Raw genomic sequence first — 54,458 nt, forward strand, 5'->3', positions numbered from 1 at the left:
GCCGGTGACCTCGTCGACCACACCTACCGTCAGGCCATCACCGCCGCCGGCACCGGTTGCGCGGCAGCGCTGGACGCCGAGCGCTTCATCGCATCGTTCTTGGATCTCGGATGACGCGCCGTCCGTTCACTCTCCATCGGGCGGTCCAGCCGACGGCTCGTGACCCGGTGTCAGCGTACGGGTTCTGATGCAGAGTCAGGTACGCCGAATGTGCAGAGGCCGGGGGGCGCTGGGGGACGTTGCGGCACCGGCCGCTCCGGCGACGCACGTCCACTTCTCACGAGCAGTAATCGGTGGACGTGGGCTGCCGCCCGGATCGCGGCCAGATGAAGACGTTGCTCCTGGATAAGGTCACCCGTTCATTTCGAAGCGAACGATCATAATCTCGTCACTCGCTTGCAGGGCCGGGTAGTAGTCACGCAAGCCTGGCAGGACGTCGGCGGCGCTGGTGAAGCCGTCTTCTCGAGCCTCGTCGTCGTTGATGCTGTCGACGCGTTTTGCCACGGTGGAGGTGATCCGCCCACGCAGGCACACCTCGTTGTCGGAGTCGAAGACCAGCAGGGCCGGTCCGACCTGTACGGGATCCCCGAATCGCATCGTCACCCGTTTGCTCCCGTCGCGGACGGCGGGAAGGTGCGTGGCGCGGAATCGGAGGCGCTGTACTTTCTGGTTCGCCCACTGGTAGGTGTGCGGCAGCAGGTCGGAGATCGGCACGACCTGGGTGCCCTCGCTGGTGGGGACGATGACATGGATGTCTGGGTAGTAGTCGGCCAGCACCTGCCGGTCGCGTCCGCACGGCGCCAGAATTCCTCGGCCGTCATCGCCGACAGCGACGATCAAGCGGGGCTCTCGGGCGCCGCCGGCGCGGGCCACCGCGAGAGCCACCAGCTCGGCGCAGGGTCCGCCCGTGAAGTGATACAGGTTCAAGCCGACGTGTATACGGCCGTTCTCGTCCAGGATGGCGGCCGCGACGGTGTGGATGTCACCGTCACCGCTGTCCCGCAAGGCAGAACGCGCGGCCTCCACCAGGGCGATCTCGGCGGCGGGGAGGTCGGATGACGGTGTGGTCACGAAGGGAGCCTACGGGCGAGCGCACCGAAGTGCCGCGCATCGGCAGATCGGGTCGCCACCGGATCGACCAACATGACTGAATGTAGTCAGAAGTTCCTGAGCAAGCTCGGCCGCGAGCCCGTGAATGCGCTCACGGATGTCGATGACTGCTGTGTACTCGGTGGCGTACGCGGCTCTGCACTTGAACCCGTACGCCGACACCCGGCACCGGCAGCAGCCCTCCTCGCCACCTCAGTGACCGCTACCGCGGACTGGCCCGTGCGCTCGCGGGACGTCCGTCCCTGAACGAGGTGCATCCGGCCCTGCCTGTGGACAGCGCATCAAGCCGACGGTTGACGCGTGAACAGTTCAATGCGCGTTGAAGCAAGCCCGGTTGAAGCGTGGGAACTGCTGGCGGCAGCAGCCGACCCGGTACGGTGGCGGCTGTTGGCAGCGCTGCGCGACGGCGGCACACGCTGCGTCTGCGACCTGCAACCCGTAGCGGGCGTCGCGTCGAACCTGCTGTCCTACCACTTGAAGGTCCTCCGCGAAGCCGGCCTCGTGCGCGCCAACCGGCGTGGCCGCTGGATCGACTACACCCTCGCCGACGGCGCCGCGCAGCGTCTGCGCCGAGCCTTGCCCGTCGCGATCACCGAGCCACCCACACCGGCTCGCCCCGTCGTCACCGCGGCCGGTGCCCGATGAGCACCCGCGGCGTCCCCGCCGCCACCCGGCCCGGCGGGGCCGCACGACGACTACCACTGACCCTGGCCGCGGCGGCCCTCGCCTGGCTCGTGATGTACCTCGGCAACGTACCGCTGTGGGATCTTGTGGTGTACCGGGTCGCGGGCCTCGAGCCTGATTCCCGGCTCGGCAGCGGTGTGCACTTCTTCCTCGCGGACACCGTCAAGATCACCCTGCTGCTGGTCGGGATCATCTTCGTGGCCACCATCGCCCGCTCTTTCCTGAGCCTGGAACGCACCCGGGCGCTGCTGGGTGGCCGCCGTGAAGGCGTGGCGAACGTGGCTGCCGCCGGGCTGGGCGTGGCGACCCCGTTCTGCTCCTGCTCGGCGGTGCCAGCGTTCATCGGCTTCGTCGCCGCCGGTGTACCACTCGGGGTGACCCTGTCGTTCCTGATTGCCAGCCCGCTGATCAACGAGGTCGCTGTCGTGCTGCTCTACGGCATGTTCGGCCTAAGGATCGCCACCCTCTACATCGGCTCCGGGCTGGTCATCGCCACCGTTGGCGGATACGTCCTGGGACGCGTCTGTCCGCAACGCTGGGTAGAACCGTTCGTCTACACCACCACCCTGCACGGCGCGCCGGTCGTCGCAGGTCAGCGGCTGTCCTGGCCGGACCGCGTCGCCCTGGGCCGCGAAGAGGCCGGCAAGATCCTGCGCAAGGTGTGGCCGTACTTGCTGGCCGGCATCGCCCTCGGTGCAGCCATCCACGGCTGGGCCCCTACCGACTTCTTCGCCCGTGCCGCCGGAGCGCACAACCCGTTCGCGCCGTTGATCGCCGTCCTGCTGGGCGTGCCGTTGTACTCCAACGCCGCCGGCATCCTGCCGCTCATCCAAGCCCTGCACGACAAAGGGATGGCGATGGGCACATTGCTGGCCTTCATGATGAGCGTCGTCGCGCTGAGCCTGCCCGAACTCATCCTGCTGCGTCGCGTCCTCAAACCCCAATTGCTTGCCGCGTTCGTCGGCGTTGTCGCCACCGCAATCCTGGCCACCGGCTACCTGTTCAACGCCATCCTGTGAAGGAACCGAGATGCAGATCAAAATCCTCGGCCCCGGCTGCGCCAACTGCCACGCCCTTGAAGCCCGTACCCGCGAAGCCCTCACCGATCTCGGCGTCACCGCCGAGGTCACCGCGGTCACCGACTACCCCTCCATCGTCGGCTACGGCGTCATGAGTACCCCAGCTCTCGTCGTTGACGAACATGTCGTCCTCGCCGGGCGGGTTCCCAGCAGGGGCCAGCTCCGCGGACTTCTTGCTCCACCAGCCGCCTGATCTCGTATCCGCGACTGCGGCGGCGGCACGAGGCCTACCCGGGCCGCCATCGTTCACGCTGGTCGACCGGAGGGTACGGTCTGCGGCCACGGGTGCTGTCGTGGTCGCCTTCATCGCCTTGGCCGCTCTGATTGTTGCCATCCTGGCTAACCGAAACGCCAGCCGGAGCGCTGACGCCTCCGAGGACAGCGCGCGTGAGGCGAAGCGGAGCGCGGACGCGGCTGAACGTCAGGCGGCCGCCGCCGAGGCCGCGTTGGCACCGCCGCCACCGGCCGTCGCTTGGAAGGCTGAACTGCGCAGCACCGCCCGCAGAGGGAAAGGCGCGACTTTCGTGCTGCGCAACGTCGGCACCAGCACGGCTGCCGGCGTTCGAGTAGTTGTGCCTCCCGCCTACGAAGCGCTCATACGGTCAGAGCTAGAAAGCGGCGAGGTGCCTGCCCACGGTTCGTTCCAGGTCGTCGTCATCGGCATCGACCAGCTTCCCGATCTGCACGAGCTGCTGGTTGCATGGGATGGGCGTGACGATCCCGTCCACGTGCCTCTGCCAGCGTGGTGAGATCGATCCGCCGCGACCGCAGGCCGCGGCGGATCAACACGACGGGGGAGGAGCCTGACCTCAAGCAGCGACCAGGTCGGTATCGTCCAGCTGGACCGACGGCTGCCGGGCGGCGAGACGCCGGAGCAGGTGGGGGAGCGGCTGGACCGGGTGCTCGCCCGGGCCCGCGACCTCCTGGCGGGCCGAGACGTCGCGCTGATCGCGAACGGGCACAGCCTGCGGGTCGCGGGTGCCCGATGGATCGGCTTGCCGCCCAGCGGTGACGGCCTGCTAGACCCGGACCGGACCGACCGGCGCGGCCCAGACCATCACCTGGGACCCGGAGGGCCGCCCGGTGACGGTGGTCGAGGGTGCCTCCCGGACGACGCAGCTCTTCGACGCCGACGGCACTCGCCTGCTGCGCCGTGACGCGGAAGGCACGATGCTGTTCCTGCCCGGTATGGAGCTGCGGCGGGAGAACACCGGCGCGGTGACCGCCACCCGCACGTACGCGTTCGCCGGGGCTACGGTCGCCTCCCGAGTTCCCGGCACGAACGGGCTCACCTGGATCTTCGGCGATCACCAGGGCACGGGGCAGGTGGCGGTCAACTCTGCCACCCAGAAGGTGACGATCCGGCGGCAGACCCCGTACGGTGAAACCCGAGGTTCGGCCGTCGCATGGCCTACCGCCAAGGGGTTCGTGGGCGGCGACCTCGACCCGTCGGGCCTCGTGCACATCGGTGCCCGGGAGTACGACCCGGCCATCGGGCGATTCCTCTGCGTCGACCCCGTGGTCGACTTCACGGACCCGCAGCAGATGAACGCCTACGCGGACGCGCAGAACACGCCCGTCACCATGATGGATCCCGACGGCCAGCGCCCGCTGATCGGCTCCAGCGCCCACGAGGATTCCTACATCATGGCGAGGGAGGGGATCACGATGAAGATGGACGGCAAGGGCCGGTGGCGGACGGCCCCGCGCTATCCGAGTCCCCGTAAGGACCGGCACTGGCCGACCGTGAAGACGACGGAGACCGGGCGCGACACCATTTGGAACCGCTATCTGTACTCGTCTCAGGCCCAGATCGACGCCCGGGCGCACGTGGCCAACAACTGGTCCATCGCCACGGCCCTCGGCGCGTACTACACGGGCGTCGGTCCAGCTGTGCAGAACTGGTACCAGGTCGATGAGCTCACCATGGGCGTGCGCGGCACCCACCACATGGACGAAGTGCGGCATTGATGAAGCTGATGCTCGCGCTGGGCGACTACCAAGCCGCAGACGAGGGGAATAGCCTGGCCTACGATCTGCCAAGCGGGAAGGAAGGCGCCATGCAAGCCGGCTTGGACATGGTCAACATGGCGAGGAGGGGACTGCAGGGGGATCCCGCAAAGCGGCAGAGTGCAGCCGCGTCGGCGATCGGATCCTACGATCTCGGGTATGCGGTCATGGCCGTCGACCCGGACAAGGGTCGTGCAGGGGTGGCCTTCCACGGGCAGAACACCTGGAACAAGAAGTCCGGCATGCGGCCACCGTGGATCGACAAGAAGAAATGGAATCCGGTCGAAGCGAAATCAGGTTCCCAACGGCCGGTGGAGCAACATTTCTACTGGGTGGAGATCATCGAGTTCGCTCCGGCGAGGCCGAATGATTAGCGCACGGCGGCGGGGTCGCGAGCAGGGGGGTCGGCTCCGCCTCCTGGCCGCCGTGACGGTCATGTCGGTGCTGGGTGGGTGTTCTCTGGAGAGTGAAGTTCCGCCGGGGCCGGTGACCGAAGCGGACGTGATCGGGCGGTGGTGTGGTCTGCCGGAGGAGGTGGTCGTGCTGAACGCGGATCACACGTTCGCGATCACGAATGCATCCGCCTCGTTCACGGGTCCACTTCTGGAAAAGGACGGGTACGTCGACGGGTACCGGGTGGAAACCGAGTTCGGTGGGGTGCGGCCGACCTCCCTGTCGGGGACGTGGACGCTGCGCGTGATGGAGACTGCGGACGGGGTTTCGCTGCGCGTGCGTCGAATCGCCGACCGTAAGGTGGACGAGGGGCACGGGCTCGGTCTCGAATACGACGACGGATGGCAGGTCACCTACTCGACGGATTCCGCCAGTCCCGAAGCTGAGCGGTACATGACCCGGTGTGCCGCGTCGGCCGGCCCGGTGGCCGGTTCTCGCTGACCATCGAGCCGCATCTGCCGAGGCGATCAACGAGCGCTACGTCGGTGACATCACCTACCTACCGGTCGGTGAACGCGGATTCCTTTACCGCGCCGTGTGCCTTTGTGCTGGCCGCACAGTCAGCTCGCACCAGAGGTTGTACATTCCGCCGCGCCGTTGACGTCCAAGTGCCACTCTGAGGGCATGGAGCAGATCCACAACGACTTCGCGGTAAGGGCGTTCCTTCTGGGGGCTCTGCGCCGGGAAGAGTCGCAGCTGCCAACGTACGGGGAGCTGGCCCGATACTTCGGGGGATCGAACCAAGGGCAGGAGGCGGTCCTCAACCGCCTCGCCAAGCAGTGCGAGCAGCGGGGGGAGCCGGACCTGACCGTCTTGGTGGTTAACGCCAAAGATCGTCGGCCGAGCAGGTTCGAAGGGCGCCCCTGGAGCGACGGCCAGTGGCCCACGTGGCGTCAAGAGCTGACGAACGTGCGGGCTCATCAGTGGTCGAACGAAGGCCTGTAGTGCCGCCGGGGCTGTCCACCAAGATGCCGCCGTACGGCACCACTTGTTCGTGATTGGTGACCGCATCCCTCGGGTCGGTGAAGCTGGTGTTCGGGATTTCGACACCACACCCGTCACCCAGACGTCATTGGTCTTTCGTAGTGGACTCCGGCGGCGGGCGTCGGACGGTGATCAGGTCGCTGGGTTGGCAGTCGAGCGCGTCGCAGAGTGCGGTCAGGGTGCTGAACCGGATGGCGCGGGCGCGCCCGTTCTTGAGGATGGACAGGTTGGCCAGGGTGAGGCCGACCTGCCCGGCGAGCTCGGTGAGGGTCATGCCGCGGGCTGCTAGCAGCCGGTCGATGTGGATGTCGACGCGGTGCTGCTCCTCGGGAGGCATCAGATGACCTCGTCGAGCTCGGCGCGTAGTGCGCAGTTGTGCCGCACTACAGCGGCGAACGCCAGAACGGCGAGGCCCAGCGGCAGCCACTCGTAGCTGAAACCGACCGTGTCGCCGACATAGGAGAAGGACGGGAACACGCTGCGGTACAGCGCATACGACGCCCCTGCGCGGATGAACTCCGCGAGGCCACCGCCGGTAAGGATGACGATGCCCAGCCGGCGGATCTGGTCGGCGGTGGAGACGGTGAACGGATCTGCGCGCAGGGCCGAGATGACGATCCGGCGGGCCAGGATGGCTATCAGGAGACTGCTGCCGGACCGGTCGGTCTACTCGACTTACGGCGGGTGGTACCAGAACCTCTTGGCCGCGCCGGATGGGGTGTGGCCGAACTGATCCATGCGGCTCTGGTCCCTCCGGACGCGAAGTTGACCGAAGCCGAGGGTTGGTCACGGAGCTCAGCAAGCACGCAATCCCTGTTCAGCGCGGATCACGACCGCGGCTCCATCTACGATCGGTGGCCATGCGCCTGCGTGCTTTCGTTGTGCTCGTCCTCGCGCCCGTCCTGCTGGTCGCGGCCGGGTTCGGTGTCTGGTACGTGGTGACGCAGAAGGAGGGACGCTACGACACGGTCCCACGTGCGTGCCCCAAGATTCGGCCGGTGGTCGACGAGCTGGGTGTGCCCTACGAGCTGCGGCCGGCCGGCAAGCTGGGGACCTGTGACCTCCGGCTGCCGGAAGACCACCCGCAGTACGCCGACGAGCCGAAGATCACCGTGAGTTTCCGAGAACCCGTACGCGACATCGCCGGTGCGAAGCAGTTGATGAGCGACATCGGTTCCCGGCCGGGTGTGACCCCGTTGGCTGGTGTCGGCGACGACGCATACGTCGAGGATCGTGATTTCCATGTGCGGGTCAGCAATCTGGTGGTCACCATCACGGTCCACCCCAACCAGGCCAGCTCCCCGGACCAGGTCAGAGCATTCATCGTCGCCTTGGCCGACCATCTCTAGCCAACTCGTGGCCCAGGTCCACTGGTGCGGTGCCGGCTCACCGGCAATGGTCCGAACAGGTTTGCAGCAGCACGCGGACCTCGACGGTGTTCCGCCCGCAGCGTTCGCGAGCGACCGGATACTGGACCCTCCGCCGCTGTGAAATCCTGCCGCGATGATGCGAGATCTCGAACCGCTCGTCGATCGGTTGCGGGAAGCGGCCGGCCGCGCGGCAGCCCGCTCGGCCGCTTACGACGTGGCCCGGCTCGCGGTCGACGATGCGGTCGCGGTCACGCCCGGTTCAGCGGACCGGGTGGTCGCCGCGGTGCGCCGGCTGATCGAGGACGGTACGCCCTGGCGTGCCGATGCCTTAGCCGTGCTGATCTACGTGCTGGACCACGCCCATGTGTATCGCAACCTGCGGGCGGAAGCCCGCACCTATCGCGGGGAGTGGGACTTCGGCATCGCCGCGGAGCAGGCCGTCGAGCACGCCCTCCACGGGTTCGACCGTGTGGTGCGGGACATGCTCGACGACCCGGATCCGGAGACGCGGTCGCTCGCGGCCCTGACGCTGGTCCGGATCTCCAGCGAGCCGGGCGCCGATCGGGGACTGCTGTGGATGCTGGCCGAGGGCGAGCCGGACGATCGTGCCCGAGCCTGCCTGGTCGAGGCGGTGCAGGGCGGTCCGCGGACGTGGCGCTGGCCGGCTGAGGAGATTTAGGTGTACTGACGGTCGTCGTCGTGGATGGGGGAGGCGACCTGCCGGGGGTGGGGCGTGCGACCCGGCAGCCACCAGGCGGCACGGCCGAGCAGGCCCAACGTCGCGGGAGCCAGCGCCAGCATGGCCACGATCACGTACGTGGCGATCGCGGTGGCCAGGCCGAAGCCGAAGAGGTTGACCACTCGCTGGTCGTTGAGGACGAAGCCGGCGAACACCACGACCATGACGGACGCGGCGGCGAGGATGACGCGGAATGTGGCTGCCGAACCGTTGATCACGGCTTGGCGCGCGTCGGCCGTCCGAAGGTGCTCCTCGCGTATCCGGCCGAAGAGGAAGACCGCGTAGTCGGTGGACAGTCCGAAGAGGACGGCGAACAGCATCACCGGTGCGAAGGATTCCACCGGTCCCGCTTGCGCGCCGAGGAGGGCGGCCGGCCACCAGCCCCACTGGAAGACGGCTACCACGGGACCGTAGGCGGCGCCGACGGCGAGCAGGTTCATCAGTACGGCGACGAGGGGCACCAGCAGGGACCGGAACTCGATCAGCAGGAGCCCGAAGGCCAGCGTGACGACGAGGAGCATGAACCACCACATCCGGGCGCCGAGCCGGTCGGCCAGGTCGATGCTCGTGGCGGTCGCCCCGCCGACGTGTACCCGGGCACCCGGCGCGGCGGCGGGCAACACTTCGGTCCGCAGCCGGTGTACCAGCCGCTCGGTCGAGGCGTCGTCCGGTGAGCCGGCCGGTACGACGGTGAGCAGAGCGGTGTCGCCCCGCGGGGCCATCTGCGGCGGTGCCACCTGTTGTACGCCGGCGGTGGCGGCGACAGCCGTGCGCACTCCGGCGGCCGAGCCCGTCACCTGACCGGCCGGTGTGCCGTCCGGGTACTGGATGGTCACCAGGAGCGGCCCGGCCCAGCCGGGGCCGAACTCGCCGGCGATCAGGTCGTACGCCCGCCGCTGGGTCGTCTCCGGCGACTGCGAGCCGCCGTCGGCGGTGCCCAGTCGCAACCCGGTCAGCGGCGCGGCGAGCACGACCAGCACGACGGTGGCCGTCACGACGACGGCCCGCCGCCGGCGCAGCACGAACCTGGACCAGCGTCCCGCCGCGCCGTGCGGGCCGCTCGCGCCGGCCGGCAGGCGCCGGACCCGCCACCGGTCCAGCCCGCGGCCGAAGATCGCGAGCAGCGCCGGAAGCAGCGTCAGCGCCGCCGCGAGCGTGGCCGTGATGGTGACCGCGCTGGCCAGCGCGAGCGCCGAGACGAACGGGATGCCGATCAGAGCGAGGCTGAGAATCGCGAGGATCACCGTGGTGCCCGCGACCAGCACCGACCGGCCCGCGGTGGCCATCGCCCGGTGGATCGAGGCGGCCGGGTCCTGACCCGCGGCCAAGCCCTCGCGTTGCCGGGTGACGACGAGCAGCGCGTAGTCGATGCCCACCCCGAGGCCGAGCATGGCGGCCACGACCGGACCGGAGGTGCCGATCGTCACCCAGTGGGTCAGCAACTCGATCACGGAGAGGCCGAGCCCGAGGGCGACCAGCGCGGTGACGATGGGTACCACCATCGCGAGCAGCGATCCGAACGCGACCAGGAGCACCAGCACGGCCGCGGCCAGGCCGACGATCTCACTGCCCGACGGCCCGGATTCCGTCTGCACAGCGGGCCCGCCGAACTCCACCTGTACGCCGCGGTCGCGAACCGGCGCGAACGCCGCCTCGGACCGCTCGACGGCCTCGGGCGGTATGTCCTTGGCCCGGGCGGCGAACTGCACGGTGGCGATCGCGGTCGTCCCATCGCTGGACACCAGCGGCTGCTGCGGCCCGTACGGCGAGCGGACAGCCGCCACGGCCGGATCCGTGCGTACGGCGTCCAGCGCGGATTCGACAGCCTGCCGGACGTCCGCCGCCTGCACTCCGGCGTCGCGGTGCAGCACGATCTGCATGCCGTCGCCCGACATCGCCGGGAAGTCCCGGCGGAGCGTGTCGTAGGCGGCCTGTGAGTCCGTACCGGACAGGGTCAGGTCGTTGCTGAACGTGCCACCGGTGACCCGGCTGGCCGTCGCGGCGGCGACCAGTGTCACCAGCCATCCGATGACGACGAGCCAGCGATGACGTACGGAGAACCGAGCCGTGGCGCTGAGCACTGCGAACCTCCTGCGAGACATGCGTGTAGACACGTGTCTACACGCATGTCGAGGCTGTCCGCAAGAGCGGTAGACTCCCGTCTGGGCAGATGTCGAGCACGTGTCGTCGAGGGGTGGGGCAGCGATGGCCGTACGGTCGCCGGGCTTCGGGTGGACCCATGCCGAGCAGCGCAACCGCGCCCGGGACCTGCTGCTCGACACGGCGCTGAGCCTGTTCGTCGAGAAGGGCTACATCGGCGTACGGGTCGGTGACATCGCCAAGGCGGCCGGCATCTCCCGCGCCACGTTCTACAAGCACTTCTCCGAACGCGAGGAGATCCTCGCGGAGTTGTTCGCCCGGCTGCTGGGCCGGGAACCGGTGCCGCCACCACCCGGCGCAGCGGCCGACACGGTCGCTCGCGTCCGGGAACTGCTGACCTCTGCCGCCGCCCGGATGCTGACCAACGAGCAGTTGGCCAGGTTCGTCTACACCCTGCCCATCCGCCACGCCTCGCTGATGGGCGCCGGTGCCCGCCCGGCCGTCCTGGACACGGTCGAGCGCCTGATCGAGGAGGGAGCCGCGGCCGGCGCGATACGCGATGACATCCCGGCCCCCTTCCTCACCGCCCACATCGCGCGCGCGTTCGAGGCGGCCATGCGCGACTGGGCCGAGAACCGCGTACCGGATGCCCTGGCGCACGTGGAAACCCTGCTGGACCTGGCGTTCGACGGTGCGATGAACCGGCCTGGCCTGGCTCGCGAGCACCGCGTGACCGGCGCCCCGCATGAGTCGCGCCGGTAGCCGGCCGGGCGATCCCGATACCCGGCGGGTGCTCCTGCCGATGTATGCCCGACCCCGGTGCCCACGGCCGGCCGCCGGACGGGTGAATCGACCCGCTTGCCTCGGCGGGTCGGGCCCAGCGCCTCTGGCCGCAGGCGCCGGCCGTCGCCACTCTGAAGACAGCGCCGGTCCCTCCGGCCGGTCATGATCGTCGCGCGGCCCGCACGCGCCCACCTGGCTGAGCGGGCCGCCGTCCCGAAGGCTGGTGATGTCGTGACGAGCCGTGTCGTCGTCGGATTCGACGGCTCCCCGGCCGCGATCGCGGCTCTGCGGTGGGCGGCGGCCGAAGCCCGGCTACGCCGGGCCGAGCTCCAGGCCTATGTGGTCACGAGGCACGACGAGTCGGACGGCGCAGATCTGCGGCTCCCGGACGGCTACCCGGTGCCGCTGCGGCATCGGATCGGCGACACCGCGGCCTGTCTGGGGGACGTCTGCGGGCCCGGCGACGTCCTCGTGGTCGGCACTCGGGCGCGGTCCACGCTGGGTGCGCTGATCCTGGGATCGGTCACCCGGGCCTGTCTCGCCCACTCGCCCTGCCCGGTCGTGACGGTCCGGGACCAGCTCCCGTACGCGACCAGGGGATGGGTTGTCGCCGGCGTCCGGGCGCCGGGAACGGCGCGGCACACGCTCACCGCTGCCGCTGAGGAGGCGCGCCTGCGAGCGAGTGGCCTGGTCGCGATGCACGTGCAGCCGCCGGCGAACGTGGGGGCGGACCTTTTCACGGCTGCCGAGAACCGGTTGGTCGAGCAGAGCCGCGCGTGGCTCATCCGCGAATCGGCCGGCACGGGCGTGCACGCGGTGCCCGAGGTCGTCGTCGGGTCGACGGCCGAGGCACTGATCCACAGGAGTTCGCACGCCTCGCTTCTGGTGCTCGGCGCCCACGATTCCGGAATCTCGCGGGGCGGCGCGCCCGGAGCCACCATCCTCCAGTGTGTCCGCCGCGCGTCCTGCCCGGTCATGGTGGTCCCGGCGCCGCCGAAGCCGGGGGAGCGCCGCCGGACACACGCTGGTCGCAGAACCGCTCCCGGCGATCAGGACTGAAGTGGCGCAGGGCCACCGGTGGCGGTGGTGCTGATGTGGGCCACGCAGAGGTCCGGTTCCACGAACGGCGTGAGGTCGGCCTCCAGGTGGCCGGCGCCGTGTTGATCGATGAGGCCGCGTAGCAGCCCCCGGTGCATCGTGCACACCACGTTCGGATGCCGCCGGGCGATGCCCCGGAACGGGCAGGCGTGCAGATCGACCCGGGCGCGGCGGTCGTCCACCGCGGCGCGGGGTTCGAAACCCATGGTGGTGAACGCCGTCACGACCTGCCCGGTTGCGGCGGCCGGCTCGGCGGCGGCGGCAGGCTGCTCCGGCGGAGCGAACCGCCGGGCCCAGGCCCGGCCGGCGTCCTCGGCCACCGCCGGGCCGGCCTGGTCCAGATGGCTGACGATCATCTCGGCCAGGAGCCGGTAACCGCCGCCGTCTTCGCCGGCTCCGGTCGCGGTGTACACCAGCCGGGGTCGTCCGCGGCCACGGCCGCGCTCGTTGTGTTGCTCGACCATGCCCGCGCGGACGAGGAGATCGAGGTGGAAGCGCACGGTGTTGGCGTGCAGGCCGGTGGCGGCTGCCAGGGCCGCGGCGTCGAGGCCGCCGTCGGCGGCCTTGAGCGTTGCCAGCAACTGGCGGCGACTGGGAACCGCAAGTGCGTCATAAGTCACGTCGTCGGACACCCGCCTATTATATACGATGGGCATAGTAAAAAATAAGGAACTGCCTTGGGGGTACCGATGCGCGTGACGGTCTACGGGGATGTCAACTGTCCTTTCTCCTACCTCGCGAGCCAGCGCGTCGACGCGCTGCTGCGCCAAGGGGCCGAGGTCGAGTGGCGAGCGGTCGAGCACGACCCCGCGCTGGCCATGACCGGCACCCCGTCCGACCGAGGGCCGAAGGCGTGCCGGCGGGCGCTGGCCGAGGTCCGGCTGCTCGCCACCGCCGGCGAGCGGGCGCCGGAGGCGCCGCCCACGCTGGTGAGCAACTCGTTCGCAGCCACCTCCGCGTACGCCGAAGCCGTGACGGACGGGCTGGAGCACGAGCTGCGGCGCGCCCTGTTCGAGGCGATCTGGCAACGCGGTCAGCACCTCAGCAGCGCCTACGACGTCCGGGACGTGGTCAGCGCCATCAGCTATCCGCCTCACCCGATCGAGTCGTATCGCTGCTCGCCCGATCGGGCGCTGCCCCGGTTCGGCGATCCCACCCCCTTGGGCATCACCCGTGCGCTGGGCGCCACCACGTCGTTCGCCGGTGCCCCGATCACCACGGCCGGGTGGTTACGCGCACGCCGCTGGCGTGAGGACTGGCTTGCCGTCGCCGCCGGCAACCGGTCGTCGCTGCCCGTCGTCGTGGACGAGCAGGGCGGCGTACGCAGCGGGACGCAGGCGCTGGCCTTCCTCGCAGAGCTGGGCTCCACCGCCGGGCTACCGCGAGCAGCGATTGCGGCGGACTCGGCGCTGGCCGCATAAGGGTTCGAACACTCCGCCGCACCCGGACTCACGTAGAGAGCAGCACATCCTTCAGCGGTCGCCGTGGCGTGCGACCGGCCGGGGTGCCGTACCCGATGCGCAGCACCATCTGCACCCACAGGGCCGCCTGCGGATCGATGAGCCGGCACCGGACGGCCGGCATCTCGACCGGCTGGCTGATCGGTGTGGTGGCCAAGCCCTTCCAGGTCGCGGTGAGCAGTACCCGCTGCAGCGCCTGCCCGGCGCGTACCCAGTCGCTGCGCTGGTCGCCCGCGGTGGCGAGCACGAGGATCGTCGGATGCGGCTCGAACTTCTCGCAGCGTCGCAAGCCGGGCCAGAGACCGGAGAAGTCGCGGGTCGGCAGTACCTCGAGCGCGTCCCACGGCCCGGCGGCCGACTGCGGAATCCCGTCCTGTCGCCGGACCCTGTCGCGCGTCCACCGAGCGAGCTCGTCGTGATAGCCCGGCCGGGACTGCAGCCAGCCGTCCGCGAAACGGCCCATGCGCAGGATCGCGTCCCGGCCGGTCGGAGCCGTCGCGGCCAGCACTGCACCCTCCTTGTACGCCGCCCCGCGCAGCTCCTCGACGACAGCGGCGGGAACGGCGGCCTGGGCGAACGGATGCCGGTTGGTGTGCCGGTGCGGAATGGCGGACGCGAGCGCCTCCACGGTGGACGTCGCCCGGGCCGGGGTCGTCGGCGTCACCCGGGCCACCAGATCGGGTTCGTCCGGCTCCGGGAACAGGGTCACGTCGGACCAGAAGCCGGCCTGCCGCAACGCCAGGCGCAGGGTGAACACGGCGGCGCCCACGCTGATCAGCTGCTCGCGGCCGGCCGGGTCCAGCACGTGCAAGCGACGCTGCGAATCGGCGTACACGTCCACCGCCGCCTCCCGGAACCGGAACCGCCAGGGCTGGCTGTTGTGCAGTGACGGCGCGGCCGTCGCCGAGCGCACGCACTCGGTCAGGACCTGGGACGTCGGCGGCGCGGACATGGTGATCACGATTCCTCCGAAGCGACGGCAGGGCAGCGGACGGGACGCCCGGCAGGACCGGAGGCCCGGGTTCGGCCGGTTCGCGGGCGGCCTCGGTTACCAGGGGCAGCGGTGTTCGGGGTGTCCATCGGGTCGCTCACCAGTGCGTCTCGGCGGGTCCACCGACCGGCACCTCGACGAGCGCCGGCCCGGAGCCGGCCAGCGCCTGCCGGAGCGCGGCGTCGAGCTCGCCGGCTCCTTCCGCGCGTACGGCCGGCACGCCGTAGCCGCCGGCCAGCGACACGGCGTCGATCCCGGGCACCTGCAAGCCCGGCACCCCGCTCAGTCCCAGGAAGTCGCAGTAGTCCTCGAGCACGGCGTAGCGGTCGTTGCGCAACACCACCACCGTCACCGGTACGCCGTGCCGGGCGGCGCTCCACAGCGCGGGAACCGCGTACTGGAACGCCCCGTCACCGACCACCGCCACGACGCGCCGGCCCGGATCGGCCAGCTGCACCCCGATCGCGGCGGGCACCCCGAATCCAAGACTCGCCCCGGCCGGACTGTAGTAGCCGCCCGCCCGGGAGAAGCGAATCTGATCCTGACAGTCGCGCATGTTCGACACCGATTCGCAGACCAGCGCCGCGTCCGGGGGCAGGGCTCGGGCGATCACCGCGTACGCGCCGGCCGCGGTCAGCGGACCGCCCGGCCGTACCGGTTCCGGTCCCGGACCGGGCGGCGGCGGACGGCGCCTCGCGGATGTCTCCCGGGCCAGCATGGCGAGCGCGGCCACCGGGTCGGTGAGGACGGCCTCGCCGTCGGTGGCGCGAGCGGCCTCGCCGGCGTCGTCGGTCAGCAGCACCAGTTCCGCGCCGGCGCCCAGCACCTGGCCCGGCACGTACGGATAGAACCGGAACGCCGTCGCCCCCGCCACCAGGATGAGGTCGTGCCCGCTCAGCGCCTTGCCGAGTCCGGCCTCCGTGGCGGGCAGCACGCCCTGGAACGCCGGATGTGTCGTGGGAAAACCGCAGCGTGGCTCGAGCGGCGCCCAGTACACCGGCAGCCCGCAGCGTTCAGCGAGTGCCACCCCGGCCGCCCAGCCCGCGGTGCTGTCCAGTCCCGCGCCCACGAGCAGCGCCGGCGAGCGGGCCGCGTCCAGGCGCGCGGCCAGCCGCCCGATGACGCCGGCATCGGGCGCCGCCGCCACCGTGACGCGCCGGGCGGTGAGCCTGCGCACCTGGTCTTCGGCGATCTGGGCTGACCAGTCGTCCATCGGCAGCGAGACGAGGACGGGTCCGCAGGGCGGCAGGGTCGCCAGGTGAATGGCCCTGGCGAGCGCGGCCGGTACGTCCTGCGGCCGGGACGGCTCGACGGCCCACTTCACCAAGGGGCGAGGCAGCAGCGTCGGCTCCGGGTTGGTCAGCAGCGCGGGCCCGGACAGCAGGGCGCGGACCTGCTGCCCGGCGGTCAGCACCAGGGGACTACCGGCCGCGGCGGCGTTCACCAGAGCGCCCATGGCGGTCGCCACGCCGGGAGCGCTGTGCAGATTGACCAGCACGGGGCGCCCGGTGGCCTGGGCGTACCCGTCCGCCATGCCGGTCACCACCCCCTCGTGCAAGCCGAGCACGTAGCGGAAGTCGTCCGGGAAGTCCGCCAGCATCGGCAGCTCCGTCGAGCCCGGATTGCCGAACACGGTGGTGAGGCCGTGGGCGCGGAAAACGTCGAATGCGGCCTGCCGTATCGAGATCATGGTCGAGCTTCTTCCGGCGGCTGCGGGCCGCGGCAGCGCCGGAGGTCCCGACCGCGGGGAGACCAATGGCCGTGGAGTGCAGGGGTTTCGACGGTATAGGGGCTCATCGCGCGGGGGACGGTGCCGGCGCGGTGAGCAGATATCGGATGACGTCGGCGGCGGTGTAGTCCGCGCTGTGCCGGGTCAGGTGGGGAAGGAACGTGAGGTCCTGCCCGAGGGTCACCAGGGGCGGTTCGAGGTAGCCGTCGGCACGGCGTTGACCGAGCCCGACGGTGGCGGTCAGGCCGTTGCACAGGCAGCGGCTGCCGACGGTGTCGCCGGCCTCTCCGCCCTTGCGGACGTACTCGTCGACCGGTTCCGCGGGGCAGCGGTAGCCGACCGTGCCGTTGGTGCGGCGGTAGGGGGTGCGCAGGTAGCCGAGGTCGCACAGCCGGGGACGGTCGGCGTAGACCCGGTCGTCGGCGGCGGTGCCGGTGAGGGCGGCGAGTTTGAAGGGAAACCCGGTCGGGGAGGCCCGGACGTCGTTGCGTACGGTCAGCGTTTCGCCGGCCGCCTCGCGCAGCAGCCGCTTCTTCAGACCGTCGTCGAGGCCGGACTCGCGGCACAGCGCGAACGCCGTGCCGACCTGGATGCCCGCCGCGCCGGCGGCTCGCGCCGCGGCCAGCCGTTCCGGGCTGCTCTGTGCGCCGGCCAGCCAGAACGGCAGTCCCAGGGCCGCCACCTTCGGCACGTCGATGTGGTCCTTCGGTCCGTACACCGGCTCGCCGTCGTCGTCGAGGGTGAGCCGTCCGCGCGGCCGCGCGCTGTGCCCACCGGCGACCGGCGTCTCGAGGACGAAGCCGTCCGGGCGCGTGGCCGCGTCGCGGGCGAGGTAGACGGCCAGGGTGGCGGAGGAGACGATGGCCAGCAGTCGCGGTCGGCGCAGCGGCTCGGGCGCCTCGCCCAGGACCGTACGCGGGTCGAAGGTGACGTGGTGGTCCTCGCCGGGCAGAGCGCCGTGCACGGTGACCGACAGCCGGGCCGGCCGGTGGCCGGCGAGCGTGTCCAGCAGGCCGGGGATCTCCGTCGGCAGGCCGGCGCCCATCAGCACGTAGTCGACGCCGGCGAGCATCGCCCCGTACAGCGCGGCCGGGGTCGCGGTCTGGATCTTCTCGAGGAGGTTCACCCCGACCGGACCGCCGTGGCCGTCCTTGGCCAGGAATACCTCGGCGAACGCGCCGACGACGGCCAGCTGCTGCGCCGGGAGCCGTTGCCGCAGGCCGAGTTTGGGCACCGGTCGCATCGGCCGGTCGTCGGCGAGCCCGCCGGGAACGAAGTACCGGTCCAGCACCGCCCGGGCCACTGCGGGTACCGGGAACCGGGCGAGGGCGCGCCGGACGTGCCCGCCGTCGTCGCCGGTCTGCAGCCGCCGGGCCAGCAGGGCGTCGAGGGCGACGCCGGAGACGACACCCAGCTGCCCGGAGCGTGCGACAGCCGACGCCAGCCGCCACCCGGAGACGCCGACGCCCATCCCGCCCTGGACGATCGCCGGCGGATGGATCGGGTACGCGCCTTCCGGTGCCGTGCTGCTTGTGGCGTCAGCCATCTTCTCGTCTCCTGTCGTCGCCCGATGTGCGCTGCATGGACCCGTCCGGTCGTCAGACTCCATGCAGGGCCAGAGCCAGGAACGCTGCGCCCATCGCGGTGAACACGGCACCGAGCGCGAGCACCAGCACGGTGATCTGCCAGGCCTGGTAGGCGCCGAGCAGCGCCCCGCGCAGGCTCTGGCCCATGAATGCGGTCTCGCGCAGCCGGGCCAGCTGGTCGTCGGTCCGGCCCCCGGCCATCCACTCGTCGGCGATCTCGGAGTACGTGCGACCGCCGGTCGCCTTCGCCACGTGGGCGCCGATGAGGTCCGCGAACGCTCTGGCCTGCGTACCGGTGTGCACCGGCGTTCCGGCGTAGCGGTGCAGGCCCGCGGGCAGGCCGTCGCCGGCGGGGAAGGTGATCCGCTGCTGCGCCAGTTCGCTGGTCACGCTTCTGCGGCCCACCAGGCCCTGCACGATCATGGTGGGGCCGGCGATGAGGAGAACCGCTGCGGTCAGGCCGAGAAGAATCGCGATCATGTCACCCAGCGTTGCGGACGCGAAGCCCGCGGGGCAGGGCACCAAGCCCCATGATCGGTACGGCCAGAGGTCCCGTCCGGGGCGGTTTCTGCTGGGGTGCTCAGACCAGCTGGACCGTGGTCAGGCAGGTCGGCGCGTCCGGTGCGGTGCTGAACGTGGACTCGGCGGTCTTGCCGCCGGAGGTCATCCGCAGGGTGCCGGTGATGTCGCGGGGCAGCCAGAACCCGATGAACCCGTTGGCGAACGTCGTACGGGTCTCGTCGACGAGCACCTTGCCGGCATCGTCCACGATCCGCACCTGCACCTGCGCATCGGCCAGTTCGCCCTTGCAGGTGGTCAGCGAGTGGTAGAAGCACTCGTGGGTGCCCTGCACGTACGGCGCCACCGACAGGTAGAACCGGTCGCCGGGGATGGGCAGGCTCTGCTCCTGCCCGCCGGCGGTGAGCAGCAGTTCGCTCGTCCGTACCGATGCTTTGAGGTCGGCCGGCCGCTGCTGCAGGCCGAGCCGGTCCAGCCGGTCGATGACCTCCACCGCGCTCTTGCCGGCCAGGCCGTAGCGCGCCAGCAGCGGCTGCTCCGCGGCGGCCGCCGGCGCGGGCGAGCCGGTCGCCGCCGATTCCGTCGGGGACGTGGTGCCGGTGCATCCGGCGACGGTCAGCATCAGCGCCGCGCTCGCCAGGACGAGTTTCTTCATGCTCATGACCCCTGTCATCGGTGATTCCGGCACGCTGTTGACCGTAGCGGCGCGGTTCGGGACCGGGACGGGCCGAAGTACCCGGCGTATCGGGTTTGTGGTCCTTCGGTGCCGCTCTCAAGCCCCGAGCCGAGGGCGTCCCTCCGCGTCGAGGTGGCCGAGGAGGAAAGGGCTCAAGAGCTCACGGACCCGGGCGTCGACGGAGGCCGTGTCCGCTCCGTCCTCGATCATGCGGCTGGCGGTGTAGACCACCGAGCTGATCAGGCGCGCGGTGGCGTCGGGGTCGGGCACGCCCAATCGGTCGAGGGCGGCGCGCAGCGGCCTGCTCATCTCCTCGTGCATGAGCTGGGTGCTGGCGTTGACCTGGTCGCCCGGTACGGACTGGATCAGCGCGGTGGCGAGGGCGTGTTCTCCCGCGGCGACCAGGCGCAGGTTCGCGGTGGCGTACGCGAGCACCTTCTCCGCCGGGGTGCCGGCCGTGTCCATCGCGTCGTTGACCTGGCGTGACCAGTTCGGCAGGACTTCGTGCACGAGTTCGAGCAGCATGTCTTCGCCGGACGAGAAGTACTCGTACACCGAGGAACGGGGCAGGCCCGCCCGGGCCGCGACTGCCGTGAGGCTCGGCGCCTCATGCGGGTGGTCCACCAGCAGTGCGCGGGCGGCGTCGAGGAGGGCCCGGCGGCGTTGGGCGCGGTGCTCGGCGATCGTGGGTGCGTCGATGCGCGGCACGGGCCCTCCTCTTCGCGAGTCGCTCAGCCGGCGGACAGCCGCCCGTCGATCATCTCCACCACCCGGTCGCAATGTTCCAGCACGTCGTGGTCGTGGGTCACCATAACCGTAGCGACGCCGCACTCCTTCGTCTCGCGGGCGAGCAGCTGCACCACGTCGTGGCTGCGGGCCCGGTCCAGGGCGGCGGTCGGTTCGTCGACCAGCAGCAACGACGGCCGGCCCATCAGCGCGCGGGCGATCCCGACGCGTTGACGTTCGCCGCCGGAGAGTTGGTGCGGCCGGCGGCCGGCTTTGTGCGTCATTCCCACGTCCGCGAGCAGTTCGGCGGGGTCGCGGCCGCCGGCCCGGCGAGGGCTGAGCTTGGTGACCAGCCGGAGCTGCTCCAGGGCGGTGAGGGCCGGTATCAGGTTGCCGCTCTGGAACACGAATCCGATGTGGTCACGCCGGTAGGCCGCCCGCTGCTTGACCGTCATGCCGACGAGGTCGTGGCCGTCGACGGTGACCGTTCCCCGCTCCGGAACGGTCAGCGCGCCGGCCACCGCGAGCAGACTCGACTTACCCGCGCCCGAGGGGCCGACCACGGCCACCAGTTCCCCCGGGGTGACCTCCAGGTGCACGTCGTCCAGGGCGGTGACCGTCGCGTCGCCGTCGCCGAGACGGACGGTCACGCCGGCCAGGGTGAGGCCGGTACGGCTGCCGGTGTTCATCGCTGGGCTCCCAGTGCGGTGAGGGGGTCGATGGCCGCGACGCGAACGATGGCGACGGCCGCCCCGATCACACCGAGGACAGCCAGCAGGAGGCCGGCGAGGATGACGGCGGGTGCTTCGATGGCGAACGGCACCGCGCTGCCACTGATCAGCCCGCCGAGCCCGACACCCAGGGCTACTCCCGCGCCGATCGAGCCGCCCAGCACGACCAGCGCCTGCGCCAGCCCGTCGAGCAGCAGGTACGACCGGGCGGCGCCGATCGCGCGCAGAACGGCGAGCTCGTGCCTGCGGTTGATGGTCCAGACGGTGAAGAAGGCGCCGACCACCAGCGCGGAGATGGCGTAGAGGAAGGCCTGGATGAGTTGCAGCGTCGAGGTCTCGGCGGTGTAGCCGGGGGAGGCGCCGTAGGCCTCGACCTTGTCGAAGCTCGTCGTGCGGGCCGCGGCGTCGCCGGCGGCGAGGTCGAGGCCCTCGTCCGCCCGGATGGCGACCGCCGTGGCCTCAGTGGCCGCCGAGGCGCGGAGCTTCTCGCCGGGACCGGCGCCTTGGTGCAGGCGCTGCCAGGCGTCCAGCGGCACGTACGCGACGTCGACGTGGCCGAAGGTGCGCTGGTCCGCGGTCGCGCCGACCACGGTGAACCGGGTGCCGATCCGGTCGATGACGACGGTGTCTCCGACTCGCAGACCGGCGTCGATCGCGGTCCGGGACACCACGATGCCGTCGGGGCTGCCCAGTCCGGCGCCCTGGGCGGCGACGGGCGACAGGAACGAGCCCGGCTCCACGCCGAACATGGCCAGATCGATGGGCAGGCCGCGGTCGCTGCGGGCGTTGACCAGCATGTTGCCGAACAGGGCCGCCTCACGCACCCCGGGCTGCCGGCGCCATTGATCGAGTTGCTCGCGGTCCACCACGCTGCGGGAGAACGCCGAGTCCAGCTTGGTGTCGTGGTCGAAAGCGAAGGCGGTCACCGGCAACCGTTGCAGCCCGGAGACACCGTCGTTCACCAGACCCGAGGAGAGCCCGGACAGTAACACCACAAGCACCGCGATCAGGGCGACGACGCTACCCATGAGCGTGAACCGCCAGCGCGCGAAGCGAAGCTCGCGCAAAGCCAGAAACATGCATCCTCCCGCCGGACGTTTTTCGACATCGCGTCGGCAACTATACCGACGCGGCGTCGGAAAACGTCGGCACCCGCCTGCAGTGGAGCTGATCGCGACGGGTTCGGCACGGGGCGCGAGGGCCGGCGCGGCTACCCTCTTGAAATGCCGGCCCGTACGGAGATCATCGGCGCGGGCCCGGCATCGCGAAGGGAACCTCGACATGCCCCGTGTGGTACCGGCGGTCAGCCGCGCGCTCGACATCCTCGAGCTTTTCCTGGACCGGCCGCAGCTGTCGGCTCGCGAGGTCATGGAGCGGCTCGATCTGCCCCGTACCACCGTGCACGAGCTGCTCGTCACGCTCGTGGAGCGCTCGTACCTGATCTCCGTGCCCGGCCAGCCCGTCCAGTACCGGCTCGGCATGCCGTTGTTCCAGCTCGGCGCCGCCTTCTCCGGGCGGCTTGACCTGGTCCGGGAGGCGCAGAGCGTCACGCGGGACGTGGCCGCGGTGTGCAACGAGGCCGTCCACGTCGCCGTGCTAAACGGAGCAGATGTCATCTACCTCGTCAAGGTCGACAGCACCCACCCCGTCCGCATGGTCTCCGCGGTCGGGCGGCGGCTGCCGGCGAACTGTACGGCGGTGGGCAAGGTGCTGCTGTCGGGTCTCGATCCGGCGGCGCTGGACGCCGTGCTCGCGAAGGGTGACCTGCCGGGGATGACGCCGGACAGCATCACCGACCCCGACCGCTTGCGGGCGCATCTCGAGGGCGTACGGGCCGAGGGCCTCGCGCTCGACGTCAGCGAGTCCGACAGTGCCATGCGGTGCGTCGCCGCGGCGGTGCGGGACCATTCCGGCTCGATCATCGCAGCCATGAGCATCTCGGCGCCGATCATCCGGTGGACGCCGCAGGCGCACGTGGAGTGGGCCGATCTGGTGCGCGAGGGTGCTGCCACGCTGTCCGCCCGCATGGGTTATCCGGGCCGCGTTCGCTAGGCGGCTTGCCGCTTCGGGCCAGAAACCGCGTCGAAACATTGACACCCCTGTGGGGGTCCTCTAGCGTCGCGTCCACTCCATACGATATCTCGAACCGCAGTTCGAAATCTCGAACAGCATCGGAGCGCCGATCCCTCCCGTCGTGACGGGCCCGTGGCCGCCGCCATCGAGAGCCGGCTGGAGCACGAGCAGTGCAGCGCTCAGGGGAGATGAGGGAGGCGAATGTCCATGCAGGACAGGCGGTTGTGGTCGCGGCGCAACGTTCTGGGGCTGGGTGCGGGAGTGCTCGGCGCAGCCGGCCTCGCCGCGTGCGGGGACGGCTCCGACTCGCCCGCCAGTGTGCAGGCGGAGGTTCCGAAGGAGCTGCTCGACGCCGCGGCGTCGCTGAAGGGCACCTCGATGGGGGTGCTGTCGCAGAAGCTCTATTCGACGGCCGCCAACGAAGCGCTCGACAGCTCGATCGCCAAGTTCGCCGGTTCCACCGGTACGAAGATCGAGAACAGCCTGGTCCAGGCCGACGCCGGTGACGTGGTGGCCAAGATCCACGCCGAGGTCAAGGGCGGGGTGGCGCGGGACCTCGCGTTCATGACCGACTCGCGGTTCATCGCCCAGTTCCATTCGCTGGGCGACCTGGAGGACGTGTCGGACGTCGTCGAGGCGCTGACCGCCAAGTACGGCGAACCGTGCGCGGAGGCCAAGAACTTCTGCGTCTTCGACGGCAAGTGGTACGCCATCCCGTACCACTTCATCGGTGTCGGGTCGTTCCTGCGCAAGGACTGGATGCAGGAGAAGGGCATCGCCCCCAAGGAGACGTACACCTGGGAGGAGATGCGGGACCTCTGCCTGGCGATCTCGGACCCGGGCAAGCGCCGGTTCGGCTGGGGCATGACGGTGAACCGGTCCGGCGACGGCAACGGCATGATCGAGGCGCTGATCAACTCGTACGGCGGATCGATCGCCTCCAACGACGGCCGGAAGGTCACGTTCGACTCGCCCGAGACGGTGCAGGCCGTGACGTTCCTGGGCGACATCTACACCAACCCCAAGTACAAGCCGATGCTGCCTCCCGGCGTGGCCAGCTGGACCGACACCAGCAACAACGAGAACTGGCTCGCCGGGATCCTCGGCTACACCCGCAACAGCTTCAGCGTGTACGCGGATTCCAAGACCAAGAAGAATCCCGTGTACGCCAACACGCACGTCTTCTCCGACTGCATCGGGCCCGCGACCGACAAGTCCCTGCTGATCGGCCAGTCCCAGGGGTTCGTCGTCTTCAAGGGCGCCAAGAACGCGGCGCTCGCCAAGCTGCTGGCGCAGTACCTGGTCAGCGGGCCCGCCCTGGTCGGGGTCGCGAAGGAGGCACCCGGCCTGGTGATGCCCGCCTGGGACAAGGTCTGGGACGCCGACCCGTACTTCACCGGCGGCGACCCGTCGTTCCCGCTGCTGCGCACGATGTCCCAGCAGCCGCTGCCACTGTCCACCGAGAACGGCCTCAAGTTCCCGCAGAAGGCCAGCGCCGGCCAGCAGGCCGTCGTCGCGGCGTACGTCCTGACCGACATGATGCAGCAGGTCGTTCAGGGAACCGCTCCCGCGCAGGCGGTGACCGCCGCACACGCGAAGATGGTGCAGATCTTCAACCAGCAGGGTCTGCCGCAGTGAGTACGGTTCGGCAGGCGCCGGCCCCGGCCAGGCGGGCACCCTCGCCGTCGGGGCCCGGCTCGCTCACCGCCACCCAGCGGTGGCTGGGCCGCGACTGGCGCCTGGCGGTGCTGTTCCTGGCGCCCACGGCCCTCCTGGTCGGCGCGCTCGTGCTCGTGCCGATCGCCCGGTCGATGATCACCAGCACCACCGAACGGCACGGGCAGGACACCGTGTTCGTCGGCCTGGACAACTACCTCGCCCTCGTCGGCGACGAGCAGTTCCGCACCGGCGTGGTGAACTCGTTCGTCTTCACCGCGTACGCCGAGATCTTCAAGGTTGTCCTGGGCCTGGCCGCGGCCCTGCTGCTGCATCATCGGCGCCGAGGCCGCGCCGTGCTCACCGGGCTTCTCCTGGTGCCGTGGGTGGTGCCGACGGTCGTGACGGCGTTCAGCTGGCGCGCGCTGCTCGACCCGATCTTCGGCAGCGTCAACACCCTGCTCACCAGCTCGGGGATCGGGCCGCTGCTGGCCGGCACGCATCTGGTCGACAGCTGGCCCGCGGGCTGGCTGTCCGACCCGTCGCTGGCGATGCCGTCCGTGATCCTCGTCAACGTGTGGAAGGGCGTGCCGTTCTTCACCGTCTGTTTCCTCGCGGGGCTCAAGGCCATCCCGGCGGACCAGTACGAGGCGGCGACCATCGACGGCGCCTCGGCGTGGCAGCGCTTCGCCCACGTGACGCTGCCCGGGCTGCGCCACGTGATCACCGTGACGGTGACCCTGTCGTCGATCTGGACGTTCAACAACTTCGACCTCATCTGGTTACTGACCCAGGGCGGCCCGGGCGACGTGACCGCGCCGTACGTGCTCGTCGCGTACTCGAAAGCGATCCTGCAGTTGCAGTACGGCGCGGGAGCGGCCGTCACGCTCGTCATGCTGCCGGTCGTCGGCGGCCTGGTGTTCTTCCTGGTCCGGCTGTTGCGCCAGGACTCCGGCGCCGGCCCGCTGCGCCGGCGGCGCCGGGCCGAAGGCCGCCCCGGGCCGATGCGCACGGCGCTGCCCTGGATCCTCACCGCGGCGTTCACCGGCCTGCTGGCCTGGGCTTCACCCCAGATCTTCTGGAAGGCCGCGGTGCTGCTCGGCGTCATCATGCTGATCGCGGCGGCGGTGGGCCGGGTGGTCTCGGCGCTCCAGGCGCGCGGTGGTCGCCGTGCGTCGACCCTGGTGTCGCGTACGGGATCCTGGGTGGCGATGGCGGGGCTGCTCTTCTTCGTGCTGGGTCCGCTGTACTGGATCTCCGTCACGGCCTTCAAGACCGAGGGCCAGGTCGTCACGCGGACGCACGACCTGTGGCCGACGCCGTGGACCACGGAGCAGTTCGGCGCCCTGTTCACCAACCAGCCGTTCGGCCGCTGGTACCTCAACACCCTCGTGGTGTCCGCCGCGTCGACCGTGGTGGCCCTGGTCTGCGCGGTCCTGGGCGGCTACGCGCTGGCCCGGCTGCGGTTCCGCGGGGCGCAGGGCTTCACCGTCACGGTGCTGCTGACGTACGTGATGCCGGGCGCGCTGCTGTTCATCCCGCTGTACCAGCTGCTCATCGGCGTACGGCTCACCGACTCGTTGTGGTCGCTCGTGCTCACGTACCCGACCTTCACGCTGCCGTTCGCGACCTGGCTGCTGGCGGGCTACTTCTCGTCGATCCCCGCCGAGCTGGAGGAGGCCGCGCTGGTCGACGGCTGCTCGCGCGTCCAGGCGTTCCGGCGCGTGGTGCTGCCCCTCGCCAAGCCGGGCGTGCTGGCGGTCGGCCTGTTCACGCTGACCAACGCCTGGAACGAATTCCTCTTCGCCTTCGTGTTCATCACCAAGGACGAGTACAAGACGCTCCCGGTAGGGATGCAGTCCATGATCGCGGGCGACGTCGTGCCCCAGGGGCAGCTCGCCGCGGCGTCGCTGCTCGTGAGCATTCCCGTGGTGGTGATGTACGCGTTCGGGCAGCGCTTCCTCACCGAAGGGCTCACTGCCGGGGCGGTGAAGGGCTGATCATGTGTTTTGCTGGTCGTGGCCGACCCGCCGGCGAGCACAGGAGACACGGATGGCCCGGTTCACCGTCACGCACCAGGTGGAAGCGCCCGCCACCGCGGTCTGGTCCGCCCTGGTGGACTGGCGCCGCCACGGCGACTGGGCGCCGCTGACCCGCGTACGCGTGACAACGCCCCGGCCCGACGGCGTGGGCGCGCAATTCGTCGCCCGGACCGGGATCGGACGGCTGGCGTTCGACGACCCGATGACGGTGGAGCTGTGGCAGCCGCCGGGCGGAGACGCCCCGGGCGACGCGCCGGGCCGGTGCGAGGTGGTCAAGAGCGGCAGGGTGGTGCTCGGCCGGGCGGGGTTCTCGGTGCTGCCGCTGGCGGGCGGCCGCTGCCGGGTCGACTGGGACGAGGACGTGACCGTGACGCCGCACCGCATCACGCGGTTCGCGGGTCCGGCGCTGTCGCTCACCGGCCGTCTCGGCTTCGGCGCGACCCTGCGGGCGATGGCCAAGGACGTGGAGCGGCAGGCCCGCTGACCCGCGGCAGCCCGCGGCGGGATTAGTCTCCGGTAAAAGTGCGGGCGAGGGGAAGCCGTGACTGCGCGACCACGAAGCCCCGGCGGTGGTGGCGACGGCCCCGAACCGCGTCGCCGCGGGGACGGCGACGGAATCCCGCCACGTTCCGGCCGCGGTCGCCGAGCTCATGGGTGACCGGATCTCCGGGCTGCCGGAGGCGGCCCACGCCGTTCTGGATCTTCTCACGGTGAGCCCGGGTGCGGTCCCGGCGACCACGTACGCGCTGTCGACCCGGCGGCCGCGGCCGCCACGATCGCGACCGTGCGCCAGCCGATAGTGGGCCACGGACCCAAGGATCTGGTGTCGGTCGGCCTGGACGCCGGCGACTGGCTCACCGCAACCACGAACCACCGCTGCTGGGTCGTCAACCGCGGCGGATGGATCGCGGCGGGCGATCTCACCGCAGGCGACGTGCTGCTCGATGAGGGCGGCCGGGCGGTGCCGGTCGAGGAGGTCGTGGCCGGGAACCAGCGGACGACTGTGTACAACCTCGACGTCGACGGCGCGGGAACGTTCGTGGTGGCGGCCGGAGACCACACCGTCGTCGTCCACGAGTAGAACACCCGGCAGGACGGTGCCGCCGTGCTCGTGTCACGGCGGCAACGGCCAGCCGCCGCCATCCGAGAGAGTGCTGTGGTCTTGTCTTGGCGCGATCACCCTTCCATCAGCGTCGTCAGGTTCTGCAGGCTGGTGATCAGCGCTCCGGTGTAGCCGAAGATTTTGGCGCACCACTTGGCGACCGCCGCGACGATCTGCGCGGTCACCACAGGGATGGTGACGATCGCCAGAGCCTCAGCAGCCCACACGATGACCCGCGCCACGAGGTCGCAGATCAGGTCCCGGACTATGTCCCGGGTGAACTGGACCAGGTTGCCTGCGGCTTGGGTGGCCGCCGACATGGTGTCGGCCAGCACCGCCAGGCCTCCGAACCCGTCCACGTTGTTGGTCATTATCGACCGGTACGCCTCAGAGGCGGTGCCGCCCCAGTCGGGTAGGTCCGCGGCGAGGTCGGACCTGAGGTCTTCGGCCATGGCCTGGAGCGCACCGGCCATATTCGCCCAGGTCTGCGCGTGCGCCGTGATTTTGTCGGGGATGCCGGTCAGCTTGTCGAGGATCTCGCGCAGCGGCTCGAAGTGCTCCATCACCCAGCCGAGTCCGTTGGCCAGCAGTGCGCTGAAGGGGTCGATGACGGTCGCGGCGGCATCGCCCACGAATGAGCCTCCGGCCAGGACGCCGTCAACCCAGCTGCCGCTCCGCACCGATTGGTTGAGGCCCTGGAAGCCGTCAGCGAGCGAGATGCCGGTGTACGCGGTCCGGCTCGTCGGTGTCGTGGCCACTAGGGATGCATTGGACACCATGGTCAGCCCAGCCCGCCGGCGGCGCGGATCGTGCGCTCCGCGTTGACGTCGGCGGCTTCGTAGTCGCGACCGGTAGCGTCGAGTGCGTCAGCCAGCAACTGCAGATTCTCCTCGGCGTATGAGTACAGCTCATCCTGACTGGTGTGCCGGCGCTCAAGGATCGCGGAGATCCATCCGCACAGCAGGCCGTATGCGCTGTCATCGTGCGCGATGGTGGCGCTTGCGGACTTGATTGCCGCGAGCTGGTCACGCGTTGCGCGGATGTTGGCCGCATGCCGAAACAGCTGTGACGAATCGACCTGGAAAGTGTCCGACATGTCGGTCAGAACTCCCGTTCGTGCGCTTGTTCTTGGCTGGCTTCTTGGCTCTCTTCCGGCCGATCCAGAGCACTGCGCATCCGATCGGCGGTGGTGTGAGCGGAGAGCGAGTCCGGACCCATGACCTCGACCGCTATGCCATGTGCCCGGCGTGCGGCTTGGGCCCGGGCTTCGCGTAACGCGCTCATGACCGCCCGCGCCACCACCGCCGGCTCCAAACGATGAATGCGGTCGGTGAGCTCCAGGCCGACCAGCACGCCGGCGGAGTCGATGGTGACCGCGGCAAGGCCGTTTCCGTCCCGCGCTGTGACCCGCAGCTGTTCCATTTGTTCCGTCATCGCGGCCGCCCGTGCCGCCATCCGATCGACGTTGTCCTTCCACGAGCGCAGGTATTGGCGAGACGCGTCCGGGTCGAGGAACGCCTGCATGTCGGAAGCCTCGGACATGCGCCGGAGTGTAACAACGACCAGCACAAATGGTTCACGCCGTGAGCACGACCACCCGGGCGTCGACATTGACGATGTGCCCGTCGCCGAGGGCCGCCACCGGCTCGTCCCAGTGCACGTGGCCGCAGAGCGTCAAGCCCGGCGCTCGTCGCTCCAGCGTGCTGCGCAGGACGGCCCGGCCGAGTTGCTCCGCTCGTTCCCCGGTCGGTCCTTCGTGCAGGAGCAGCACATCAACCGGGGGAGTGGTGAGCTTCTGGATCAGGGCGAGGAAGGCTTGCTCCGTACGTCGCAGGGCACGCCCGGGGTCGCCGATGATGCCGGAGATGCCCGCGACTGTGACGCCACCGAAGTCGCGCCGGTCACCGTCGAGCAGCGCGACGTGCGGGCCGAGTTCCGCTACCTGCGTGGCGGTCACCTCGTCGTGGTTGCCGGCCACGCCGTACACCATGGAGCACCCCGCGGCGGCGAAGGCGAGCCACACGTCGAGGACCGCCCCGGAGGCGCCGCGCCGGTCGGCGCCTGGGGCCGAGTACAGATCACCGGTGAGCAGCACGCCGATCCGGTCGGCTGGCGGCAGTAACCCGCTCTCCGCCCACACTCCCAGGTAGTCGGCGACCGCTATGCCGAGCAGCTCCGGATCTCCACCGAGCGGAGAGAACGCAACCCCTTGCAGGTCACCTGCGGCGACCAGCGCGTCGCAGCCGGCCGGGAGCTTGTCGACGACCAACTGTTCAACGCCGAGCTGAACGTTCTGGGGCATGCCACCGGGGCCGGCCGCCCGGTATGGAACCGTCGCCAGCCGATGCGTCCGTGTGCCGACAAGACGCATCAGCCGTCACTCCACGATCCTGCGGTCCAGAAACTCCCACTGTGGCAGTTGGGCCAGTCTGGCTCGTACTTCGTCCGGACGATCGAATTTGTTGACGAATAATAGGTACCGGTACTCCGGAAAGCCCGGCTCCTGGTGGTACTCGTTGTCGCCGTCGCGCAGGTCGTTCGATTGAAGCCGCAGCTTGCCGCTCCCGCTCCGGGCGCGCGCCGCGTAGTACATGCCGCGATAGTCGCTCTCGTGCAGGACCCATTCCACTCCGAGCGCCTCGGCGAGCTTGCTGGGCTGCTCGCCCAGGCTGGGCTCGCTGTATCCGTACACGTCGTAGATCACTGTCTGCTTCCCGTTCAGAACCAAACCTTGATGGTCGGTTTGCGGCCGGCGGCTTCCTCGATGGTACGGAAGATCATGACGTGGACCTCGCGGTCGGTCTCCGCCGATGCTTCGTCGATGATGTCGTCCAGACCGAGCCGCTGCTGATCGTGTTCACCCAAAGGCCCGGTCGACACACCGTCACCGCGAAACGGCACGCCGTTCTCCTGGGCCGCTCGGTTGACCGAATCACCGCTGATCGCGATGTCGTAGTCGCTCACCCGGCCTTCGTCGAACGGTGCCCCGGTCTCGGTGCTGCGCCCGGTGACCGAGCTGCCCTGAAACCCCATTTCGAGGTCGGGATAGAGCTCGCGCATGCGGTCCCGGAAACGGGTCGCGAATTCTTGGAACTGCCCGAAGTCACGGAAGCCGTACGGCACGCCCCGAGGCTGGCCGGACGAGGACGGGCGCTGGCCGGTGGAGTCAGACGATCCACCGCCCGCGCTCGTGGGACGGCCATGCTGGAAGGCCGCACGGGCGTGACCCTCGCCCTGAGCCACGTTGCCCGGCTGTCCGCCTCGGCTTCGGCGACCCCGGCCTCCGGGTGGAGGGTCGTCGCGGCCGCCGCTGCCATGCCTGCGGGATCTCGGAGCCAACGTCTACTCCCATCGATGTCGGCAACGACCCTACCGCCGCGGCGCTACCGTCTTCGGCCGACTTTGAGCTTGACTGCACCGGTGGGTCACATGACGTGTTGCTTTACGACAGGTGGTCACATGACGTGTTGCTTTACGACAGGTGGTGACGGGGCGGCGACTTGCTTTACGACAGGTGGTGACGGGGCGGCGACGGTTGCTGTCGCATGGGCAGGGCTTGGCGTGGCACATGGCAGCATCCGCCGAGAGGCGAGGCGATGAGCGTGGCAGTGCTGGAGCACCCCGAGCCGTGGAGCGAGGAGGAATACTTCGCGCTCGGCGAGACCGTAAACCGGATCGAGCTGATCGACGGAGAATTGTGGGCGAGCCCCGCGCCGAGCAAGCGCCACCAGCACATCGCGTTCTTGCTTGCCATGGGCCTCTACGCCGCGGCCGAGCGGGCCGGCTTGCTGGTTCTGCAAGACGTCAACCTTCGTCTGGCGGGAGGGCGCATCCTGCAGCCGGACCTGGTCGTGGCCGATACCGACGACGGTGGCACGACGGTCGAGGCGGCCGAGGCCAGGCTCGTCATCGAGGTCGTGTCGCCGAGCAATGCGGGCACGGACCGACTACTCAAGCCGCAGCTGTACGCAGCGGCCCGGATCGGGTGGTATCTGCGGGTCGAGCAGCCGCAGGATTCGGTGGAACTGCACCTCGAGCGGCTGAGCGGCGATCACTACGTTTCCGCCGTGGTCGCTCGTGCCGGGGAAGCGCTCGTTTCCGACGAGCCGTTTCCCTTCGAGCTCGAGATAGCGTCCCTGCTGCAGCGTCGCCGCCATTGACGCCTGCGCGGACCCACACCCCGGCCCTCTGATCAGATTTCCTTCAGCGCTCGAAGATGCGAGTCGGCAGTCCGTCGCGCGCTGCGGGCGTACGCTTCGGCGAGCTTGCGGTGGTCGCGGTCGTCGGTGCGGCGGGCGAGGGCGCGCAGGGAGGCCGCCGCCGTGTCCGGGTGTCGCCGGCACCAGCCGGTCAGCAGCTCGTCCCGCACCGCCGCGGGTGCGTCGGCAGCTGCGGCGACGACCACTTCGGCGGTCTCATCGAGCAGGTCCTGCATGGTGGGGACGTCGGCGCCCTGCCGGCGGAGGTGCTCGGCGACCAGCGTCGTGCCGAGCGGGGTCAGCTCGGCGTGTCCGTCGGTCAGGGTGATCGCGGCGAGCAGGGCGAGGTGGGTCAGCAGGCTGTGCACGTCGTGTTCGTACTGGTCCCGCCAGAGGTCGATGTGGGGCGATTCGAGGCTGTCTAAGGGCGCTCCCTCGGCGACTCGGACCGCTGTCTCCTCGAGTTCGGCCCGCTTCACCCGGTCCTGGGCGAGATACATGGCCATCAGCAGCGCGAACGTCACTTCGTCGAATCGCCAGCGGACCATGGTCTCGGAATAGCCCGACGCGCAGACGGCTTCGCCCAGCGCGAAGAACCCGTCGAACGCCCGGTGCGCCAACGAAAGGGGGTCGGCGACCGCCTTCTGGGCGCTTTTCACGGGCAACAGCCGGCCTTTGGCCACGCGGACGACTCGGGCGGCGCGTGCCCAGGCGAAGACCACGGACGTCTCGTACAGTTCCTCACTGCTCTTCGTCTTGAAGACCTTTTCGCCGATCTGCGGATCGACGACATCCGCGAGATCCAGCAGCGAGATCAGCTCGCGGGCGTCGGTGAGCCGCAGTCGGCCGGTGGCGGTCAGGGTGCGGCCGGATCCGGTCCATTCCACGAATCGCTGGATCCGGGCCAGTGCGATTGATCCGGCCGCGGATTTCGCCAGGATGCCCTCGTCGGGTACGGCCACGATGGGAAGCGGTGGAAGATGCGCGTCGCCGGAGGCGTTCAAGTGGTTCGCCACCGCTTGATCGAGCAGCTCCTGATCGATGGCGATCTTGCCTTCGCGGACGGCCGCGATGTAGCGCCCGGCTGCCTCGGAGTCGGTCGGGTCCACATCGGCGGCCAGCATGCGCATCGCCCAGAACTTCGCCAGGTCGTAGCGGGACTGGTCGCCCATCGCCGCGTCGAAATCGTCGACCAGCCCGTCCAGTACGGCATGGAGCTGCTCAGCCTCCGCGCACCGGGCATCGGCCAGGTCCTCGGCGAACAAGAAGTCGACGAACGCGTGGACGGTCGGCACGACTGTCCGCCACGAGCCCGGGGGCATCGACACCTTACGCGGAAACCAGTCAAGCAGCGCGTTGCGCAGTTCGTCCGGCCGCCATCGGCAGAGGATGCCGTCGCCGTCGTCCCAGCGGTGCTCGACCAGCGTCTCGACCACGAACGGATCCACTGTCCGGCGATGCTGTCGCGCCCATCTCTGGAAGGCAACGACCAGTCGATCCTGCGCCGGGTAGAAGGTCTCCTCCGGCGCAGCCGTGAACACCATACGCATGACGTTGTACCGTACGCGCCGGTCTGTGCTCGGCGCGACGAAGTACCGGGGAGACGTGGATGCGGAATGCATTACCGGTAACCAGCGACCAACAGCGAACACGCACTTACGCCCGGTCGACGCCGTGGCGTGCGGGCGGGCCACTCGTGTCTTTTTTCGGACAGATTCGTTGAAAGCTGAACCGTTTAAGGCTCACGCGAGTACATAATGCCGGATCCACGATGGTGAGTTCGTTCCCCGGCAAGCGAGGTCTCATGCGGAGCAACCCGCGGTCTATTCGCTCGAAGATCGTCCTGGTGCTGCTGGTGCCCGTGGCGGCGCTGATCGCGCTGTGGGCGCTGGACGTCAACGCCTCGTTCGCCGACGCGGCGGCGCTGCGGGACAGTTACAACACCCGCGACAACGTCAGTATCCCGTGCGACGTGATGGTTGCCGCCCTGCAGGCCGAGCGCAGCGGGTCTGTCGAGATGCTGGCCGCTGCCGGTGGGGCGGTCGCCGGGCTCGGCGCTCAGCGGGCGGTCACCGATGGTGCGGTCGCGCAGTTCCGTGAGCTTTCGCGGCGTTACCGGGGCAGTGGGATCTCCGCCGACATCACGCGGGCACGGATCGCCGACATGGGTGCGGCCTTCGACTCGCTGACGTTGCTGCGGGCGCAGGTCGATGCCCGCGGCGTCGATCCGGCCGCGGTGCTGAGCGGGTACAACAGCATCATCAGTTATGCCTTCAGCGTGTCCACGGCCGCGGCCGCGTCGAGTGATCCGCTCGTGGAGCGGGTCATGCGTACGTCCGTCGCGCTGCGCCGGGCCGGTGAGCTGCTGCATCAGGAGGATGCCCTGCTGACCGGGGTGACGACGGCCGGCCGGTTCGGTGCGGGGGAGTATCGGCAGCTGACCGAGATCGTCGGGGGTCTGCGGTTCCAGATTCCCACCGCCGGGTCGACCCTGCCGGCGCCCGATCAGGCCGCTTTCAAGAGCATGCTGAGCAGCCCGACCTTTGCGGCGCTGCGCAGCGCCGAGGATCAAATTCTCGGAACCGGGGGTACGGGCGAAGCGGTGCCCCTCACGCGCGACGTCTGGAAGGCCACGTTCACCCCGGCCGTACGGCAGTTCTACGCGTTCCTGGGCAACGGCTACGACAAGGCCGTCGGGTTCGCGAGCGCCGAACGCAACCGGATCCTGTGGCGGTTCGGGATCTCCGGCGGGCTCGGTCTGGTCGCCATTCTGACGTCGCTCTTCCTGTCGATCCGCATCGGCGGGTCCGTGGTACGGCGGCTGTCCGTGCTGCGTACGGCGGCGATCGACCTCGCGCACCGGCGGCTGCCGGAGATGGTGGCGCGGTTGCGGGCCGGGGAGCAGATCGACGTGGAGAGCAACACGTTGCGTCTCTCTCTGGGCAAGGACGAGATCGCCGACGTCGGGGCTGCCCTGAGCGAGGTGCAGCGAAGCGCGGTGGACTCCGCCGCCGGTGAGGCGGCCCTGCGGTACGACATGAACCGGGTGCTCGTGAACATCGCCCGCCGCAATCAGAGCCTGATCGATCGGCAGCTCGAAGCCCTGAGCGCCGGCGGGGACACCGGGCGGGTCGAACAGCTGGCCGTCCAGATGCGCCGGCAGGCGGAGCATCTCGTGATCCTCTCGGGCTCCGCGCGGAGCCGGCGCGGGCTCGGTCCGGAGTCGCTGGCCGCGATCGTGGCCCGGGCGGCGGGGCAGGTGGAGCACGCCGAGCGCGTCCAGGTCGGGGTGCTGCCGGATGCCGAGGTGCCCGAACCGGCCGTCGCCGATATCGGCCACCTGCTCGCCGAGTTGCTGGAGAACGCCACCACGTTCTCCCCGCCGGAAACCCCCGTGCGGGTCTCGGGCCACCGGGTCGCGGAGGGTGTCGTGGTCGAGATCGAGGACCAGGGCCTGGGGATGTCCGCGTCCGCCTTGGCGGACACCAACCGCCGGCTGGCCCAGCCGCAGGAGTTCGACCCCGCCACGAGCACGCGGCTGGGGCTGGTCGTGGTGGCGCGGCTCGCCGCCCAGCGGGGCATCCGGGTCGTCCTCACGCCGTCCGGTCAGCGGGGCATCACCGCGTCGGTGACGCTGCCGGCGGAGCTGGCGGTGCCCGTGACGCTCCCCGAGGCGCGGCCGATCGCCGGCACGCGGCGCTCCAATGCCGCCAAGCTGGTGGGCATGGCGGGGCCGCGGGGCCGGGTCGGTGCCGACCGTGGCGCCGGCCCTCGCCATGCCGCGGACGACTGAGGCGCGACTTTCAGGTCAGGGGCGGCGGCCGACGCCTCCGTACAGCCAGCGCGTCGGCTCGGGGGCCGGGTCGTTCGGGTCCGGCCGCCACTCGTCCACCGTGACCAGCCCCGGCTCCACCAGCTCGAAGCCGTCGAAGAAGCGCGAGATCTCGTCGTGCCGGCGGAAGTAGATCGGGGTCGGGGTCTTGCGGTACGCGGCCTCGACGCCCTCGACCGCGCCGGGGGAGTGCCCGTCCACGGTCACGTGGGTGGCGGCCAGGTAGCTTCCGGGCGCCAGGGACTCGCGGAGCGTACCCATGACCCAGTCCCGTTCGTCCTCGCGGAGGAAATGCGTCATCGCGATCAGGAGCACGCCGACCGGCCGGGTGAAGTCGATCAGTTCGCGGACCTCGTCGTGGCCGATGACCTCGTCCGGGTCGCGCAGGTCCGCGGTGACGACCGTGGTGTCGGCGTTCGTGGCCAGCAGCGCGCGCCCGTGGGCCAGCACGATCGGGTCGTTGTCGACGTACACGACGCGGGCGCCGGGTGCCGTCGCCTGCGCGACCTCGTGCGTGTTGCCCGCGGTGGGCAGGCCGGCGCCGATGTCGATGAACTGCCGGATCCCGGCGCGGGTCATGTACGTGACGGCCCGGCGCAGGAAGGCCCGGTTCTCGAGGGCGAGCTGCCGCACCTCGGGCATCGCCGCCTCGACCGCGGCGACCGCCTCCCGGTCGACCGCGAAGTTGTCCTTGCCGCCGAGGTAGTAGTCGTACATCCGCGCTACGTGCGGGCGTGTCGTGTCGATACCGATGTCGCTCATCGCGGTGACTACCACCCCTCGCCGTATGTCCACTGTGTCGTGAGTCTACGGATGCCTCGCCGTGATCCAGAGGCCGGCTTGCGAGGAGAATAATAAGCGCGCATACTAAACTCATGACGACGACAGAGGTGACGGCGTGAACCACTGGCTCGGAGTGGTGTGTCGCGATCACGTCCGGCGCGGCGTTGCGCAAGGCATCGCCCAGCTCGGGCACGGCAAGCGGACGGGGCTCGCGCGGCTCGCGGCCGGCGACTGGCTGATCTACTACTCGCCGCGGACCAGCCTGCGCGGCGGCGAACCGTTGCAGGCGTTCACGGCCCTCGGCGTGGTCGCCGACGACGAGATCTGGCAGGCCGACGAGGGCGACTTCCGTCCGTGGCGGCGCCGGGTCGGCTACCTCCCGGACGTGACCGAGACGCCGATCCGGACGCTGGAGCTGGAGCTCACCGCGCAGCCCGGCTGGGGCGTCCGGTTGCGTCGCGGCCTGCTACGGCTCAGCGAGGGTGACTTCGCCCGGATCCACGCGGCGATGCGGGCCGGACGGGTGCCGGCATGAGCCTGGCCACCCGGCACGACAGCGCCGACGACAGCCCGGGCCTGCTGTTGTGGCAGGTCACCAACCGATGGCAGGCCGCGCAGCGGGCGGCGCTGAAGCCGTACGACATCACGCATGTGCAGTTCGTGCTGCTGGCCACGCTCACCTACCTGCAAGCCTCCGGGGCGGTCACCCAGAAGGCTCTCGCCGACATGGCCGCCACCGACCCGATGATGACGTCGCAGGTTCTCCGTACGCTGGAAGGCCGCGGCCTGGTCCACCGCCCCCCGCACCCGACCGACCGGCGTGCCCGCGCCGTCGCCGTCACCGGGACCGGACGGGCGCTCGTCAACGAGGCCGTGGTCGCGGTCGAAGCGTGCGACGCCGCGTTCTTCGCCGGCCTGAGCGGTGACCTGCCCGCCTTCACTCGGGCGCTGCGCGTGCTGCGAGGGATCTGATCTCCGCGAGGGAGCGGCCGCCCAGGAAGCACCACAAAGCGATGACCGGGTCGCAGATCGCGCATCCGAACGACGAATCGTGCAACGAGGGGATCAGCGGGGCGCCGCGCCGATGGTGGAGCACGTCCCAGGCGGTGTGCAGCAGCCAGCCGATCCCGATGAACGTCCACGACCGCAGGCCGAGGTAGGCGATCACGGTCGTCAGCGTCGTGAAGGCGAGCTCGCCGAGACCGAAACCCCCGCCACTGATGTACGCGGCTCCCGCGCCCCCGACGACGACCGCGTTGACCTGCCGGCGGCGGGGCTCGGGGAGGAGCGAGCAGGCGGCGACCCAGACGAGCCCTATGACGACCGGGGCGAGGTAACGAAGCACAGCTCCCGAACCTAGGAGCGCGCAGCCGCCGCCGACACGGGAGCGGCTGCCACGTTTCCCCGGATTGTCGCCACCCGGCTGTTCTAGTTGACGCTTTATAAAGAAAGTGCTTGAGTAAGCGTCATGCCCCCCATCGTCGAAGACCAGCGGCTCGATGCTCTGTTCACGGCGCTCAGCGACCGGACCAGGCGGGACATCGTCGCCCGGCTCAGCACGGGCGAGGCGACCCTCACCGAGCTCGCGGACCGGTACGCGATGAGCCTGCAGGCGGTCTCGCAGCACATCCGCGTACTCGAGAAATCAGGTCTGGTCACGCGCGGCCGGCACCGGCAGACGCGGCCGTGCCGGCTCGAACCGGCGGCGCTGGAAGCGGCGGGCTCGTGGATCGAGCAGAGCCGGCGCACCTGGGCGGAGCGGATGGACCGGCTGGAGACGCGCCTGGCCCACCTCCAGGAGCGTGCCGACCGATGAGCAACGACGAACTCGTCTACCGGCGGGTCTTCCGCGCGCCACGCGAGCTGGTGTGGCGGTGCCTGACCGAGCCCGCCGAGCTGGCGCACTTCTGGGGTCCGCGCGGCATGCACACCCCGGTCGACGGCATCATCGTCGAGCTGCGCCCCGGCGGCCGCTTCGAGACCCTGATGGTCGGCGGGCGCGGCAGCCACCGGAGGGTCGCCACGTTCACCGAGGTCGTGGCGCCCGAACGGCTCGCCTGGGTCGAGCCGGCCAGCGGCATGCACACCACCAGCACGCTCGAGGACCTCGGCGACGGCAGCACCGCGGTCGTCATCCACCAGCGGCACGTGCCCGCGGCGATGCGTACGCCCGAGGCCCGCGCCGGATTCGTCACCTCCCTCGACAAGCTCGAGGAATATCTGGGAGAGATCTCGTGAGCGATCTGCAGTCCTGGGTCGGGCCGACCTACACGCGCCTCGCCGACCTGCTCGCCGGCGCGCCCGCCGAGACATGGGACGCCCCGTCCCTGTGCGACAAATGGGCCGTACGCCACGTGATCGCGCACGTGACGATGCCGGCGCGGCTGACACCGGAGCAGTTCGGCGCCGAGATGGCGGCGGCCCGCGGCGACTTCACCGTCCTGTCCGACACCGTGGCCGAACGCGACGCGTCGCTGCCGGTCGCCGACCTCCTCGGCCAGCTCCGATCCCCGGTCCTGCACGCCTGGCAGCCACCGGGCGGTGGCGCGGCCGGCGCCCTGAGCCACGCCGTGATCCACTCCCTGGACGTGACGGTCGCGCTCGACCAGCCGGCGGTCGCGCCCGGAGAGGCCGTGATCGCGATCCTCGACCGGATCGTGGCGGCCGGCGGCGGCTGGTTCGGCCTCGACCTGGCCGACGTCCGGCTCGAAGCCACCGACACCGCCTGGAGCTGGGGGAGCGGGACGCTTGTCCGCGCGGACAGCGGGTCGCTGGTGGCTCTGCTGAGCGGCCGTACGCTGCCCGACGGCCGGAGCCTGCCCCGCAGTTGACCGTGGCGCGTCGCGTCCGTCAGGCTCGGCGCCGCCACCCGTCGAGCACCCGATCGATGTCGTCCCGGATCTGCTGCCGGGCCTGATCCCGTGGCACGCCGGCCATGAGCAGATCGTCGTACGTGGTGTCCTCGTGCCGTACCGACGCGACGACCGCCCGCGTGACGGCGTCCGGGTCGAGCGCCCGGCCGGCGGCGCTGCGGCCCACGCGGCCGCTGCTGCGGGTCGCGGTGTGCCGGCTGATCGCCGCAGCCCGCTCCGGTGGGCAGCCCGGGAACAGCCGGCCGATCTGCTGGGCGAAATCCTGCTGCAGCCGCTCGTCCGCGTCCTCCCGCCGCTGCCGGTCCCGCTCGCGGCGGCGAGCTCGGGCGTCCTCATCGGACAGGCATTGCTGCTCGGCTTGCTCGACGGCGGCTTCCTCCACCAGCAACCCCTGCCGCTCGTAGCGCTTGCGGGAGCGGTTGAACCGGACGACGACCGCCGACAGCCGGCTCGCCTGCTTCGCCCGGCGGGTCAGCGCCGCATCGCCGGCCGGCAGGAACACCAGGTGATCGAGGTCCACGCAGGTGAGGCACGCCGGGCCGGCGTCCTCCATCATCAGCATGCCGGCATCCGTACGCCCACAGCCGGCGCAGGTGAAAGGCTTCGCGGGCAGCACCACCACGAGATCCGGCGCCTTGCTCTGCCGAGCGGTCAGCTGCTCCCGCCGCCGCTCGGACATGTCCGCCGGCGTCCAGTGCGTACGGAACGACAGCTCGAGCTCCGCGTCGCCGGCGGCGGTGAAACGCAACGGCCGCCGGTCCCGGGTGGCAGCCAGATAATCGACCGGACTCGGCTGCAGAGCCCGAGCCTCCACCCAGCGCTGAAACACCTCCAACGCGTCGGCAAGACGATCGGCCGACACCGCGGCGCAGCCTTCGAGGTGCGGCCGCCGGCCCTGCCGCCAGTCGGTCACGTGCCCGGGCGGCAGCCAGCCCATCCCGGCGAGCACGTCGAGCGGGCTCACGTAGCCCTGCCGGGTCAGCACCTGCTCGGCGGCGGTCACCACCCGTCGCTCCAGCTTCGAGACGGATTGCACGCCCGGCACGCTACCTCGGCGCCACCCCCGGCCGCACGGACCGTGGACGCCGGCTGTCGTCGCTCGGACGGCTTCGCCGGCGCCCGTCGGCCCGCTCGCGGGAACCGCGTCGACGAGCGGCACCGCTATGGCAAGGCCTCACCGCGGCCTCCTACCACGTCCATTTCTGCAGCGATGCTCCGTTGCACGTGGCGAGGAGGATCGCGGCTTTGCTGGCTGTCGTTGCCGCGGCCAGGCACATGGCGGTGTTTCCCGTCGGGCGGATCGTGGCGTCCGTGCCGAAGCGCCAGGTCTGGGCGACCGTGTTGTTGCAGGTGTACGTCCAGATTTTCTGGCCCGGCACGAAATGCCGGGACGGCACGTCGAGGCAGTTGCCCAGCACCCGCATGGAATTGTCGTCGGGCAGGCGGGTGAGTGCCTGCGCCTTGGTGTTGTTGCAGGTGTACGTCTGCAGATACGTGCGGATCGCCGTTGCGGACGAGGGCGTGTCGATGCACAGGCCGGTGTTGTTCTTGACCTGGCTCAGCACCGGGTTGGGGCCCTTGGCGAGCTGCACCATCTTGGCGACGGACGGTACGCCGCCGGCGTCGATGACGAACAGCATGTAGTAGCCGGGAGGTGCCACGCCGCCGTTCGGTGGGCCGGTGACCGTCAGCGTCGTACCCGAGGTCGTGAATTTCAGCGGGATGTAGCGCTGGCCCTGGTCGATGCTGTGGGTGACGTCGCCCAGGCCGACCATGGCGACCTTCTTGACGGACGCCGCCTGGGCGGACGTGATGGTGAAGGCGGTGTTGACGCTGACGCCGGCCGGTGCGGTGGAGATGACCGGCCGCGCGGCGAGGTCGCCGCTGCCGTCCTTCTTGTAGAGGTACGGCGGGGTGAAGTATTCGAGGTTCTTCTCGAGGTAGCCGACTCGCGTGCAGATGCCGCAGACTCCGCCTCCACCGGTCATGACGCGGCCGTCGGGCAGCAGGACAGCCGTCGAATGGTATTGCCGTACGCGGCTGGCGCCGGCCAGGACCGTCCAGCGGCCGGTCGCGGGATCCCAGCGCTCCGCGGCCGTCGCGGCATGGTCGAGGTCGACGAGGTCCGAGGTCGCCGCGCTGGTCATGCCGCCGGTCGCCAGCACGGACCCGTCGGCGAGCAGGGTCGCGTTGAGTTGCCGCCGGCGGGTGGTCAGCGAACCGGTCGCCGTCACGGACGGGGCCAGTCCGGTACGGCTGTTCAGGACGACGGCGGTCTTCGTGGGCACCTTCGCGGCGCCGTCCTCGGTGATGTTCCCGCCCCCCACGACAATGGTCTTGCCGATGTCGTACGTGGAGAAGCTGCCGTAATCGCGGTGAATGCTGTCGCGCGTACTCGTGGTCGTGATGACGCCGTTGCCGGCGGTGGCCAATGTGTATCCGGTGGTGTACGGGCCGAACAGCCCGAGCTGCGCGTCCGGGCGCGAGCCCATGAAGGGATAGACCCGCGAACCGTACTTCGTGAAGTTCGTGAGCGAGCGGAGGGCGCCGTTCGTCTGGTACACCTCGGCGGTGGCAGGCCCCCCGCCGACGATCACATGTTCGCCCTTCGCCGTCTCCGCCACCGACGGATACCAGCGGGCGCCGGCCATGTCCTTGCCCCGGGACCACGTCTCCGTCTGCCAGTTGAAGATGTGCGTCTGGACCGTACCGGCGAGGGTCGCGTCGGCATTTCCGCCGGCGACCAGGATGTTGCCGTTGCTCAAATGCGCGAAGCCCGCGCAGAAGATGTTGGAGCCCTGCACGTCGACCCGCTTGTACGTGTCATCGGCCGGGTTCCACACCATCGCCCGCGTGAAACTGTGGTCCGGATAGGACTCGGCCGCGTTGTCGCCCACGGAGTCCCAGATCAGCACCTTGCCGTTCGGCAGCATCGCCTGGAACACCGGAACGACCGGGGTGTTGATGACCGGGCTCCACGATCCGGACTGCCCCGGGTCGGCGACCACGGCCGCTTTGGTGCGCGCCGTTCCGGGACGTCGCCCGGTCTCGCTCTGGATCCGTGCCGCGTTCTTGGCCGTCTGCTCCTCGATGACCCGCATCGGGGTGCCCACCAGGTCCTCCGCCATGTGGTCGTGGCCGTCGTCATGCTCCTGGGCGTGTTCGGCGTGCGCCGCCCGCCCGATGCCGGGCCCGGCGGTGGCCGGAGCGACCGGAGAGACGCCGAGCAGGAGCAATGCGGACAGGGATCCGAAAGCTATCAGCCCGCGACGTGTGCGCATGAATATGCCTCCCCCGAAGTCACGCAGCAGGCACCGTGATTCCGCGGCAGCATTGCTGATCCATAGCGGCGCCGTCGGTCCAATGCGCGACGAAAGGAGCCCCGCATCATTTGCAAGATCGGGGATCGACGAGGTGTCTATTGATCGTGATCGGTTGAGGGCCGCCGCGGAATCGCCTTCGGCGTCGCTGTCTCATGTGGCCAGTGCGGTCACTTTAACTCCCGCTCGGGCGGCCGTTCAATGCCTCGTACAGGCACCCTGCGGCCGATTCCGCCGCCATCGGGCGCGATAGATCTGACCGAAAGGACGGCCGGGCATGGCCCGGGCGTTCTTTGCGCGGGGGCAAAGACCGCCATAGGCGGCTGTGTCGTATTTCGTGTTTGATTCACATGATGAACGGCGCGCGGCCGGGCCTGCGGCGAAGGCGTGATCCTGCGGCGTGGGACGCGACCATGATTGGATGACAGGGTGAGCTTCGCGGTGACTGACGCGTCCGAACGGGAACGATTCGAGGCGCGCGACGAGAACGACACCCTCGCCGGTGTGCTGACCTACCAGCTGACCGGCACGATCATCGCGTACACGCACACCAAGGTGGAGCCGGCGTACGAGGGTCAGGGCGTGGGATCGGCCTTGGCCCGGGCCGCGATGGAGGATGCACGGAGCAGGGGGTGCACGGTCGTGCCGATCTGTCCGTTCCTGAGCGGGTGGCTGGACAAGCACCCGGAGTACGAGAAGATCGTCGTCCGCTCCACCCGCCGGATCAAATAGCGTCATGGTTCCGGGCCGGCGCGTGGTCAGCCCTGCCCGAGCGATGCTGTGACGGCACGACCCATTCCATGAGAGCACCTTCGACGCCGGGCACCGCGTCGGGCTCGGGTACTACAACAAGGGCATGTACGGCGCGGGCCCGCGCGAGGCGGAGTACGGAGAAACCAGCCTCGTCAGGGTCCGCATCAGAGTCCTGCACGGCTACATCTCCGATGCCGAGGACTTCGACGAGATCCGCCGGGATCTTGTCAGCACCGCGCGGACGAACACGATCTTCTTGCGCCAGTATCTGGATGCTCTCGAGGTTGTCCTCTCCGAGCCGCAACCGGTCGGCACTCTGCTGCGGCTCGTCGAGGGCGATGCCAACTGGGGTATCGACCACGATCAGAACGATGCGGGCGCCGCGGTGTTCCTTCGGGACGTGGCGCGATTGTTGCGGGAAGTGCTCGACGGGGTGCGATGACGGCGTCCGGTTGGTCCCGGCAACCGGCGGTTTCTTCCTTTGTTCGGCGCCGCGCACGTTCTGCCGCACGGCGTTCATAATCGCCGGACAGAATTGCTGGTGGGGGCGGATTGTTTCGCAGATACATCTCGTGACCCGCTTTTCCGGTCGCGATCCGGACACTCTTTCATTCGAATGGATCAATTAGCGTCGAGGGACCGAATCCGTTCGTGGAAAGGGACCCGTATGAGATCGATCGTGAAATCGGTGGCCGTGTCGGGAGTCGTGTTGTTCGTGACCTTCGCGGGCGGCACCGTGGCGCAGGCTCAGCCTTCCGCCGCGGCCTCCGGGAATGCCAGTACGGTGGCGCGGACCTCCGACGGGAGGGCCGTGAACACGCAGGCCGCCATCGCCGCCGTGGAGGCGTATTGGACGCCGGCCAGGATGGCGGCGGCCGTGGATCTGGATCTGAAGGATTCCGCGGGCACCGGCTCGGCGGCCGTGCCGCAGGGCAAGCCGGGCAGTGTGGCTCCCGCTCTGCCCAGCAAGGGAATGGCCTCGCTCAACCAGTCCGTGACGGTCGGCAAGGTGTACGTGACCACGCCGGGCGGCACGGGGCAGTGTTCCGCCAGCGCGTTGAACAGCGGGAAGCGGCGGCTGGTCATCACCGCCGGGCACTGCGTGCACGCCGGCGCCGGCGGCGGGTGGTATTCGAACTTCATATTCGTGCCGGGGTTCCGGCAGGGGAATGAGCCGGTGGGCCGGTTCGTGGCCTGGACGCTCACCAGCCGTACGGCCTGGATCAACAACAGCAACAGCGACGAGGACATGGCGATCGCCGTCATGAACAACGGCGGGATCTACGGCGCGAAGGTGGTCGACACGGTCGGCGGCATGGGGCTGCGGTGGAACTGGGGCTATTCCGTCGCCGTGACCATTCTGGGGTACCCGGCGGCCGGCGGCTTCCCGGGTGACGTCCAGTACTTCTGCCAGGGCACGACGTGGAACGGGCACAGCCAGCAGGTGCGGGCCTGGTGCAACATGACCCAGGGTTCGAGCGGCGGCCCCTGGCTGCAGGAGTACAACGACCAGACCGGGCTGGGCTACACCAACAGCGTGGTCAGCCACCGGCACGGTGACCCCGCGCAGATGGACGGCCCGTACTTCGACAACGACATCAAGAGTCTGTTCGACTACGCCGAGGGCCTGTCGCCCGCCTAGGCCCTCGGCGGGAACCGTACGGCGGAAGTGAGCCGTCCCAATGCCTATGACGACCCGATGGTGGCTGCTTCTCACGGTGGTGACGACGATGACGATCGCAGGGTGTGGTTCCGGCTCGGCGGCCGAGGGGCCCGCGGAGCTGACCGGGCGAACGTTCGTGACCATGGGGGACAAGCAGCAGCAGGATCTGCCGCTCGTCGAAGGCACCCGGGTGCGGCTCGCTTTCCGCAACGGTGAGGTGGCGGCCGAGGCCGGCTGCAACCACCTCACCGGCAAGCTCACCACCGAGGGGGACCGGCTGGTCGTCACCGAGGTCGGCGGCACGCTGATGGGGTGCTCGCCCGAGCTGACCGATCAGGACGATCGGGTGCGCCGCTTCCTGCAGGACCGGCCCCGGTGGCGGCTGGACGGTGACACGCTGCTGCTCAGCACGGACACCGCCCGGCTGCGCCTGGTGGACCTCCGGTCGGCCGAGCCCGACCGGCCCCTGACCGGCGTGCGCTGGTCGCTGGACACGGTGGTGGAGAACGGTACGGCGAGTTCGGTGCCGGCCGGCGCGGACGCGTACCTGATGATCGAGGGCGACCGGGTGACCGGGTCGACCGGCTGCACCCGCCTCGAGGGGTCCGCGTCCGTGGCCGGCGGCACCGTCTCCTTCCCGGGGCTGAGCACCCGGAGAATGCCCTGTGCCGCCCAGCTGAAAGGCTGGGACAGCGGCGTTCTGGAGTTGTTGCGCGGGCCGTTGTCCGTCCGCATCACCGGGAATCGGCTGGTGCTGACCCGTGGCGACGGGCGCGGCCTGCAATTCACGGCGCTGTCCCGGTGAGGGCCGGGACAGCGCTGCGAACGGTGTATGTCACCAGAGGATGCCGGGCTGCGGGATCTCCGAGTTCACGGCGAAGAAGTTGTGCCATTTCCAGCCGGTTCCCGCGAACGAGCCGCCGGTCGAGCGGGCCACGTACACGTCGGCTGCCGCACCGCGGGTGAAGGTGGCGATGTCGGTACGGCCGTCGCCGGTGAAGTCGCCGGTCCCGGGGATCTCCGTGCCGGCCGCGAAGTAGTTGTGCCACTTCCAGCCCGTACCGGAGAACGACGAGCCGGTGGAGAGCGCCACGTAGACGTCGGCCGCCGATCCGCGGGTGAACGTCACGATGTCGTCGCGGCCGTCGCGGTTGAAATCACCGACCGACGGAAGTTCGGTGCCGGCGGCGAAGTAGTTGTGCCATTTCCAGCCGGTTCCGGAGAAGGAGTATCCGGTGGAGAGGGCGACGTAGACGTCGGCGGAGCTGCCGCGGGTGAAGGTGGCGATGTCGTCGCGGCCGTCGCCGTTGAAGTCGCCGACGGCGGGGATCTCGGTGCCGGCGGCGAAGTAGTTGTGCCATTTCCAGCCCGTACCGGAGAACGACGAGCCGGTCGACAGGGCGACGTAGACGTCCGCTGCGGCGCCGCGGGTGAAGGTGGCGATGTCGTCGCGGCCGTCGCCGTTGAAGTCGCCGACGGCGGGGATCTCGGTGCCGGCGGCGAAGTAGTTGTGCCATTTCCAGCCCGTACCGGAGAACGACGAGCCGGTCGACAGGGCGACGTAGACGTCCGCTGCGGCGCCGCGGGTGAACGTCGCGATGTCGTCGCGCCCGTCGCCGTTGAAATCGCCGACCAGGGGTGTCTCCGTGCCCGCGGCGAAATAGTCATGCCATTTCACGCCGGTGCCCGAGAAAGACGACCCGGTGGACAACGCCACGTAGACATCCGCGGCCGCGCCGCGGGTGAACGTCACGATGTCGTCGCGGCCGTCGCCGTTGAAGTCGCCGGCGACGCCGCTGAACCCGCCGCCGGCCGGTGGCGTCGCGGCCGCCGGCGTACCCGGGATCTGCACGATCATCGAGACGACGGCGGCGGCGGAGAGTGCGATGAGACGGTTGGTCCGGAACATGTTTTCCCCCGTGTGTGAAGCTGGCTGTCCGAGCGCTCTCAAATTAGCGCTGACCAGGGGTTTCGCCGCGATTCAGTCCGGTTGACGTCCCGTTTGTGCAATAGCCGCAGAACCGGCGGGGCGCGCGTATGCTTCGCACCTTCCGGTCTGACGATTCAGCGAATCAGCAGGCCGCGCGGCGGCACCGAATAGACCTGCAGCGGCCGGATCCCGTGGCGGCCCAGAATGGCGTTCGCGGCCAGGGCGGCCGAGGCGGCGGACCGTTCCATCAGGGCCGCGGGAAACGGCATGCGGACCCAGTCGCCCGCCAGGTGGAGGCCGTCGGCGTCGGTGCTCACCCCTGGCCGGGTGGCGTCGCTGCCCACGGGAAAGGCGGGCGCGTCGTCGCCCAGCCGGCTCTCACTGTCCACGATGCGCATCCTCGCGGTCTCCGGCCACAATCCACCCAGCTGCTCCCACATGCGACGCGCCGAGGTGTCCGCGTCGGCATCCGGGTCGCCGGCGTACTCGTGAAGTTCCACGACCGCGCCGTGCGTGCGGTGGGCCCACTGCGCGGCCCCCGCCTCGGCGCGGTGGAAGAGGCTGACGGAGTCGAGCGTCGGCTCCCGGGACACGCTGGTGAACACGGCGCGGCCCGGTTCGACGTCACGGTCCGCCCACACACGGCTGACCACGTACGGTGCTGTGGTCCGTACCGTCGCCATCTGCGCGGCCAACCGCGGCGCGTGCCGGACCAATCCCGGCGAGGCGGCGACGATCTCCCGCGCGGAGCGCGGATCGGCCGCGAGCACGACATGGTCGGCGTGCACCTGCTGTCCGCCGGCGAGCGTGACGGTCCAGCCGGGCTCGATCCGGTCGACGGCCGCACCGGTACGGATGTCCGCACCGAGCTTCTCCAGCCGCGCGGCGAGTGGCTGCCAAATGACGGTCTCGTAGTCGTCGTCCGGTGCGTCGAAGCCGAGGCCCTCGGCGTTGCGCAGGAAGTAGAAGTGGAACTGCATGATCATCTCGGCGGCGGACATGTCGGCCGCCCGGTTGAAGAACGAGTGCGCGAAGACGTCGAAGAGCATGGCCCGGGCCCGGTCCGGCATGCCGAGCCGGTCCAGGAACGTCGCGGCCGAGATCGAGTCGAAGCTCCGGTACGTCTCCTCGCGCGAGTAGCGGAGCAACGCCAGCGACGTCGGGCCGTCGACGTGGCGCAGCTGACGCGTCCGCAGGCTGGGAGAACGCGCCATGAGCGCCAGCAGGCTCCACGGCGGCGTGCCGGGCAGAGCCCCGAAATCCTCCTGCGGCCAGTCGCGCGAGATCACCGGATAGCCGCGTACGGGGCGCAGGAATCCCAGCGACGGATCCACCCGGCGCAGCACGTTGCGCCAGTTGTAGTACTGCCGGAAGAACGCGTGGAAGCCGTGACCGACCATCTGGTGCGACCCGTCGGCGAGCGTCCTCGGCCAGGCCGCCAGCCGTCCGCCCAGGCGCTCACCGCGTTCCAGCAGCGTCACCCGGACGCCGCGCTCGGCCAGCAGCAAGGCCGCCGAGACACCGGCGATCCCGCCGCCGACCACGACGGTGTGCACACGATGCTCCGCGACCGGCGGAAGTGATCGATCGACGGCGATGAGCCGGCGCGCGTGACGGCTGGTGAAGCGGGCCCTGCGGGTCGCTGTCATGCCCGCGGTGGTGCCCGCCCCGGCACCCCGCTAATCCCGTACGCCCGGTCCTTCGGCCCTGTCGTGGATCCGCGGGCCGGGGCAGTCTGGGCGGATGCGATGAAAGGAGTGGATTGCCGTGACGACAACATCGGCGAACGACACGCGCTTGCTCGACGCCCTCCGGGAGGTGGTGGACAACGCGACCGTCGGCAAGGTCTTCGGCGCCCCGGTCGAGCACGCCGGCACGGTCGTGCTGCCCGTGGCCAAGGTCGGCGGGGGCGGCGGTGGTGGCAGCGGCACCGGCCCGGCGCCCGAGGGGCAGGAGAACGGCGGCACCGGCGGCGGCCTCGGCGTCTCGGCCAAACCCCTCGGCGTCTTCGTGCTCTCCGGCGACAAGGTCTCGTGGCATCCGGCGATCGACGTCAACCGCGTGGTCCTCGGCGGCCAGGTGGTCGCGGTCACCGCGCTGCTGCTGGCCCGGGCGCTGGTCAAGAGCCGTACGGGCAAAGCGTCGCGTCGCCTTCGCCTGCGCGCGCCGCTTCCGGTGCGCCGGCAACGGTTCCTGCCACGCGTACGCGCGAAGGCGGTGACCAAGTAGCTCAGCCGGCGGCCGACGTCACTGTCCGGACGAACGAGCGGACCAGGGGGTTCGCGTCCCGCGTCCGCCAGGCGACGACCAGGCGGCTCGGCGCCATGTCCGCCAGCGGCACGACCGTGACGCCGGCGGGCACCGTGTGGTTCAGCGCGGTCAGCCCGATCGTGCCGTTCCACAGCACGGCTTGCAGGCACTCGTGCACCGTGCGCACCACCGGGCCGTCGTGCTGCGGCGTCACCGGGTTCCAATAGGCACGCCAGACGGGGTCCGTGCCGTCGGGCAGGCGGAACCACTGCCGGTCGGCGAGGTCACCGAGACGCAGGCGGTCACGGCAGGCGAGCGGATCATCCGTACGCAGCACGACCCCGACCGGATCCGATTGCAGCACTCGCAGGCTCAGGCCGGTCTCGTCGAACGGAGCGCGGGTCAGCGCGACGTCGGCGAGACCGGACCGCAGCCCCGCCGTCGGGTCGGAGAAGTCCGCCTCCCGCACCCGGACCGTCACGTCCGGATGGCGGTCCCGGAAAGCGGCGGCCCGGGTGATCCCGGCCCGCTCGGCGCTGTCCGCCAGCACCCCGACGGTCAAGGTGGCGGCGCCGGCTGCGGCCGATACCCGGGTACGCAGCTCGCCCGCGCGCTCCAGCACCGCGCGGGCCTCGTCGTACAGCAGGGAACCGGCAGGAGTCAGCGAGACACCGGCGGAGGACCGGTGCAGCAGCACGGCGCCGAGATCCGCCTCCAACTGCCGGATGGCGCGGCTGAGCGGCGGTTGCGTCATGTGCAGGCGGGCGGCGGCGCGCCCGAAGTGGAGCTCCTCGGCGACCGCGACGAAGTAGCGCAGCGAACGGAGCTCCATGGGCTGCGACGATACCCGCACGGTATGGGCGATGCGGAGCCGGACTTGGACGCCGGCGGACCCCCGGGGATGGACTGTCGGCATGCCCGAGAACGATCTGCCCGAACCCGTCGTCCGGCCGGCCCAGGCGCGTGCCGTCGCCCGCGACCTCGTCGTCATCGAGAACCGCAATGTGCCGCTCGTACCCAACATCGGCGTCATCGGCGGCACCCGAGCGGTGCTGGTCGTCGACACCGGCATGGGGCCCCGCAACGCCGGGAAGGTCCTGGCGTTCGCGGCCGAGCAGGCCCGCGGCCGCCGCATCTACCTCACCTCGACCCACTTCCACCCCGAACACGCGTTCGGCGCGCGGACCTTCGCCGGCGAGGCGACGTACCTGATCAATCAGGCCCAGGCCGACGACCTGGCCGGCAAAGGCGCCGGCTACCTGCAGATGTTCCGCTCCCTCGGCGAGACGACCGCCCGCTACCTCGAGGACGTGCACCTCCCGGCGCCGGACATCACGTATGACGACGCGTACGACCTCGACCTCGGCGGCCGCGTCGTCCACCTGCGGGCGACCGGCCCGGCGCACAGCAGGGGCGACCAGGTCGTCACGGTCCCCGACGCCGGCGTCATGTTCACCGGCGACCTGGTGGAGACCGGCCAGTTCGCCATCTTCCCCTGGTTCCCGCCGCACGACACGGACGTGAACGGCGTCCGCTGGATCGAGGTCATGCGCCGGCTCAGCGCGGCGGCCCCGCGCACGGTCGTACCCGGCCACGGCGACATCGGCGGCCGGGCGCTGCTGGACGAGGTACGCGCCTACCTGGAGGAACTACGCGACGAGACGTGGAAGCGGCGGGACTCGGCGATGAGTCAGGATGCCATCGCGGCGGAGGTCGAGGCGGTGCTGGTCGAGCGGCACCCGGACTGGTCCGGCCGCGACTGGATCGCCAAGGGCGTCGGCTGTTTCTGCGCGGCCTGAACCCGGTCCCGGCCCCCATCCGTGTACCGGGCGAAGGCTGTGGATATCGGTGCACATGCGTACCGGTCGATCGATATGCTGTGACGTCGCGGCGACGGGGGAGGTACGGCATGCCGGACGGGGTGCAGATCCAGACCGATCAGGTCAACGAGTTCGCGCAGGACCTGCGCGCGGACGCGGACAAGGGCTTCGCGTCGGCAGCGGACCGCGGCGCCGACCTCCACGCCCACGGCGTCGTCTTCGGGAAGTCGATTCCGGGCGACACGGTGCTCGACGCGAAGAACCGCTACGCCGAGGCGTTGGCCAACACGGAAGCCAACCTGCGGGAGTACCGGCGCATGGCCGTCATCTTCGCCGAGGTGGCCGAGCAGATCGCCCGAGACTTCGCTCACGTCGACATGTCCTCCGAGGCTGCACAGCTGCGCGTGCAGGCGCTGCTGGACGGAGCCATCGCGAACGCCGACGCGGTGCAGAAGGGAGGGCAGGCGTGATGGGCGCTGACTGGGACGCGTACAACCTGCCCGCCATCTGGTCGATGCTGAAGGAGGAGAACGCCTGCACCGGCGCCGACCGGGTCCTTTCGTGGGAGGGGCTTGCGCACGACGTCCGTACGCAGCATCGCCGCCTGCTGGATGCCAAGGAGAGCCTCGCGGCGGTCTGGTCACCGGACAAGAACCCCTCGGCGCGCATCTTCCTCGACCGGATGGATCTTCTCGCCGCCTCCATGAACGACACGCTGACCCGGGCGGAGGACACGCGTGCCGGGCTGCGAGGCGTTCTCGAAGCGCTCGGTGCCGCCCAAGCGGAGGTCCAGCCGTGGGTGGAGGTGCGTCAGAACGCCACCGGCGACATCATCCCCCGCTTCGTCGACCACGCTGAGGACGAGTACGACGAGAAGGCCCGCCAGGCCATGCGGCGGGCGGAGGCCGCGATCGCCGATCACGGCACGCAGATCCAGCCGCCTCAGCTGTACAAACCCACCCATCCGCGCGACGGCCCGGTGCGGGAGCTCTCGGGTGACGGGGCGGAGGGCGGCACAGGAGGCACCGGGGCCGGGTCTTCGGGTGGCTTGAACAGATCCTCGGGCGCGCAGCCGGTTCCGGTGGCGGTGCCGCACGACCCACCCGCACCGGACCGCTTCCCCGATCGCGGACCGGCTGATACGGGTGAACCTGCAGGCCCCGGAATGCCAGGTGACGGCATCCCTGGCCCTTCCGGCGGCCCCGACCTGGCCGGCGTCCTGCCGACGCCGTCGACGGTGCCGGCCGCCGGAGGCAGCGGGCTGGTGCCGTCGGGTGCCGGGACGGTGCCGGGTGGCATCGGCGGCCCGAGCGCGGTCATCGGAGGCCCCGGGTCGTTCGGCGTCCCGCCCGGCGTCTTTTCCGGTAGTGGTGTCGGCGGTGGCATGCCGGTGCCGCTCGGCCGTGGTGCTGCACAGCCCGGCAGGCAGGCCGTTCCGGTCCGCAGTGCGATGCCGTCCGGAACGGTGATCGGTTCTCCGGGCACCGGGACCAAGCCCGGAACCGCGGGACGAGGTGCCGCCGCAGGGCGCGGAGCGGCGGGTCAGCAACTGGGCCCGCAGACCGCCGCCAACCGGGCACGCAGGGACGCGGCCGGCCAGGAATCAGCGGACGGCGTGGCCGACCAGACCTGGGAGGTACTTGACGGGGTGACACCGGTCATCGCGCCGGACACCCGGCCTCCGCGTCACGACCCCGGACCCGGTGTCCTCGGACTCCATCGGTGACCGGAAAGGCGCACCGGGCGTTGGTCGGCGGTTCAGCGGCATTGGCCCTGCTGTTCGGCTCCGCCGGTCCCGCCCGGGCGGATTCGGTACGCGATCGAGAATGGCATTTGACGGCGCTCAAGGTTGAGCAGGTGCATCGCGTGACGCGCGGCGCCGGGGTGACGGTGGCGGTGATCGATACCGGAGTCGATGCCAGTCACCGCGATCTGGCCGGTGCTGTGCTGCCGGGCATCGACCTGTTGCCTGACCCGATCGGTGACGGCCGCGACGACGTGGACGGTCACGGAACGTCCATGGCCGGGCTCATCGCTGCGCGAGGGCACGGCAGCGGTGACGGCGTCCTCGGCATCGCGCCGGCGGCGAAGATCCTTCCGATCCGGGCCGGCATCGGTGGGTACGCCACAAGCGGATACATGACCGAGGCGATCGCCTTCGCGAAGAAGAAGGGCGCAGGCGTCGTCAACATGTCCTTCGGCACCACCGACGACGCCCCGTTGCGCGAGGCCGTCCACGCTGCCCGGGAGGCCGACATGGTGCTTGTCGCGTCGGCCGGTAACAAGGGTGCCGCAGGCGAGAACTATCCCGGCATGTATCCCGAGGTCCTGGCCGTAGGCGCTACTGATGAGCGGGGAAACATCGGCACGATTTCGGTGACCGGACCGCACGTCGATCTGACAGCGCCCGGCGTGGACATTGCCGGCATCGACATCCACGGCTCGGGCTATCACGTGGCGAGCGGGACCAGCGACGCGACCGCCATTGTCAGCGGGGCGGCCGCTCTGATCCGGGCGAAGTATCCCGAGCTTTCCGCCGCCGAGGTCGTGCATCGGTTGACGGCTACGGCGACCGATGCCGGGAAGCCCGGCCGGGACGACACCTACGGGTACGGGCGCCTCAACCTGCTCAAGGCGTTGACCGCCGATGTCCCCGCCGCCGCACCGAGCCCGTCGGCCGGTAGCAGCGCCGACGCAGCACCGCCGCGGGCGGCTGATGCGGATGCTGAGCCTCGGCGGATCAGTCCGCTTCTGGTCGGTGGTGTCGCTGCCGGTGGGGTGCTGCTGCTCGGCGGCCTGGTCATAGGCCTCATGGTGGCGCTGCGACGGCGGCAGCCTTAGTCGCCGGCGACGTTGTCGAAGGCCGCTGCCGTGTCAATTGCCAAGGGCGTCGGCTGTTTCTGCGCGGCCTGAACCCGGTCCCGGTCCCCATCCGTGTACCGGGCGAAGGCTGTGGATATCGGTGCACATGCGTACCGGTCGATCGATATGCTGTGACGTCGCGGCGACGGGGGAGGTACGGCATGCCGGACGGGGTGCAGATCCAGACCGATCAGGTCAACGAGTTCGCGCAGGACCTGCGCGCGGACGCGGACAAGGGCTTCGCGTCGGCAGCGGACCGCGGCGCCGACCTCCACGCCCACGGCGTCGTCTTCGGGGCGCACATCGACAGCGCCGCGGTGCTGGCGGCCAAGAAGCGCTACGCGCGGGCCCTCGAGAACACCGACGCGAACCTGCGGACGTACAAGCTGGCGGCCGGCATCCTCGCCGACGTGGCCGAACAGATCGCCCGTGACTTCGCCCACGCCGACATGACCTCCGAAGCCGCCCAGCT

At 70.2% G+C, this 54,458-nt stretch carries 61 protein-coding genes and 3 pseudogenes (1 of these 64 running past the window's edge); 37 read left to right on the plus strand and 27 right to left on the minus strand.

Annotated features, from left to right (window positions below):
* Positions 1–114, plus strand: a pseudogene (locus tag AB0K03_RS31665) (thioredoxin-disulfide reductase); the annotation flags it as partial.
* 237 nt (positions 115–351) lie between these two features.
* On the opposite strand, the gene AB0K03_RS31670 reads toward AB0K03_RS31665, so the two are convergent.
* On the minus strand, positions 352–1,071 hold the full coding sequence (locus AB0K03_RS31670) for an ASCH domain-containing protein (RefSeq protein ID WP_364692425.1): 720 nt from the start codon (positions 1,069–1,071) through the stop codon (positions 352–354).
* 351 nt (positions 1,072–1,422) lie between these two features.
* Between AB0K03_RS31670 and AB0K03_RS31675 the strand changes: the two genes are divergently transcribed.
* The 9 genes and pseudogenes from AB0K03_RS31675 to AB0K03_RS31715 all read left to right on the plus strand — a co-directional run bounded on the left by AB0K03_RS31675 (position 1,423) and on the right by AB0K03_RS31715 (position 6,281).
* A complete protein-coding gene (locus AB0K03_RS31675; protein WP_364692428.1) occupies positions 1,423–1,755 on the plus strand; it encodes a metalloregulator ArsR/SmtB family transcription factor in 333 nt (110 codons plus the stop codon).
* Between the two features lie 92 nt (positions 1,756–1,847).
* On the plus strand, positions 1,848–2,813 hold the full coding sequence (locus AB0K03_RS31680) for a permease (protein WP_364692431.1): 966 nt from the start codon (positions 1,848–1,850) through the stop codon (positions 2,811–2,813).
* A 10-nt stretch (positions 2,814–2,823) separates the two neighbouring features.
* The gene (locus tag AB0K03_RS31685; protein WP_364692434.1) at positions 2,824–3,066 is read left to right on the plus strand and encodes a thioredoxin family protein; all 243 of its coding nucleotides are present in this window, start codon (positions 2,824–2,826) and stop codon (positions 3,064–3,066) included.
* Positions 3,067–3,166: 100 nt separating this feature from the next.
* The gene (locus tag AB0K03_RS31690) at positions 3,167–3,622 is read left to right on the plus strand and encodes a hypothetical protein (protein ID WP_364692436.1); all 456 of its coding nucleotides are present in this window, start codon (positions 3,167–3,169) and stop codon (positions 3,620–3,622) included.
* Between the two features lie 91 nt (positions 3,623–3,713).
* Positions 3,714–3,880 (plus strand): annotated as a pseudogene (locus AB0K03_RS31695) (histidine phosphatase family protein); the annotation flags it as partial.
* A 76-nt stretch (positions 3,881–3,956) separates the two neighbouring features.
* Positions 3,957–4,844, plus strand: coding sequence for an RHS repeat-associated core domain-containing protein (locus AB0K03_RS31700; RefSeq protein ID WP_364692438.1), 888 nt, complete (start codon positions 3,957–3,959; stop codon positions 4,842–4,844).
* Positions 4,844–5,257 (plus strand): hypothetical protein, encoded by a 414-nt coding sequence (locus AB0K03_RS31705; RefSeq protein ID WP_364692441.1) that lies wholly within the window; start codon positions 4,844–4,846, stop codon positions 5,255–5,257. The genes AB0K03_RS31700 and AB0K03_RS31705 overlap by 1 nt, the downstream gene beginning before the upstream one ends.
* A gap of 52 nt (positions 5,258–5,309) precedes the next feature.
* Entirely contained in the window at positions 5,310–5,777 is a 468-nt protein-coding gene (locus AB0K03_RS31710; protein ID WP_364692444.1) for a hypothetical protein, read from the plus strand.
* Positions 5,778–5,960: 183 nt separating this feature from the next.
* Complete coding sequence (locus tag AB0K03_RS31715; RefSeq protein WP_364692446.1) at positions 5,961–6,281, plus strand: hypothetical protein; 321 nt, start codon at positions 5,961–5,963, stop codon at positions 6,279–6,281.
* Between the two features lie 124 nt (positions 6,282–6,405).
* Here the strand turns inward: AB0K03_RS31715 and AB0K03_RS31720 are convergent, their stop codons facing one another.
* Positions 6,406–6,657 (minus strand): helix-turn-helix transcriptional regulator, encoded by a 252-nt coding sequence (locus AB0K03_RS31720; RefSeq protein WP_364692449.1) that lies wholly within the window; start codon positions 6,655–6,657, stop codon positions 6,406–6,408.
* Positions 6,657–6,797 carry a hypothetical protein gene (locus AB0K03_RS31725; protein ID WP_364692452.1) on the minus strand — a complete coding sequence of 47 codons (141 nt, stop codon included), beginning with the start codon at positions 6,795–6,797 and terminating at the stop codon, positions 6,657–6,659. The genes AB0K03_RS31720 and AB0K03_RS31725 overlap by 1 nt, the downstream gene beginning before the upstream one ends.
* A gap of 377 nt (positions 6,798–7,174) precedes the next feature.
* On the opposite strand from AB0K03_RS31725, the gene AB0K03_RS31730 reads away from it, so the two are divergent.
* Both AB0K03_RS31730 and AB0K03_RS31735 read left to right on the plus strand, forming a co-directional pair.
* Positions 7,175–7,669: a hypothetical protein gene (locus tag AB0K03_RS31730; RefSeq protein WP_364692455.1), complete on the plus strand. Its 495-nt coding sequence runs from the start codon at positions 7,175–7,177 to the stop codon at positions 7,667–7,669.
* 154 nt (positions 7,670–7,823) lie between these two features.
* Positions 7,824–8,369, plus strand: a complete 546-nt coding sequence (locus AB0K03_RS31735) for a hypothetical protein (protein ID WP_364692458.1) — start codon at positions 7,824–7,826, stop codon at positions 8,367–8,369.
* Here AB0K03_RS31735 and AB0K03_RS31740 read toward each other — a convergent pair.
* Complete coding sequence (locus AB0K03_RS31740; RefSeq protein WP_364692461.1) at positions 8,366–10,510, minus strand: MMPL family transporter; 2,145 nt, start codon at positions 10,508–10,510, stop codon at positions 8,366–8,368. The two genes, AB0K03_RS31735 and AB0K03_RS31740, sit on opposite strands and share 4 nt — an antisense overlap.
* Before the next feature lie 124 nt (positions 10,511–10,634).
* On the opposite strand from AB0K03_RS31740, the gene AB0K03_RS31745 reads away from it, so the two are divergent.
* Entirely contained in the window at positions 10,635–11,291 is a 657-nt protein-coding gene (locus tag AB0K03_RS31745) for a TetR/AcrR family transcriptional regulator (protein ID WP_364692463.1), read from the plus strand.
* Positions 11,292–11,543: 252 nt separating this feature from the next.
* Positions 11,544–12,371, plus strand: a complete 828-nt coding sequence (locus AB0K03_RS31750; RefSeq protein ID WP_364692466.1) for a universal stress protein — start codon at positions 11,544–11,546, stop codon at positions 12,369–12,371.
* Here AB0K03_RS31750 and AB0K03_RS31755 read toward each other — a convergent pair.
* A complete protein-coding gene (locus tag AB0K03_RS31755) occupies positions 12,362–13,042 on the minus strand; it encodes a helix-turn-helix domain-containing protein (RefSeq protein ID WP_364692469.1) in 681 nt (226 codons plus the stop codon). The two genes, AB0K03_RS31750 and AB0K03_RS31755, sit on opposite strands and share 10 nt — an antisense overlap.
* Positions 13,043–13,099: 57 nt before the next feature.
* On the opposite strand from AB0K03_RS31755, the gene AB0K03_RS31760 reads away from it, so the two are divergent.
* Complete coding sequence (locus AB0K03_RS31760) at positions 13,100–13,831, plus strand: DsbA family protein (protein WP_364692472.1); 732 nt, start codon at positions 13,100–13,102, stop codon at positions 13,829–13,831.
* Positions 13,832–13,859: 28 nt separating this feature from the next.
* Here the strand turns inward: AB0K03_RS31760 and AB0K03_RS31765 are convergent, their stop codons facing one another.
* The 8 genes from AB0K03_RS31765 to AB0K03_RS31800 form a co-directional block, all read right to left on the minus strand.
* A complete protein-coding gene (locus AB0K03_RS31765; RefSeq protein ID WP_364692774.1) occupies positions 13,860–14,822 on the minus strand; it encodes an Acg family FMN-binding oxidoreductase in 963 nt (320 codons plus the stop codon).
* A 136-nt stretch (positions 14,823–14,958) separates the two neighbouring features.
* Complete coding sequence (gene mdlC, locus AB0K03_RS31770; RefSeq protein WP_364692474.1) at positions 14,959–16,551, minus strand: benzoylformate decarboxylase; 1,593 nt, start codon at positions 16,549–16,551, stop codon at positions 14,959–14,961.
* 103 nt (positions 16,552–16,654) lie between these two features.
* The gene (locus tag AB0K03_RS31775; RefSeq protein ID WP_364692777.1) at positions 16,655–18,091 is read right to left on the minus strand and encodes a nitronate monooxygenase; all 1,437 of its coding nucleotides are present in this window, start codon (positions 18,089–18,091) and stop codon (positions 16,655–16,657) included.
* Between the two features lie 97 nt (positions 18,092–18,188).
* Complete coding sequence (locus AB0K03_RS31780; protein WP_364692477.1) at positions 18,189–18,656, minus strand: hypothetical protein; 468 nt, start codon at positions 18,654–18,656, stop codon at positions 18,189–18,191.
* Positions 18,657–18,756: 100 nt separating this feature from the next.
* Positions 18,757–19,350, minus strand: coding sequence for a CueP family metal-binding protein (locus AB0K03_RS31785; RefSeq protein WP_364692480.1), 594 nt, complete (start codon positions 19,348–19,350; stop codon positions 18,757–18,759).
* A gap of 117 nt (positions 19,351–19,467) precedes the next feature.
* Complete coding sequence (locus tag AB0K03_RS31790) at positions 19,468–20,079, minus strand: TetR/AcrR family transcriptional regulator (protein ID WP_364692483.1); 612 nt, start codon at positions 20,077–20,079, stop codon at positions 19,468–19,470.
* 23 nt (positions 20,080–20,102) lie between these two features.
* Positions 20,103–20,786, minus strand: coding sequence for an ABC transporter ATP-binding protein (locus AB0K03_RS31795; RefSeq protein WP_364692486.1), 684 nt, complete (start codon positions 20,784–20,786; stop codon positions 20,103–20,105).
* Positions 20,783–21,907, minus strand: coding sequence for an ABC transporter permease (locus AB0K03_RS31800; protein ID WP_364692489.1), 1,125 nt, complete (start codon positions 21,905–21,907; stop codon positions 20,783–20,785). The genes AB0K03_RS31795 and AB0K03_RS31800 overlap by 4 nt, the downstream gene beginning before the upstream one ends.
* A gap of 202 nt (positions 21,908–22,109) precedes the next feature.
* Here AB0K03_RS31800 and AB0K03_RS31805 point away from each other — a divergent pair, with 202 nt between their 5' ends.
* From AB0K03_RS31805 to AB0K03_RS31825, 5 genes and pseudogenes are all read left to right on the plus strand, one after another.
* Positions 22,110–22,880 carry an IclR family transcriptional regulator gene (locus AB0K03_RS31805; RefSeq protein WP_364692491.1) on the plus strand — a complete coding sequence of 257 codons (771 nt, stop codon included), beginning with the start codon at positions 22,110–22,112 and terminating at the stop codon, positions 22,878–22,880.
* 222 nt (positions 22,881–23,102) lie between these two features.
* On the plus strand, positions 23,103–24,539 hold the full coding sequence (locus AB0K03_RS31810) for an extracellular solute-binding protein (RefSeq protein WP_364692494.1): 1,437 nt from the start codon (positions 23,103–23,105) through the stop codon (positions 24,537–24,539).
* Positions 24,536–26,557 (plus strand): ABC transporter permease subunit, encoded by a 2,022-nt coding sequence (locus tag AB0K03_RS31815; protein ID WP_364692497.1) that lies wholly within the window; start codon positions 24,536–24,538, stop codon positions 26,555–26,557. Before AB0K03_RS31810 ends, AB0K03_RS31815 begins: the two co-directional genes overlap by 4 nt.
* Before the next feature lie 52 nt (positions 26,558–26,609).
* Positions 26,610–27,083, plus strand: a complete 474-nt coding sequence (locus tag AB0K03_RS31820; RefSeq protein ID WP_364692500.1) for an SRPBCC family protein — start codon at positions 26,610–26,612, stop codon at positions 27,081–27,083.
* A 261-nt stretch (positions 27,084–27,344) separates the two neighbouring features.
* Positions 27,345–27,680 (plus strand): annotated as a pseudogene (locus AB0K03_RS31825) (polymorphic toxin-type HINT domain-containing protein); the annotation flags it as partial.
* 95 nt (positions 27,681–27,775) lie between these two features.
* On the opposite strand, the gene AB0K03_RS31830 reads toward AB0K03_RS31825, so the two are convergent.
* The 6 genes from AB0K03_RS31830 to AB0K03_RS31855 all read right to left on the minus strand — a co-directional run bounded on the left by AB0K03_RS31830 (position 27,776) and on the right by AB0K03_RS31855 (position 30,824).
* The gene (locus tag AB0K03_RS31830; protein WP_364692503.1) at positions 27,776–28,333 is read right to left on the minus strand and encodes a WXG100 family type VII secretion target; all 558 of its coding nucleotides are present in this window, start codon (positions 28,331–28,333) and stop codon (positions 27,776–27,778) included.
* A gap of 149 nt (positions 28,334–28,482) precedes the next feature.
* Positions 28,483–28,797, minus strand: coding sequence for a type VII secretion target (locus AB0K03_RS31835; protein WP_364692506.1), 315 nt, complete (start codon positions 28,795–28,797; stop codon positions 28,483–28,485).
* A gap of 5 nt (positions 28,798–28,802) precedes the next feature.
* Complete coding sequence (locus tag AB0K03_RS31840) at positions 28,803–29,243, minus strand: YbaB/EbfC family nucleoid-associated protein (RefSeq protein WP_364692509.1); 441 nt, start codon at positions 29,241–29,243, stop codon at positions 28,803–28,805.
* Positions 29,244–29,277: 34 nt separating this feature from the next.
* On the minus strand, positions 29,278–30,003 hold the full coding sequence (locus tag AB0K03_RS31845; protein WP_364692512.1) for a metallophosphoesterase: 726 nt from the start codon (positions 30,001–30,003) through the stop codon (positions 29,278–29,280).
* A gap of 75 nt (positions 30,004–30,078) precedes the next feature.
* Positions 30,079–30,405, minus strand: a complete 327-nt coding sequence (locus AB0K03_RS31850) for a hypothetical protein (RefSeq protein WP_364692515.1) — start codon at positions 30,403–30,405, stop codon at positions 30,079–30,081.
* Positions 30,406–30,419: 14 nt separating this feature from the next.
* Positions 30,420–30,824: a hypothetical protein gene (locus tag AB0K03_RS31855; protein WP_364692518.1), complete on the minus strand. Its 405-nt coding sequence runs from the start codon at positions 30,822–30,824 to the stop codon at positions 30,420–30,422.
* A gap of 473 nt (positions 30,825–31,297) precedes the next feature.
* Here AB0K03_RS31855 and AB0K03_RS31860 point away from each other — a divergent pair, with 473 nt between their 5' ends.
* Positions 31,298–31,861, plus strand: a complete 564-nt coding sequence (locus AB0K03_RS31860) for a Uma2 family endonuclease (protein ID WP_364692521.1) — start codon at positions 31,298–31,300, stop codon at positions 31,859–31,861.
* Between the two features lie 32 nt (positions 31,862–31,893).
* Here the strand turns inward: AB0K03_RS31860 and AB0K03_RS31865 are convergent, their stop codons facing one another.
* A complete protein-coding gene (locus AB0K03_RS31865; RefSeq protein ID WP_364692524.1) occupies positions 31,894–33,444 on the minus strand; it encodes a hypothetical protein in 1,551 nt (516 codons plus the stop codon).
* A 260-nt stretch (positions 33,445–33,704) separates the two neighbouring features.
* Here AB0K03_RS31865 and AB0K03_RS31870 point away from each other — a divergent pair, with 260 nt between their 5' ends.
* Entirely contained in the window at positions 33,705–35,693 is a 1,989-nt protein-coding gene (locus AB0K03_RS31870; RefSeq protein WP_364692526.1) for a nitrate- and nitrite sensing domain-containing protein, read from the plus strand.
* Between the two features lie 15 nt (positions 35,694–35,708).
* Here AB0K03_RS31870 and AB0K03_RS31875 read toward each other — a convergent pair whose 3' ends face one another.
* Positions 35,709–36,494, minus strand: coding sequence for an SAM-dependent methyltransferase (locus tag AB0K03_RS31875; protein ID WP_364692529.1), 786 nt, complete (start codon positions 36,492–36,494; stop codon positions 35,709–35,711).
* A 136-nt stretch (positions 36,495–36,630) separates the two neighbouring features.
* Between AB0K03_RS31875 and AB0K03_RS31880 the strand changes: the two genes are divergently transcribed.
* Positions 36,631–37,050, plus strand: a complete 420-nt coding sequence (locus tag AB0K03_RS31880) for an EVE domain-containing protein (protein ID WP_364692532.1) — start codon at positions 36,631–36,633, stop codon at positions 37,048–37,050.
* Positions 37,047–37,487: a MarR family transcriptional regulator gene (locus tag AB0K03_RS31885; RefSeq protein ID WP_364692535.1), complete on the plus strand. Its 441-nt coding sequence runs from the start codon at positions 37,047–37,049 to the stop codon at positions 37,485–37,487. The genes AB0K03_RS31880 and AB0K03_RS31885 overlap by 4 nt, the downstream gene beginning before the upstream one ends.
* On the opposite strand, the gene AB0K03_RS31890 is transcribed toward AB0K03_RS31885, so the two are convergent.
* Positions 37,453–37,860 (minus strand): DUF6010 family protein, encoded by a 408-nt coding sequence (locus AB0K03_RS31890; RefSeq protein ID WP_364692537.1) that lies wholly within the window; start codon positions 37,858–37,860, stop codon positions 37,453–37,455. The two genes, AB0K03_RS31885 and AB0K03_RS31890, sit on opposite strands and share 35 nt — an antisense overlap.
* A gap of 123 nt (positions 37,861–37,983) precedes the next feature.
* Between AB0K03_RS31890 and AB0K03_RS31895 the strand changes: the two genes are divergently transcribed.
* From AB0K03_RS31895 to AB0K03_RS31905, 3 genes are read left to right on the plus strand one after another with little or no spacing between them, the layout of a single operon-like run.
* A complete protein-coding gene (locus tag AB0K03_RS31895) occupies positions 37,984–38,331 on the plus strand; it encodes a metalloregulator ArsR/SmtB family transcription factor (protein ID WP_364692540.1) in 348 nt (115 codons plus the stop codon).
* Positions 38,328–38,753 (plus strand): SRPBCC domain-containing protein, encoded by a 426-nt coding sequence (locus tag AB0K03_RS31900; protein WP_364692542.1) that lies wholly within the window; start codon positions 38,328–38,330, stop codon positions 38,751–38,753. The genes AB0K03_RS31895 and AB0K03_RS31900 overlap by 4 nt, the downstream gene beginning before the upstream one ends.
* A complete protein-coding gene (locus AB0K03_RS31905) occupies positions 38,750–39,346 on the plus strand; it encodes a maleylpyruvate isomerase family mycothiol-dependent enzyme (RefSeq protein WP_364692545.1) in 597 nt (198 codons plus the stop codon). The genes AB0K03_RS31900 and AB0K03_RS31905 overlap by 4 nt, the downstream gene beginning before the upstream one ends.
* A gap of 19 nt (positions 39,347–39,365) precedes the next feature.
* On the opposite strand, the gene AB0K03_RS31910 is transcribed toward AB0K03_RS31905, so the two are convergent.
* Both AB0K03_RS31910 and AB0K03_RS31915 read right to left on the minus strand, forming a co-directional pair.
* Complete coding sequence (locus AB0K03_RS31910; RefSeq protein WP_364692548.1) at positions 39,366–40,424, minus strand: DUF2293 domain-containing protein; 1,059 nt, start codon at positions 40,422–40,424, stop codon at positions 39,366–39,368.
* Between the two features lie 151 nt (positions 40,425–40,575).
* Positions 40,576–42,669, minus strand: coding sequence for a galactose oxidase-like domain-containing protein (locus tag AB0K03_RS31915; RefSeq protein WP_364692551.1), 2,094 nt, complete (start codon positions 42,667–42,669; stop codon positions 40,576–40,578).
* 480 nt (positions 42,670–43,149) lie between these two features.
* Here AB0K03_RS31915 and AB0K03_RS31920 point away from each other — a divergent pair, with 480 nt between their 5' ends.
* The 4 genes from AB0K03_RS31920 (at position 43,150) to AB0K03_RS31935 (ending at position 45,929) form a co-directional block, all read left to right on the plus strand.
* Positions 43,150–43,440: a GNAT family N-acetyltransferase gene (locus tag AB0K03_RS31920; protein WP_364692554.1), complete on the plus strand. Its 291-nt coding sequence runs from the start codon at positions 43,150–43,152 to the stop codon at positions 43,438–43,440.
* Positions 43,441–43,564: 124 nt separating this feature from the next.
* Entirely contained in the window at positions 43,565–43,903 is a 339-nt protein-coding gene (locus AB0K03_RS31925; protein WP_364692557.1) for a hypothetical protein, read from the plus strand.
* A gap of 225 nt (positions 43,904–44,128) precedes the next feature.
* Positions 44,129–45,103, plus strand: coding sequence for a hypothetical protein (locus AB0K03_RS31930; RefSeq protein ID WP_364692560.1), 975 nt, complete (start codon positions 44,129–44,131; stop codon positions 45,101–45,103).
* An 88-nt stretch (positions 45,104–45,191) separates the two neighbouring features.
* Positions 45,192–45,929, plus strand: coding sequence for an META domain-containing protein (locus tag AB0K03_RS31935; protein WP_364692562.1), 738 nt, complete (start codon positions 45,192–45,194; stop codon positions 45,927–45,929).
* Between the two features lie 30 nt (positions 45,930–45,959).
* Here AB0K03_RS31935 and AB0K03_RS31940 read toward each other — a convergent pair whose 3' ends face one another.
* Positions 45,960–47,033 (minus strand): VCBS repeat-containing protein, encoded by a 1,074-nt coding sequence (locus AB0K03_RS31940; protein WP_364692565.1) that lies wholly within the window; start codon positions 47,031–47,033, stop codon positions 45,960–45,962.
* A gap of 155 nt (positions 47,034–47,188) precedes the next feature.
* Positions 47,189–48,703, minus strand: coding sequence for an FAD-dependent oxidoreductase (locus AB0K03_RS31945; RefSeq protein ID WP_364692568.1), 1,515 nt, complete (start codon positions 48,701–48,703; stop codon positions 47,189–47,191).
* A gap of 118 nt (positions 48,704–48,821) precedes the next feature.
* Between AB0K03_RS31945 and AB0K03_RS31950 the strand changes: the two genes are divergently transcribed.
* Positions 48,822–49,283, plus strand: coding sequence for a spore germination protein GerW family protein (locus AB0K03_RS31950; RefSeq protein ID WP_364692571.1), 462 nt, complete (start codon positions 48,822–48,824; stop codon positions 49,281–49,283).
* A gap of 1 nt (position 49,284) precedes the next feature.
* On the opposite strand, the gene AB0K03_RS31955 is transcribed toward AB0K03_RS31950, so the two are convergent.
* Positions 49,285–50,136, minus strand: coding sequence for a LysR substrate-binding domain-containing protein (locus tag AB0K03_RS31955; RefSeq protein ID WP_364692574.1), 852 nt, complete (start codon positions 50,134–50,136; stop codon positions 49,285–49,287).
* Between the two features lie 82 nt (positions 50,137–50,218).
* Between AB0K03_RS31955 and AB0K03_RS31960 the strand changes: the two genes are divergently transcribed.
* From AB0K03_RS31960 to AB0K03_RS31980, 5 genes are all read left to right on the plus strand, one after another.
* Positions 50,219–51,103, plus strand: coding sequence for an MBL fold metallo-hydrolase (locus AB0K03_RS31960; RefSeq protein ID WP_364692577.1), 885 nt, complete (start codon positions 50,219–50,221; stop codon positions 51,101–51,103).
* Between the two features lie 110 nt (positions 51,104–51,213).
* On the plus strand, positions 51,214–51,594 hold the full coding sequence (locus tag AB0K03_RS31965; RefSeq protein WP_364692580.1) for a hypothetical protein: 381 nt from the start codon (positions 51,214–51,216) through the stop codon (positions 51,592–51,594).
* Entirely contained in the window at positions 51,591–52,850 is a 1,260-nt protein-coding gene (locus AB0K03_RS31970) for a hypothetical protein (RefSeq protein ID WP_364692582.1), read from the plus strand. The genes AB0K03_RS31965 and AB0K03_RS31970 overlap by 4 nt, the downstream gene beginning before the upstream one ends.
* Positions 52,847–53,965 (plus strand): type VII secretion-associated serine protease mycosin, encoded by a 1,119-nt coding sequence (gene mycP / locus AB0K03_RS31975; protein WP_364692585.1) that lies wholly within the window; start codon positions 52,847–52,849, stop codon positions 53,963–53,965. The genes AB0K03_RS31970 and mycP overlap by 4 nt, the downstream gene beginning before the upstream one ends.
* A gap of 182 nt (positions 53,966–54,147) precedes the next feature.
* Positions 54,148–54,458: the 5' portion of a hypothetical protein gene (locus AB0K03_RS31980; protein WP_364692588.1), read on the plus strand. 70 nt of this gene lie beyond the right edge of the window; the window shows 311 of its 381 coding nt (coding positions 1–311); the start codon lies at positions 54,148–54,150; the stop codon falls past the right edge of the window.

It is taken from the genome of Actinoplanes sp. NPDC049316 (assembly GCF_040677315.1).
In the GTDB taxonomy this organism is placed as follows: domain Bacteria; phylum Actinomycetota; class Actinomycetes; order Mycobacteriales; family Micromonosporaceae; genus Actinoplanes.

What these genes read in the sequence shown, in the direction of transcription:
- AB0K03_RS31780 (WP_364692477.1), bottom strand. Translation starts at nt 18,656, where the DNA reads ATGATCGCGATTCTTCTCGGCCTGACCGCAGCGGTTCTCCTCATCGCC.
- AB0K03_RS31715 (WP_364692446.1), top strand. Translation starts at nt 5,961, where the DNA reads ATGGAGCAGATCCACAACGACTTCGCGGTAAGGGCGTTCCTTCTGGGG.
- AB0K03_RS31875 (WP_364692529.1), bottom strand. Translation starts at nt 36,494, where the DNA reads ATGAGCGACATCGGTATCGACACGACACGCCCGCACGTAGCGCGGATG.
- AB0K03_RS31915 (WP_364692551.1), bottom strand. Translation starts at nt 42,669, where the DNA reads ATGCGCACACGTCGCGGGCTGATAGCTTTCGGATCCCTGTCCGCATTG.
- AB0K03_RS31675 (WP_364692428.1), top strand. Translation starts at nt 1,423, where the DNA reads ATGCGCGTTGAAGCAAGCCCGGTTGAAGCGTGGGAACTGCTGGCGGCA.
- AB0K03_RS31935 (WP_364692562.1), top strand. Translation starts at nt 45,192, where the DNA reads ATGACGATCGCAGGGTGTGGTTCCGGCTCGGCGGCCGAGGGGCCCGCG.
- mdlC (WP_364692474.1), bottom strand. Translation starts at nt 16,551, where the DNA reads ATGATCTCGATACGGCAGGCCGCATTCGACGTTTTCCGCGCCCACGGC.
- AB0K03_RS31900 (WP_364692542.1), top strand. Translation starts at nt 38,328, where the DNA reads ATGAGCAACGACGAACTCGTCTACCGGCGGGTCTTCCGCGCGCCACGC.
- AB0K03_RS31685 (WP_364692434.1), top strand. Translation starts at nt 2,824, where the DNA reads ATGCAGATCAAAATCCTCGGCCCCGGCTGCGCCAACTGCCACGCCCTT.
- AB0K03_RS31955 (WP_364692574.1), bottom strand. Translation starts at nt 50,136, where the DNA reads ATGGAGCTCCGTTCGCTGCGCTACTTCGTCGCGGTCGCCGAGGAGCTC.
- AB0K03_RS31800 (WP_364692489.1), bottom strand. Translation starts at nt 21,907, where the DNA reads ATGTTTCTGGCTTTGCGCGAGCTTCGCTTCGCGCGCTGGCGGTTCACG.
- AB0K03_RS31680 (WP_364692431.1), top strand. Translation starts at nt 1,848, where the DNA reads ATGTACCTCGGCAACGTACCGCTGTGGGATCTTGTGGTGTACCGGGTC.
- AB0K03_RS31885 (WP_364692535.1), top strand. Translation starts at nt 37,047, where the DNA reads ATGAGCCTGGCCACCCGGCACGACAGCGCCGACGACAGCCCGGGCCTG.
- AB0K03_RS31965 (WP_364692580.1), top strand. Translation starts at nt 51,214, where the DNA reads ATGCCGGACGGGGTGCAGATCCAGACCGATCAGGTCAACGAGTTCGCG.
- AB0K03_RS31870 (WP_364692526.1), top strand. Translation starts at nt 33,705, where the DNA reads ATGCGGAGCAACCCGCGGTCTATTCGCTCGAAGATCGTCCTGGTGCTG.
- AB0K03_RS31860 (WP_364692521.1), top strand. Translation starts at nt 31,298, where the DNA reads ATGAGCGTGGCAGTGCTGGAGCACCCCGAGCCGTGGAGCGAGGAGGAA.
- AB0K03_RS31960 (WP_364692577.1), top strand. Translation starts at nt 50,219, where the DNA reads ATGCCCGAGAACGATCTGCCCGAACCCGTCGTCCGGCCGGCCCAGGCG.
- AB0K03_RS31720 (WP_364692449.1), bottom strand. Translation starts at nt 6,657, where the DNA reads ATGCCTCCCGAGGAGCAGCACCGCGTCGACATCCACATCGACCGGCTG.
- AB0K03_RS31765 (WP_364692774.1), bottom strand. Translation starts at nt 14,822, where the DNA reads ATGTCCGCGCCGCCGACGTCCCAGGTCCTGACCGAGTGCGTGCGCTCG.
- AB0K03_RS31735 (WP_364692458.1), top strand. Translation starts at nt 7,824, where the DNA reads ATGATGCGAGATCTCGAACCGCTCGTCGATCGGTTGCGGGAAGCGGCC.
- AB0K03_RS31865 (WP_364692524.1), bottom strand. Translation starts at nt 33,444, where the DNA reads ATGGTGTTCACGGCTGCGCCGGAGGAGACCTTCTACCCGGCGCAGGAT.
- AB0K03_RS31895 (WP_364692540.1), top strand. Translation starts at nt 37,984, where the DNA reads ATGCCCCCCATCGTCGAAGACCAGCGGCTCGATGCTCTGTTCACGGCG.
- AB0K03_RS31940 (WP_364692565.1), bottom strand. Translation starts at nt 47,033, where the DNA reads ATGTTCCGGACCAACCGTCTCATCGCACTCTCCGCCGCCGCCGTCGTC.
- AB0K03_RS31820 (WP_364692500.1), top strand. Translation starts at nt 26,610, where the DNA reads ATGGCCCGGTTCACCGTCACGCACCAGGTGGAAGCGCCCGCCACCGCG.
- AB0K03_RS31840 (WP_364692509.1), bottom strand. Translation starts at nt 29,243, where the DNA reads ATGTCCGAGGCTTCCGACATGCAGGCGTTCCTCGACCCGGACGCGTCT.
- AB0K03_RS31745 (WP_364692463.1), top strand. Translation starts at nt 10,635, where the DNA reads ATGGCCGTACGGTCGCCGGGCTTCGGGTGGACCCATGCCGAGCAGCGC.
- AB0K03_RS31705 (WP_364692441.1), top strand. Translation starts at nt 4,844, where the DNA reads ATGAAGCTGATGCTCGCGCTGGGCGACTACCAAGCCGCAGACGAGGGG.
- AB0K03_RS31925 (WP_364692557.1), top strand. Translation starts at nt 43,565, where the DNA reads ATGTACGGCGCGGGCCCGCGCGAGGCGGAGTACGGAGAAACCAGCCTC.
- AB0K03_RS31945 (WP_364692568.1), bottom strand. Translation starts at nt 48,703, where the DNA reads ATGACAGCGACCCGCAGGGCCCGCTTCACCAGCCGTCACGCGCGCCGG.
- AB0K03_RS31930 (WP_364692560.1), top strand. Translation starts at nt 44,129, where the DNA reads ATGAGATCGATCGTGAAATCGGTGGCCGTGTCGGGAGTCGTGTTGTTC.
- AB0K03_RS31785 (WP_364692480.1), bottom strand. Translation starts at nt 19,350, where the DNA reads ATGAAGAAACTCGTCCTGGCGAGCGCGGCGCTGATGCTGACCGTCGCC.
- AB0K03_RS31810 (WP_364692494.1), top strand. Translation starts at nt 23,103, where the DNA reads ATGTCCATGCAGGACAGGCGGTTGTGGTCGCGGCGCAACGTTCTGGGG.
- AB0K03_RS31795 (WP_364692486.1), bottom strand. Translation starts at nt 20,786, where the DNA reads ATGAACACCGGCAGCCGTACCGGCCTCACCCTGGCCGGCGTGACCGTC.
- AB0K03_RS31760 (WP_364692472.1), top strand. Translation starts at nt 13,100, where the DNA reads ATGCGCGTGACGGTCTACGGGGATGTCAACTGTCCTTTCTCCTACCTC.
- AB0K03_RS31835 (WP_364692506.1), bottom strand. Translation starts at nt 28,797, where the DNA reads ATGTCGGACACTTTCCAGGTCGATTCGTCACAGCTGTTTCGGCATGCG.
- AB0K03_RS31845 (WP_364692512.1), bottom strand. Translation starts at nt 30,003, where the DNA reads ATGCCCCAGAACGTTCAGCTCGGCGTTGAACAGTTGGTCGTCGACAAG.
- AB0K03_RS31805 (WP_364692491.1), top strand. Translation starts at nt 22,110, where the DNA reads ATGCCCCGTGTGGTACCGGCGGTCAGCCGCGCGCTCGACATCCTCGAG.